Annotated in this window: 53 protein-coding genes (1 of these 53 cut by a window edge); 22 read left to right on the top strand and 31 right to left on the bottom strand. The window is 55.0% G+C overall.

All coding sequences use genetic code 11. From position 1 onward, the window contains the following. The 4 genes in view from tauD to tauA are tightly spaced (at most 10 nt apart) and all read right to left on the bottom strand, a layout consistent with a single transcriptional unit that may run on beyond the window. A protein-coding gene (gene tauD / locus ACPUC8_RS22175) for a taurine dioxygenase (RefSeq protein ID WP_058969712.1) crosses the window boundary here: on the bottom strand, positions 1 to 753 show its 5' portion. The gene continues 87 nt to the left of window position 1, outside the view; only the first 753 of its 840 coding nucleotides appear in the window; the start codon lies at positions 751 to 753; the stop codon falls past the left edge of the window. Next, positions 750 to 1,577, bottom strand: a complete 828-nt coding sequence (gene tauC / locus ACPUC8_RS22170) for a taurine ABC transporter permease TauC (protein WP_058969714.1) — start codon at positions 1,575 to 1,577, stop codon at positions 750 to 752. The genes tauD and tauC overlap by 4 nt, the downstream gene beginning before the upstream one ends. Then, on the bottom strand, positions 1,574 to 2,341 hold the full coding sequence (gene tauB, locus ACPUC8_RS22165; RefSeq protein WP_058969716.1) for a taurine ABC transporter ATP-binding subunit: 768 nt from the start codon (positions 2,339 to 2,341) through the stop codon (positions 1,574 to 1,576). The genes tauC and tauB overlap by 4 nt, the downstream gene beginning before the upstream one ends. A 10-nt stretch (positions 2,342 to 2,351) precedes the next feature. Continuing rightward, on the bottom strand, positions 2,352 to 3,332 hold the full coding sequence (tauA, locus tag ACPUC8_RS22160) for a taurine ABC transporter substrate-binding protein (protein WP_039332741.1): 981 nt from the start codon (positions 3,330 to 3,332) through the stop codon (positions 2,352 to 2,354). A gap of 232 nt (positions 3,333 to 3,564) precedes the next feature. Between tauA and ACPUC8_RS22155 the strand changes: the two genes are divergently transcribed. Next, positions 3,565 to 4,545: a LacI family DNA-binding transcriptional regulator gene (locus ACPUC8_RS22155; RefSeq protein ID WP_494927361.1), complete on the top strand. Its 981-nt coding sequence runs from the start codon at positions 3,565 to 3,567 to the stop codon at positions 4,543 to 4,545. A gap of 1 nt (position 4,546) precedes the next feature. On the opposite strand, the gene ACPUC8_RS22150 is transcribed toward ACPUC8_RS22155, so the two are convergent. Beyond that, positions 4,547 to 5,149 (bottom strand): LysE family translocator, encoded by a 603-nt coding sequence (locus ACPUC8_RS22150; RefSeq protein ID WP_039332737.1) that lies wholly within the window; start codon positions 5,147 to 5,149, stop codon positions 4,547 to 4,549. 60 nt (positions 5,150 to 5,209) lie between these two features. On the opposite strand from ACPUC8_RS22150, the gene ACPUC8_RS22145 reads away from it, so the two are divergent. The 3 genes from ACPUC8_RS22145 (at position 5,210) to ACPUC8_RS22135 (ending at position 7,378) form a co-directional block, all read left to right on the top strand. After that, complete coding sequence (locus tag ACPUC8_RS22145) at positions 5,210 to 6,226, top strand: hydrolase (protein ID WP_494927360.1); 1,017 nt, start codon at positions 5,210 to 5,212, stop codon at positions 6,224 to 6,226. 2 nt (positions 6,227 to 6,228) lie between these two features. Further along, positions 6,229 to 6,447 carry a YheU family protein gene (locus ACPUC8_RS22140; RefSeq protein WP_039332733.1) on the top strand — a complete coding sequence of 73 codons (219 nt, stop codon included), beginning with the start codon at positions 6,229 to 6,231 and terminating at the stop codon, positions 6,445 to 6,447. Positions 6,448 to 6,508: 61 nt separating this feature from the next. Beyond that, positions 6,509 to 7,378, top strand: coding sequence for a phosphoribulokinase (locus ACPUC8_RS22135; protein ID WP_494927359.1), 870 nt, complete (start codon positions 6,509 to 6,511; stop codon positions 7,376 to 7,378). Positions 7,379 to 7,451: 73 nt separating this feature from the next. Here ACPUC8_RS22135 and ACPUC8_RS22130 read toward each other — a convergent pair whose 3' ends face one another. Further along, a complete protein-coding gene (locus ACPUC8_RS22130; protein WP_021507440.1) occupies positions 7,452 to 7,856 on the bottom strand; it encodes an OsmC family protein in 405 nt (134 codons plus the stop codon). A gap of 288 nt (positions 7,857 to 8,144) precedes the next feature. Here ACPUC8_RS22130 and crp point away from each other — a divergent pair, with 288 nt between their 5' ends. Both crp and ACPUC8_RS22120 read left to right on the top strand, forming a co-directional pair. Continuing rightward, entirely contained in the window at positions 8,145 to 8,777 is a 633-nt protein-coding gene (gene crp / locus ACPUC8_RS22125) for a cAMP-activated global transcriptional regulator CRP (RefSeq protein WP_039332728.1), read from the top strand. Positions 8,778 to 8,835: 58 nt separating this feature from the next. Then, on the top strand, positions 8,836 to 10,911 hold the full coding sequence (locus tag ACPUC8_RS22120; protein WP_494927358.1) for a YccS/YhfK family putative transporter: 2,076 nt from the start codon (positions 8,836 to 8,838) through the stop codon (positions 10,909 to 10,911). Here ACPUC8_RS22120 and argD read toward each other — a convergent pair whose 3' ends face one another. The 5 genes from argD to ppiA form a co-directional block, all read right to left on the bottom strand. Further along, complete coding sequence (gene argD, locus ACPUC8_RS22115) at positions 10,912 to 12,132, bottom strand: bifunctional acetylornithine/succinyldiaminopimelate transaminase (RefSeq protein WP_058969723.1); 1,221 nt, start codon at positions 12,130 to 12,132, stop codon at positions 10,912 to 10,914. A gap of 87 nt (positions 12,133 to 12,219) precedes the next feature. Next, positions 12,220 to 12,795 carry an aminodeoxychorismate synthase component II gene (locus ACPUC8_RS22110; RefSeq protein ID WP_494927357.1) on the bottom strand — a complete coding sequence of 192 codons (576 nt, stop codon included), beginning with the start codon at positions 12,793 to 12,795 and terminating at the stop codon, positions 12,220 to 12,222. 41 nt (positions 12,796 to 12,836) lie between these two features. Further along, positions 12,837 to 13,430, bottom strand: coding sequence for a putative adenosine monophosphate-protein transferase Fic (locus ACPUC8_RS22105; protein WP_283227963.1), 594 nt, complete (start codon positions 13,428 to 13,430; stop codon positions 12,837 to 12,839). After that, positions 13,420 to 13,584, bottom strand: coding sequence for a YhfG family protein (locus ACPUC8_RS22100; protein WP_071885711.1), 165 nt, complete (start codon positions 13,582 to 13,584; stop codon positions 13,420 to 13,422). Before ACPUC8_RS22100 ends, ACPUC8_RS22105 begins: the two co-directional genes overlap by 11 nt. Before the next feature lie 98 nt (positions 13,585 to 13,682). Beyond that, positions 13,683 to 14,255, bottom strand: coding sequence for a peptidylprolyl isomerase A (ppiA, locus tag ACPUC8_RS22095; RefSeq protein WP_034819591.1), 573 nt, complete (start codon positions 14,253 to 14,255; stop codon positions 13,683 to 13,685). A gap of 261 nt (positions 14,256 to 14,516) precedes the next feature. On the opposite strand from ppiA, the gene tsgA reads away from it, so the two are divergent. Further along, a complete protein-coding gene (gene tsgA / locus ACPUC8_RS22090) occupies positions 14,517 to 15,695 on the top strand; it encodes an MFS transporter TsgA (protein WP_039332716.1) in 1,179 nt (392 codons plus the stop codon). Between the two features lie 43 nt (positions 15,696 to 15,738). On the opposite strand, the gene ACPUC8_RS22085 is transcribed toward tsgA, so the two are convergent. Then, positions 15,739 to 17,022: a cytosine deaminase gene (locus ACPUC8_RS22085; RefSeq protein WP_494927356.1), complete on the bottom strand. Its 1,284-nt coding sequence runs from the start codon at positions 17,020 to 17,022 to the stop codon at positions 15,739 to 15,741. Between the two features lie 239 nt (positions 17,023 to 17,261). On the opposite strand from ACPUC8_RS22085, the gene nirB reads away from it, so the two are divergent. The 4 genes from nirB (at position 17,262) to cysG (ending at position 22,478) form a co-directional block, all read left to right on the top strand. After that, positions 17,262 to 19,802 (top strand): nitrite reductase large subunit NirB, encoded by a 2,541-nt coding sequence (gene nirB / locus ACPUC8_RS22080; RefSeq protein ID WP_494927355.1) that lies wholly within the window; start codon positions 17,262 to 17,264, stop codon positions 19,800 to 19,802. Continuing rightward, entirely contained in the window at positions 19,799 to 20,125 is a 327-nt protein-coding gene (nirD, locus tag ACPUC8_RS22075) for a nitrite reductase small subunit NirD (RefSeq protein WP_283227966.1), read from the top strand. The genes nirB and nirD overlap by 4 nt, the downstream gene beginning before the upstream one ends. 30 nt (positions 20,126 to 20,155) lie before the next feature. Continuing rightward, complete coding sequence (gene nirC, locus ACPUC8_RS22070; protein WP_494927354.1) at positions 20,156 to 20,959, top strand: nitrite transporter NirC; 804 nt, start codon at positions 20,156 to 20,158, stop codon at positions 20,957 to 20,959. Between the two features lie 154 nt (positions 20,960 to 21,113). Continuing rightward, positions 21,114 to 22,478 carry a siroheme synthase CysG gene (gene cysG, locus ACPUC8_RS22065; RefSeq protein ID WP_494927353.1) on the top strand — a complete coding sequence of 455 codons (1,365 nt, stop codon included), beginning with the start codon at positions 21,114 to 21,116 and terminating at the stop codon, positions 22,476 to 22,478. Positions 22,479 to 22,531: 53 nt separating this feature from the next. Here cysG and trpS read toward each other — a convergent pair whose 3' ends face one another. The 12 genes from trpS to pilM all read right to left on the bottom strand — a co-directional run bounded on the left by trpS (position 22,532) and on the right by pilM (position 32,593). Continuing rightward, positions 22,532 to 23,536 (bottom strand): tryptophan--tRNA ligase, encoded by a 1,005-nt coding sequence (trpS, locus tag ACPUC8_RS22060; RefSeq protein WP_039332703.1) that lies wholly within the window; start codon positions 23,534 to 23,536, stop codon positions 22,532 to 22,534. A gap of 15 nt (positions 23,537 to 23,551) precedes the next feature. After that, a complete protein-coding gene (locus ACPUC8_RS22055; protein WP_494927352.1) occupies positions 23,552 to 24,229 on the bottom strand; it encodes a phosphoglycolate phosphatase in 678 nt (225 codons plus the stop codon). After that, complete coding sequence (gene rpe / locus ACPUC8_RS22050) at positions 24,213 to 24,896, bottom strand: ribulose-phosphate 3-epimerase (RefSeq protein ID WP_034819612.1); 684 nt, start codon at positions 24,894 to 24,896, stop codon at positions 24,213 to 24,215. The genes ACPUC8_RS22055 and rpe overlap by 17 nt, the downstream gene beginning before the upstream one ends. Positions 24,897 to 24,961: 65 nt before the next feature. Then, a complete protein-coding gene (gene dam, locus ACPUC8_RS22045; protein WP_058969743.1) occupies positions 24,962 to 25,774 on the bottom strand; it encodes an adenine-specific DNA-methyltransferase in 813 nt (270 codons plus the stop codon). 96 nt (positions 25,775 to 25,870) lie between these two features. After that, entirely contained in the window at positions 25,871 to 26,902 is a 1,032-nt protein-coding gene (locus ACPUC8_RS22040; RefSeq protein ID WP_494927351.1) for an SPOR domain-containing protein, read from the bottom strand. Positions 26,903 to 27,052: 150 nt separating this feature from the next. Next, positions 27,053 to 28,141 carry a 3-dehydroquinate synthase gene (aroB, locus tag ACPUC8_RS22035; protein WP_039332693.1) on the bottom strand — a complete coding sequence of 363 codons (1,089 nt, stop codon included), beginning with the start codon at positions 28,139 to 28,141 and terminating at the stop codon, positions 27,053 to 27,055. Between the two features lie 40 nt (positions 28,142 to 28,181). Then, entirely contained in the window at positions 28,182 to 28,703 is a 522-nt protein-coding gene (gene aroK / locus ACPUC8_RS22030) for a shikimate kinase AroK (protein WP_010617392.1), read from the bottom strand. Positions 28,704 to 29,183: 480 nt separating this feature from the next. After that, entirely contained in the window at positions 29,184 to 30,443 is a 1,260-nt protein-coding gene (gene hofQ, locus ACPUC8_RS22025) for a DNA uptake porin HofQ (RefSeq protein WP_072214946.1), read from the bottom strand. After that, positions 30,385 to 30,765 (bottom strand): HofP DNA utilization family protein, encoded by a 381-nt coding sequence (locus tag ACPUC8_RS22020; protein ID WP_494927350.1) that lies wholly within the window; start codon positions 30,763 to 30,765, stop codon positions 30,385 to 30,387. The genes hofQ and ACPUC8_RS22020 overlap by 59 nt, the downstream gene beginning before the upstream one ends. Continuing rightward, entirely contained in the window at positions 30,755 to 31,249 is a 495-nt protein-coding gene (locus ACPUC8_RS22015) for a HofO family protein (RefSeq protein WP_494927349.1), read from the bottom strand. Before ACPUC8_RS22015 ends, ACPUC8_RS22020 begins: the two co-directional genes overlap by 11 nt. Further along, positions 31,242 to 31,787 (bottom strand): PilN domain-containing protein, encoded by a 546-nt coding sequence (locus ACPUC8_RS22010; RefSeq protein ID WP_231568872.1) that lies wholly within the window; start codon positions 31,785 to 31,787, stop codon positions 31,242 to 31,244. The genes ACPUC8_RS22015 and ACPUC8_RS22010 overlap by 8 nt, the downstream gene beginning before the upstream one ends. Then, positions 31,784 to 32,593, bottom strand: a complete 810-nt coding sequence (pilM, locus tag ACPUC8_RS22005) for a pilus assembly protein PilM (RefSeq protein WP_494927348.1) — start codon at positions 32,591 to 32,593, stop codon at positions 31,784 to 31,786. Before pilM ends, ACPUC8_RS22010 begins: the two co-directional genes overlap by 4 nt. A 156-nt stretch (positions 32,594 to 32,749) precedes the next feature. On the opposite strand from pilM, the gene mrcA reads away from it, so the two are divergent. Continuing rightward, on the top strand, positions 32,750 to 35,299 hold the full coding sequence (gene mrcA, locus ACPUC8_RS22000; protein ID WP_494927347.1) for a peptidoglycan glycosyltransferase/peptidoglycan DD-transpeptidase MrcA: 2,550 nt from the start codon (positions 32,750 to 32,752) through the stop codon (positions 35,297 to 35,299). A gap of 51 nt (positions 35,300 to 35,350) precedes the next feature. On the opposite strand, the gene nudE is transcribed toward mrcA, so the two are convergent. Beyond that, a complete protein-coding gene (gene nudE, locus ACPUC8_RS21995) occupies positions 35,351 to 35,917 on the bottom strand; it encodes an ADP compounds hydrolase NudE (RefSeq protein ID WP_058969754.1) in 567 nt (188 codons plus the stop codon). A 397-nt stretch (positions 35,918 to 36,314) separates the two neighbouring features. Between nudE and ACPUC8_RS21990 the strand changes: the two genes are divergently transcribed. The 5 genes from ACPUC8_RS21990 to pckA all read left to right on the top strand — a co-directional run bounded on the left by ACPUC8_RS21990 (position 36,315) and on the right by pckA (position 42,371). After that, positions 36,315 to 38,456 carry an intracellular growth attenuator family protein gene (locus ACPUC8_RS21990; RefSeq protein ID WP_058969756.1) on the top strand — a complete coding sequence of 714 codons (2,142 nt, stop codon included), beginning with the start codon at positions 36,315 to 36,317 and terminating at the stop codon, positions 38,454 to 38,456. Positions 38,457 to 38,510: 54 nt separating this feature from the next. Continuing rightward, entirely contained in the window at positions 38,511 to 39,170 is a 660-nt protein-coding gene (yrfG, locus tag ACPUC8_RS21985; RefSeq protein WP_058969777.1) for a GMP/IMP nucleotidase, read from the top strand. Positions 39,171 to 39,183: 13 nt separating this feature from the next. After that, entirely contained in the window at positions 39,184 to 39,585 is a 402-nt protein-coding gene (gene hslR / locus ACPUC8_RS21980; RefSeq protein WP_058969758.1) for a ribosome-associated heat shock protein Hsp15, read from the top strand. Between the two features lie 25 nt (positions 39,586 to 39,610). Continuing rightward, the gene (gene hslO / locus ACPUC8_RS21975; RefSeq protein WP_039332675.1) at positions 39,611 to 40,483 is read left to right on the top strand and encodes an Hsp33 family molecular chaperone HslO; all 873 of its coding nucleotides are present in this window, start codon (positions 39,611 to 39,613) and stop codon (positions 40,481 to 40,483) included. A 268-nt stretch (positions 40,484 to 40,751) separates the two neighbouring features. Continuing rightward, positions 40,752 to 42,371 (top strand): phosphoenolpyruvate carboxykinase (ATP), encoded by a 1,620-nt coding sequence (gene pckA / locus ACPUC8_RS21970; protein WP_494927346.1) that lies wholly within the window; start codon positions 40,752 to 40,754, stop codon positions 42,369 to 42,371. 120 nt (positions 42,372 to 42,491) lie between these two features. Here pckA and envZ read toward each other — a convergent pair whose 3' ends face one another. Further along, positions 42,492 to 43,850 carry a two-component system sensor histidine kinase EnvZ gene (gene envZ / locus ACPUC8_RS21965; RefSeq protein ID WP_039332673.1) on the bottom strand — a complete coding sequence of 453 codons (1,359 nt, stop codon included), beginning with the start codon at positions 43,848 to 43,850 and terminating at the stop codon, positions 42,492 to 42,494. After that, positions 43,847 to 44,566, bottom strand: a complete 720-nt coding sequence (gene ompR / locus ACPUC8_RS21960) for an osmolarity response regulator transcription factor OmpR (RefSeq protein ID WP_001157751.1) — start codon at positions 44,564 to 44,566, stop codon at positions 43,847 to 43,849. Before ompR ends, envZ begins: the two co-directional genes overlap by 4 nt. A gap of 513 nt (positions 44,567 to 45,079) precedes the next feature. On the opposite strand from ompR, the gene yjbE reads away from it, so the two are divergent. After that, on the top strand, positions 45,080 to 45,322 hold the full coding sequence (gene yjbE / locus ACPUC8_RS21955) for an exopolysaccharide production protein YjbE (protein ID WP_039332668.1): 243 nt from the start codon (positions 45,080 to 45,082) through the stop codon (positions 45,320 to 45,322). Positions 45,323 to 45,447: 125 nt separating this feature from the next. Here yjbE and greB read toward each other — a convergent pair whose 3' ends face one another. Next, positions 45,448 to 45,936: a transcription elongation factor GreB gene (gene greB / locus ACPUC8_RS21950; RefSeq protein ID WP_283227981.1), complete on the bottom strand. Its 489-nt coding sequence runs from the start codon at positions 45,934 to 45,936 to the stop codon at positions 45,448 to 45,450. A gap of 202 nt (positions 45,937 to 46,138) precedes the next feature. Between greB and ACPUC8_RS21945 the strand changes: the two genes are divergently transcribed. Continuing rightward, entirely contained in the window at positions 46,139 to 48,469 is a 2,331-nt protein-coding gene (locus ACPUC8_RS21945) for a Tex family protein (protein ID WP_494927365.1), read from the top strand. Positions 48,470 to 48,609: 140 nt separating this feature from the next. After that, a complete protein-coding gene (locus ACPUC8_RS21940) occupies positions 48,610 to 50,298 on the top strand; it encodes an alpha-amylase family glycosyl hydrolase (protein WP_494927345.1) in 1,689 nt (562 codons plus the stop codon). Here the strand turns inward: ACPUC8_RS21940 and bioH are convergent. Then, positions 50,279 to 51,052, bottom strand: a complete 774-nt coding sequence (gene bioH, locus ACPUC8_RS21935) for a pimeloyl-ACP methyl ester esterase BioH (protein ID WP_494927344.1) — start codon at positions 51,050 to 51,052, stop codon at positions 50,279 to 50,281. The genes ACPUC8_RS21940 and bioH overlap by 20 nt on opposite strands. Positions 51,053 to 51,086: 34 nt before the next feature. On the opposite strand from bioH, the gene ACPUC8_RS21930 reads away from it, so the two are divergent. Both ACPUC8_RS21930 and nfuA read left to right on the top strand, forming a co-directional pair. Further along, positions 51,087 to 51,764 carry a phosphoribosyltransferase family protein gene (locus ACPUC8_RS21930; RefSeq protein ID WP_494927343.1) on the top strand — a complete coding sequence of 226 codons (678 nt, stop codon included), beginning with the start codon at positions 51,087 to 51,089 and terminating at the stop codon, positions 51,762 to 51,764. Between the two features lie 58 nt (positions 51,765 to 51,822). After that, positions 51,823 to 52,398 (top strand): Fe-S biogenesis protein NfuA, encoded by a 576-nt coding sequence (gene nfuA / locus ACPUC8_RS21925; protein WP_039332658.1) that lies wholly within the window; start codon positions 51,823 to 51,825, stop codon positions 52,396 to 52,398. 35 nt (positions 52,399 to 52,433) lie between these two features. Here nfuA and malQ read toward each other — a convergent pair whose 3' ends face one another. Then, positions 52,434 to 54,479 (bottom strand): 4-alpha-glucanotransferase, encoded by a 2,046-nt coding sequence (gene malQ, locus ACPUC8_RS21920; protein WP_494927342.1) that lies wholly within the window; start codon positions 54,477 to 54,479, stop codon positions 52,434 to 52,436. Between the two features lie 90 nt (positions 54,480 to 54,569). Further along, complete coding sequence (gene malP / locus ACPUC8_RS21915) at positions 54,570 to 56,975, bottom strand: maltodextrin phosphorylase (protein ID WP_494927341.1); 2,406 nt, start codon at positions 56,973 to 56,975, stop codon at positions 54,570 to 54,572. Between the last annotated feature and the right edge of the window lie 314 nt (positions 56,976 to 57,289).

The following is a 57,289-nucleotide window of genomic DNA, read 5'->3' as shown; positions in this document are numbered from 1 at the left end:
GCGGTTATCCCAGATTGCCACATCATTCTCCTGCCAGCGCCAGCGCACCTGGAACTCGGGTTTGGCGGTATGTGCGAACAGAAAGCCCAACAGTGCATCACTCTCTTTCTCACTCAATCCCAGCAAGCGCGTGGTAAAACCTTCATTCACAAACAGCGCTTTGCGTCCGCTCACCGGATGGGTTCGGATTACCGGATGCTGCACCGGTGGATTTTTCGCGACGGCTTGCTGCCAGCGCTGATGCTCCTCCTCGGTCTTGCGGTACTTATACTCCTGGAATGATTTTTTAAAATCATGCTCGGCCTGCAAGCCACTCAGCAGCTGCTTAAAGGGTTCAGACAGCGCTTCATAAGCTGCAATCCCGGTGGACCACAAGGTATCGCCGCCACTCTCCGGCAACAGCTTCGAGGCGAGAATCGCAATCGCTGGGGGCGTGTCGATAAAGGTCACATCGGTGTGCCAGTTATCATTATCCGGTGGATTGTCCTGATGGGTGTCCAGCACGATAATCTCTTCCACCCCTTCCGCATGCGGATAAACCGGGTGGATATGCAGATCGCCGAAGCGCACCGCCAGCGCACGCTGCTGTGCGGGTGTGATCACCTGATTACGCAGAAACAACACTTGATGGCGTAGCAGGCCGTGATAAAGCTGCTCAAACTGCGCGTCGCTTAACGGGCGGCTGAGATCGAGATCGTCGACCTGTGCGCCGATATGCGGGCCCAGCGCGGTAAAAGTCACACGTTCATTCATTGTTGTTCTCCATTCCAGGGTGTCAGACGGCGCTGCAACGCGCGCAGACCCAGCTCTAAACTAAAGGCAATCAGCGCAATCACCGCGATACCGGCCAGCACCACATCGGTGGCGAGAAACTCGCCCGCCGACTGCACCATAAATCCGAGTCCGCGCGTGGCGGCAATCAGTTCGGCGGCCACCAGCGTTGACCATCCCACGCCCAAGCCAATCCGCAAACCGGTCAGAATTTCCGGCAGCGCCCCCGGCAAAATCACGTAACGCAACAGCTGCCAGCGCGACGCGCCTAATGCCTGAGCCGCACGAATCCGCACCTGCTGGGCATTTTTCACGCCTGCCAGCGTCGAGAGCGTCACCGGTGCGAAGATTGCCAGATAGATCAGTAAAATTTTCGAGGTTTCACCGATGCCAAACCAAATCACCATCAGCGGTAAATAAGCCAGCGGCGGCACCGGGCGATAGAGTTCTATCAACGGGTCCAGCAGCCCACGAATCGCCGGACTCAATCCCATCGCAATGCCCACCGGAATACCGATCAGTGCGGCAAAGAACAACGCCACCAGCATGCGCGTGAGGCTGGCACCTAAGTGCTGCCACAGCGTCGCATCCATAAAGCCTTGCGGACTGGCGATCAGCAGTAACTTTTGCAACACCTGCTGGGGTGGCGGCAGGAATAAAGGCGCGACTAAACCGAGGGCGGTCACCGCCCACCACACCAGCAGCATCAAAGCTACGCTCAGCAAGCTGAGAGAAAACTGGGGTGAAAACGGCCAGCGCAGCGAGCGGCGCCGCGTCTGGGTTTTCTCATCAATCACCGCACTCATACAAACGCCTCCCGCTGGGAAAAGACCTGATTCAATACATACTCACGACGTTCGATGAAAGCCGGATCGGACTTAATGCTGCGGCACGGCTCACCCGCGGCAAACCGTTGGCCAAAGTCGAGTTTGATACGCTCAACCACGCGCCCCGGCCCCGGTGACAGCAGCACCAGTTCGCTGGCGAGAAACACCGCTTCCTCTATATCGTGGGTTATCAGCAAAATCTGTTTACCGGTATCCCGCCACAGCGTCAGAAGCAGTGTTTGCATCTGTTCGCGGGTAAAAGCATCCAGCGCACCAAACGGCTCATCTAACAGCAGCAGCTGAGGGTCAGCCGCCAGCGCACGGGCAATACCCACGCGCTGACGTTGACCCCCAGAGAGCTGCCAGATAAAACGCTTTTCTGCCCCTTCCAGTCCCACTTTGCGGATCAAACGTCGGGCGATAGCGTGGCGCTCGGCTTTCGCCATTCCCGCCAGTTGTAAACCAAAGGCCACGTTATCGATGACGTTACGCCACGGCAGCAATCCCTCGTTCTGGAATACCACACCGCGCTCGGCACCAGGCCCGTTCACCGCTTTGCCATCCAGCGTAATGCTGCCCGACTCCAGCGGCAGAAAACCGGCAATCAGATTGAGCAGTGTGGTTTTGCCGCAACCAGAAGGCCCCAGCACCACCAGCAGGTCGCGTTGGTCGAGCTGCAGATTGATATCTTGCAGCGCGGGTTGTCCGGCGTAACGCGCATTCAGGTTGGTGATGCTGAGCATAAGACCTCCGTTATTTCGCTAAGGGGGCAACAAAGCGCGTGGTGACGTAGCTGCTGTAGTCGCTGGCGGCATCCGGCACTTTGCCCTGCTCTTTCAGGAAGTGCGCGGTGTCGACAATCGCCTTGTTCACGGGTTTACCCAGCTGTTCAAGCTGTTGTTGCGCAGTCAGATAAGTGTTGCCTTTCACCAGCACCGGCACATCGCTCTCCGGCACGCCGCTTAAACGCGACAGCTTGCTCAGGTTGTCCGGCTGTTTGAGCCACTGATCGGGATTAGCGATATACGCCTGTTGTGCATCAATCGCGCTGCGGGCGAAGGCGGTGACGATCTCAGGATGCTGTTGCGCGAAATCTTTGCGCACTACCCAGACATCCAGCGTCGGTGAGCCCCATTTGCCCACCTGAGAAGAGTCAGTCAACACCGTGCCGTCTTTTTCCAGCTCATTCACCGCCGGAGACCAGACATACGCGCCATCGATGTCACCACGTTTCCACGCGGCAATAATGGCGGGCGGTTGCAGGTTCACTAACTGCACTTGTGAAGGCTTGATGCCCCAATGTTTGAGCGCAGACAGCAGGCTGTAATGCGTTGTGGAGATGAAAGGCACCGCAATGCGTTTGCCAATCAGATCTTTAGGTTGGGTGATGGATTTCTTGACCACCAGCGCTTCGGAATTGCCGAGCTGAGAGGCCAACAGAAAGGCTTCAATCGGCAGCTGTTGCGTGGCTGCCACGGCCAGCGGACTCGAACCGATATTGCCGATCTGCACATCGCCCGAGGCCAATGCGCGCAGCACGCTGGCACCGCTATCAAATTTACGCCAGTCAACGGTTGCGCCACTCTCTTTGGCAAAGGTGTTATCGGCTTGCGCCACTTTGGCCGGCTCTGCCGAAGTTTGATACGCCACCGTCACGTTAACCGCTTGCGCCTGAAAGGCCATCAGGGCGAATGCTGCTGCCACTGCTGTTATTGTTTTTTTCACTGCCATCATCGTTCACCCCAATGTTATGTCGTGACGGCAGTTTCTCCAGCGCGGGTAATTTCATAAAGGAATTAAAAATTATCCCTAATGAAAATCTGTTCTTAGATCAACATCGGGCAAGGCTATGCGGAATACGCAATTGCAAAGAAGTCGTAAAGACAGAAATATGTCACGCGCTCACATCCTGACTGTGTTATTGATAGGCTCCTGATTTTACAACCCTGTTGCCGGTACTGAATCCATGTCGATTGAGAAAGTTGCGCATCTCGCTGGCGTATCAAAAGCCACGGTATCACGGGTGTTAAATCATCATCCCGGTGTGCGACCGGACACGCGTGAAAAGGTGCTGGCGGCCATTGAGCACTGCGATTACCAACCCAATCTGCTGGCGCGTCAGCTGCGTACCGCGCAAAGCCATATGTTACTGGTGTTAATTTCAGACATCACCAATCCCTTCTGTTCACGCGTGGTGCAAGGCATTGAAGCTGAAGCCGAGGCACAGGGTTATCACATCCTGTTGTGCAATTCGGCCTCGCAGTTACCCCGGGAAGCCGCTTACCTGGCGTTGCTGAGTGGTAAAGTGGTGGATGGCGTGATCACCATGGACGCTGCCGCCTGCCTACAGGAGCTGAAAGGTATGATTGGTGATGCGCCCTGGGTGCAGTGCGCAGAATACGATCCGTCGATCCCGGCCTCCAGCGTCACCATCGATAATAATGAAGCCGCCTTTGAAACCGTGCGTTACCTGGCCAGTAAAGGCCGTCGCCGCATTGCGTTGGTGAATTGCGATATGCGCTACCTCTATTCCCATCAGCGAGAGAGTGGCTACCGTGAGGCGCTGGAGCAGTTAGAACTGAGCTGGGGCGGCGTGGCCTATGCTGAAAACATTTCGTGCGAGTCGGGAAGCGCTGCGCTGCGGGAGTTGTTGTTGCACCCGGAACGGCCAGACGCGGTGTTTGCGGTGTCGGATGTGCTGGCCGTCGGTGTGATCCATGCCGCGCTGGAGGCCGGATTGCGCGTGCCGGAAGATCTGGCGGTGGTGGGATTTGATGGTATTCCGTTTACCAGCAGCCTCAACCCACCGCTGACGACCATTGAACAACCGATGAACCGGCTGGGGGCGCGCAGTGTTCAGCTGTTACTGAACCGCATCCGCCAGCCGCAAAGTGAGGTAGTGCGCGAGGTGCTACCCTGGAAGCGCGTGGAACGCGCCTCCAGCTGACTCAACGCCAAATCAACAGCACGCAGGCGGCCGTCAATACTCCCATGGCGAGGTTGAAGATTTTCCACGCGCGCGGGCTGCGCAGCAGGCGGCCAATCATCGAACCAAACCCCATCCAGATTACACCGGATACCACATTGACCAGTGCCATGCCGATGCTGATGGCTATCACCGAATGCAGGTAAGCATCGCCTGCGAGGCTGAAGCTGGCGACCGCACCCAATGCCATCAACCAGGCTTTAGGGTTGATCAGTTGCAGCAATCCGCCCTGCCAGAATGGCATCTGCTTCACGCTGGCGTCTTCCGTCTCCAGCTTTTCGTACTCAGCAGTCGCGATTTTCCACGCCAGCCACAGTAAGTAGAGGCTACCGGCAATCTTCAGCACCAGATGCAGAGAAGGATAAAGCAGGATGAGACCACCGATACCAAATGCCACCATCAGCAACATGACTTGCATACCAATCATGATACCAATGAGCAACGGAATGGTGCGCAGGAAGCCAAAATTAGCACCTGAGGCGGTAAGTAACATATTATTGGGGCCTGGCGTGATGGCAGCGACCCAAAGAAAGCCCAACATTGATAAAAAAAGACTCAGTTCCATGTATATTCGGGTGCTCCTCACCCAGTAAAGCGGACAACCCATCGAAGCTATCAGCGACTTATGCATCAGACAAGCCTTTACCCAAGCTATTTTGATCGCCCCGACGGCGAGCGCTTTACACCGCTGCGCGGATTCAGTAACGCGCATCTACAAACACTGCTGCCGCGCATTCTGCGGCGGCGCGTCTCGTTACGTCCGCACTGGCAGCGCCTTGACCTGCCGGACGGCGATTTTGTCGATCTCGCGTGGAGCGAGGATCCCGCACAGGCGCGCCACAAACCGCGCATGGTGATGTTCCATGGCCTGGAAGGCAGCTTCCATAGCCCCTACGCCCACGGCCTGATGCAGGCCTGCCAGGCTCGCGGTTGGCTGGCAGTGGTGATGCACTTCCGGGGTTGCAGTGGGGAACCCAATCGCCTGCAGCGCATTTACCACTCAGGTGAGACTGAAGACGCCACCTTTTTCCTGCACTGGCTCCAGCGCGAATGGGGTACGGTTCCGACTGCTGCGGTGGGCGTTTCACTCGGTGGTAATATGCTGGCCTATTTGCTGGGCATGCAGGGCAACGATGCTCTGGTTGATGCCGCCGTTGCGATTTCGGCCCCCTTTGCCCTTGAACCCTGTAGCGAAAAGCTGGATGCCGGCTTCTCGCGCTTCTATCAGCACTATTTGCTCACTAAGCTGAAACAGAATGCCACGCGTAAACTGCTGGCCTGGCCCGGCACGCTGCCGGTGGAACTGAGCCAGCTGCGCGCCTTTCGCCGCATTCGTGAGTTCGATGATGCGATTACCGCACGCGCGCACGGTTTTCTGGATGCCAATGACTATTATCGACGTGCCAGCGCCATGCCGCTGCTCAGCGGCGTACGCAAGCCGTTGCTGGTCATTCACGCCAAAGACGACCCGTTTATGACCGATGCAGTGATACCGCAACCAGAACAGCTGTCACCCTCCATTGAATATCAGCTGACGCAACAAGGCGGTCATGTTGGTTTTGTCGGCGGCACCTTGCTGAAGCCGAAAATGTGGCTGGAACAGCGTGTGCCTGACTGGCTTTCAACCTATCTGGATGTGTGATCGTGATTATTCCCTGGCAAGAACTTGAAGTGACAACGCTGGAAAACCTGATTGAAACCTTCGTGTTACGTGAAGGCACCGATTACGGCGAGCAGGAGCGCAGCCTGGCGCAGAAGGTGGCCGATGTGCGCCGCCAACTGGAACGCGGAGAAGTCGTGCTGGTGTGGTCTGAACTGCATGAATCAGTGAATATCATGCCAGCGCGAGATTTTCGCGGTTAATGCACCGCGCGGCAATTCGTGGTAACAATGCTCATCGCCGGACCTCACAGGGAGTTCTGTTATGTCAGCCAGGCATCCAATCATTGCCGTTACCGGTTCCAGCGGAGCCGGTACCACCACCACCAGCCTCGCCTTCCGTAAAATATTCCAGCAGTTTGATCTGCACGCTGCGGAAGTGGAAGGTGACAGCTTCCATCGCTACACCCGTCCAGAGATGGACATGGCGATCCGTAAGGCGCGCGATCTGGGTCGTCACATTAGCTACTTTGGCCCCGAAGCCAATGACTTTGGTTTATTAGAGCAGACGTTCAAGCACTACGGAAAAACCGGTCAGGGCGAATCGCGCAAGTATTTGCACACCTATGATGAAGCGGTGCCGTGGAATCAGGTGCCGGGCACCTTTACGCCATGGCAGCCGCTGCCGGACAACACCGATGTGCTGTTCTATGAAGGGTTACACGGCGGTGTGGTGACGCAACCGCATAACGTGGCAGAGCATGTGGATCTGCTGGTGGGTGTGGTGCCGATTGTGAACCTGGAGTGGATTCAAAAGCTGGTGCGCGATACCAGCGAACGTGGGCATTCTCGTGAAGCGGTGATGGATTCGGTGGTGCGTTCGATGGAGGACTATATCAACTACATCACGCCGCAGTTCTCTCGCACCCACATCAACTTCCAGCGCGTGCCGACCGTGGATACCTCCAACCCGTTTGCCGCACGTGAGATCCCTTCACTCGACGAAAGTTTTGTGGTGATCCATTTCCGTGGTCTGGAGGGGATTGCCTACCCTTACCTGCTGGCAATGATTCAGGGCTCGTTCATTTCACACATGAATACGCTGGTGGTGCCGGGGGGCAAAATGGGGCTGGCGATGGAATTGATCATGACACCGCTGGTGCAACGGCTGATCGAAGGTAAACGGATTGAATAATCCAGAATTTCTGTAGCGGCACGATGTAAGGCGTGCATCACACCGCGCGATAAATCGCGCCGCGACAGTAGGATTACAACTCTACCACTTCATAGCTGTGGGTGATTTCCACACCTTTACCCAGCATGATCGCCACCGAACAATACTTCTCAGCGGAGAGATCAACCGCGCGGGCCACGGCTTTATCACTCAACGCTTTGCCGCTGACAATAAAATGCAGGTTGATGTGGGTAAAAATACGTGGCGCTTCTTCACGGCGTTCAGACGTGAGCTTCACCTCGCAATCGGCCACATCATTACGGCCCTTTTGCAGGATAGACACCACGTCAATCGCGCTACAGCCGCCCGCCGCCATCAGAACCATCTCCATTGGACTCGGCGCTTTATCCCCTGAATTACCGTCCATTAATACCTGATGGCCAGATGAGGATTCTCCGAGAAAGGTTAACCCCTCCACCCATTTCACTCGTGCCTGCATTATTCTTTCTCCTGAAGTGGCTATTTTGCCGCCAGAGTACGCTTTCAGTTGATAAACAGCAATCCAGACTCTTCCGCCTGTTGCTGAAGCGAGACAACAGAAGACAGCTTGCAAAAGCTGTGCTACAAACAGTGCTGAAAATATTTTCGTCGTAACAGACGAAGGCGGGAAGAATCAAAAGCGTAGCTTAAGAATCACCCGGAAATAAAACGCTCGACGATTACACCGCCTGACAGGGAAAACTGCCCCCTGTGCTTTGGGCACGATTACAATAGAGGATAATAGCGAATGGTTCTCGGCAAACCGCAAACAGACCCTACACTCGAATGGTTCCTGTCCCATTGCCATATTCACAAATATCCGTCAAAGAGCACGCTCATCCATCAGGGTGAGAAAGCGGAAACGCTGTACTACATCGTGAAAGGTTCCGTTGCGGTTCTGATCAAAGATGAAGAAGGCAAAGAGATGATCCTCTCCTACCTCAATCAGGGAGATTTCATCGGCGAACTCGGCCTGTTTGAAGAAGGTCAGGAACGTAGTGCCTGGGTACGTGCCAAAACTGCCTGCGAAGTGGCTGAAATTTCCTACAAAAAATTCCGTCAGCTGATTCAGGTAAACCCGGATATTTTGATGCGACTCTCGTCGCAAATGGCGCGTCGTCTGCAAATCACCTCCGAGAAAGTGGGCAACCTTGCCTTCCTCGATGTGACGGGCCGTATCGCGCAAACACTGCTTAATCTGGCCAAACAGCCAGATGCGATGACTCACCCAGACGGGATGCAGATTAAAATCACCCGTCAGGAGATTGGTCAGATCGTGGGTTGCTCACGCGAAACCGTGGGGCGCATCCTGAAAATGCTGGAAGATCAGAACCTGATCTCCGCACACGGTAAAACCATCGTCGTTTACGGCACCCGCTAATTTCTTATCACCCACGGCGTGATGGCAACATCGCGCCGTTTTTGTTTGCGATGAGCTGATGTGGCGCCGAATCATCTATCATCCTGAGGTCAACTACGCCCTGCGGCAAACGCTGGTGCTGTGCCTGCCTGTGGCACTTGGCTGGCTGTTTGGCGATCTGCAAAAAGGCCTGTTGTTCTCATTAGTGCCTGCCTGCTGCAACATGGCCGGTCTGGATACCCCGCATAAACGCTTTTTCAAACGTCTGATTGTCGGCGGTTCGCTGTTTGCCATCGGCAGTTTTTCGATCCAGTTGCTCACGGATTATCAGATTCCGCTGCCGCTCATACTGTTTGTGCTGCCGCTGCTGATTGGTGTCACCGGTGAAATTAGCCCGTTACATGGCCGCTTGCTGCCAGCCACCCTGATTGCCGCCATCTTTAGCCTTAGCCTGGTTGGAAGGATGCCGGTTTGGGTGCCGCCGCTGCTGTATATCGGCGGTACGTTCTGGTACGGCCTGTTTAACTGGTTTTGGTTCTGGCTGTGGAAAGAGCAGCCGATGCGTGAAACCCTGAGCCTGCTGTATCGCGAACTGGCAGATTACTGTGATGCGAAATACACGCTGCTGACGCAACTCACCGATCCTGAAAAAGCGTTACCGCCGCTACTGGCACGCCAGCAAAAAGCCGTCGATCTGATCACCACCTGTTATCAGCAGATGCATATGCTCTCGGCCAACCGCGATAACAGCCATAAGCGTCTGACGCGAGCGTTTCAGGTGGCGTTGGATTTACAGGAACACATTTCGGTGAGCCTGCATCAGCCGGAAGAGGTGCAAAAGCTGGTCGAGCAGAGCCACGCTGAGGCGGTGATCCGTTGGAATGCGAAAACCATCTCCGCGCGCCTGCGCATCCTCGCCGATGCGATTCTCTATCATCAGTTGCCGGAGCGCTTCCATATGGAGAAGCCACTCGGGGCGCTGGAAAAAATCGCGCGCCAGCACCCAGATAATCCGGTCGGCAACTTCTGTTACTACCACTTCAGCCGTATCGCACGCGTCTTACGCACGCAGAAGCCGTTGTACACGCGTGACCTGATGGCGGATCGTCAGCGCCGTCTGCCGTTCTTCCCCGCGTTGCGCAGCTATCTGTCATTGAAATCTGCCGCTTTACGCACCGCCGCACGCATCTCGGTGATGCTAATGTTCGGCAGCGCAGTCGCGCTGTTCTTCAACATTCCTAAGCCCTACTGGATTCTGATGACCATCATGTTTGTCAGTCAGAATGGCTACAGCGCCACGCGGGTGCGCATTCAGCACCGTGCGCTCGGCACCTTTGCCGGCTTGCTGATTGCGGCGGCCTCACTGCGACTGGCCGTACCCGAATCGGTCACCTTACTGTTTATGCTGGCCATCACCCTCGCCAGCTATCTGGTGACGCGCAAATATTATGGCTGGTCGATGATTGGCTTCACCGTTACCGCCGTGTATTCCTTACAGTTGCTGTCGCTCAATGGCGCACAGTTCTTATTGCCGCGCATGATGGATACGCTGATGGGCTGTCTGATTGCGTTTGCAGGCATGATCTGGCTGTGGCCGCAGTGGCAGAGCGGATTGCTACGCAGTAACGCCCATGATGCGCTGGAAGCCTATCAGGAAGCGTTGCGAATGCTGCTGGGGCCGGAACAATCGCCGGAAAAGCTGGCGTACCAACGCATGAAGGTCAACCAAGCGCACAATGCGCTGTTCAACTCGCTTAACCAGGCATCAAGCGAACCGGGCTTCAACGCGCAGTACCTGAAAGATATGCGCATGTGGGTAACACACAGTCAGTTTATCGTCGAGCATCTCAACGCCATGACGATTCTGGCACGTGAGCACACCATGCTGACGCCGAAACTGGCGGAGCGTTATCTGCAATCCTGTGAAATTGCGCTGCAACGCTGTCAGCAGCGGCTGGCATACGATGGACCAGGCAATGACAGCAACATTCTGGAAGCGCCGGAGAATCTGAATGAGGGGCCGGTGACGATTGTGGAACAGCATGTGAAGCGCATCCTGCAACACCTGAACGTGATGCACACTATCTCTTCACTGGCATGGAGCCAGCGACCGCATCATGGTCGCTGGCTCAAAGTATTACGGCCAAAAAGTTAATTACGCCGCCAGCACCTTCTCAATGGCTTTGGCGAAACGCGCCATGCCTTCTGCGATATCGGTTGGCTCGATCACCAGCGAAGGCACAAAACGAATCACGTCGGTGCCCGCCGTCAGCACCATCAATCCTTCTGCGGCTGATGCATTGAGGATGTCGCGTGCTTTGCTGGCGTACTGCGGTTTCAACGCCGCACCAATCAGTAAACCTTTGCCGCGAATCTCACTGAACAGTTCAAATTGACTGTTGATGGCCTGCAGACCTTCCACGAACTGCTGGCGACGCGCTTCCACGCCATTCAGCACTTCTGGTGTATTGATAATATCCAGCGCGGTTTCGGCAATCGCACAGGCCAGCGGGTTACCGCCGTAAGTGGTGCCGTGCACACCTGGCGCCATCACAGAGGCAATTTCGTTGGTGGTCAACATCGCACTCACCGGGAAACCGCCGCCCAGCGCTTTTGCACTGGTGATGATGTCGGGTTTGATGCCGTAATGCTCGTAAGCAAACAGCTTGCCGCTACGCCCCATGCCGCTTTGCACTTCATCCAACACCAACAGCGCTTTATGCTCATCACACAGCGCGCGCAGGCCCTGCATGAATTCTGCGGTCGCCGCCACCACACCGCCCTCGCCCTGAATCGGCTCGACGACAATGGCGCAGGTGTGGTCATCAATCACTGCTTTGACAGCATCCAGATCGTTAAACGGCACATGCACGATATCGGCAGGCTTCGGACCAAAACCGTCAGAGTATTTCGGCTGACCGCCTACAGTGACGGTAAACAGGGTACGGCCATGGAACGCGTTGTGGAAGGCGATGATTTTGCTTTTGAACGGGCTGTGTTTCTTGCAGGCGTAATAACGCGCCAGTTTGAAAGCCGCTTCGTTGGCTTCCGCGCCTGAGTTACCAAAGAACACACGATCGGCGAATGTCGCGGCAATCAGTTTGCTGGCCAGACGCAGTGCCGGTTCGTTGGTGAATACGTTGCTGGTGTGCCACAAGGTTTCGCCCTGCGATTTCAGCGTTTCCACCAGCGCCGGATGGCAATGGCCTAAAGCAGTTACCGCGATGCCGCCGGAGAAGTCGATATACTCTTTGCCCTGCTGATCCCAGACTCGGCTGCCCTTACCTTTAACCGGCACAAACTGCGCAGGTGCATAAACAGGCAAAATCACGTTATCGAACGTTTCCCGGGTTACCGCTAGTTTTTCCGCTGCCATTGCCGACCTCATTGGGTTATTTGTTGAGCTGAAGTGAAATTATAATCACAAAATATGCATAAAAAATCACACGAAGGCAAACATAAGTTACGCGTTCAGAAAATTAGCCAAGAGCTGATGACCCTGCTCGCTGAGGATGCTCTCAGGATGGAACTGCACCCCTTCCAGCGGCAAGGTGCGATGGCGGAAGCCCATGATCTCATCCGGCTCGCCGTTGCGCAGGCTCCAGGCGGTGACGTCGAATTCTGCGGGCAGCGTATCGCGCGCCACAATCAGTGAATGGTAGCGCGTCACGGTGAGAGGATTATTAAGGTTGCGAAACACGCCTTGCTGGGTGTGCTGGATCACGGAAGTTTTCCCATGCATCACCTGGCGCGCGCGAACCACCTGCGCACCATATGCCTGCGCAATCGCCTGATGGCCAAGGCACACGCCAAGTATCGGCAGGCGTCCAGCAAAGTGACGAATAGCCTCCAGCGAGACACCGGATTGATCCGGGGTACAGGGACCAGGAGAAATCACCAGATGCGTCAGCGGCAGCGCCTCGATTTCCGCCACGGTAATGGCGTCATTACGCACTACGCGCACATCCGCGCCCAGCTCACAGAAGTACTGGTAGAGATTCCAGGTGAAGGAGTCGTAGTTATCAATTAGCAGCAGCATAGTGCCCTCAGGCCAGAAAAACCGCCGCTATTCTACGCATTTTAACGAGCGGGGCTCACCACTTTCGCAAACTGCGCCGTCAACGGTGCCAGATCGCCCGCCACACCGGCAAAGATCGCGCTGCGCCAGGCGTCTCGCTCCAGTTTATCCCACGTCAGCAGATAACCGGCATGCAGCGCCAGCTGTTCAAAGAAAATACGCTGTGTCCGCCCATTTCCCGCGCGGAACGGATGCAGCACAAATATCTCGCAGTAATAGTGCGCCAGACGTGCCACAAACTCCGTCTGCGGCAGGTTGACCAGCTGTTGCTCATCCTCCAGCGCCGCCATCAGCCCATTGCCCTCTTTCTCAATATATTCACAGTGGCAATATGGCGTTTCGTCGCGCCAGATATCTATGCTGCGCACTTCACCGGCCCAACTGTAGAGGTCCTGAAACAGGGTGCGGTGAATATGGCACAGCCACGGCATCCCTCTGCTGCGCGGTCCTAACTCCAGCGTAGCCAGACGTGCCGCGCTAAAAGCCAATTCCGCTTTACGCAGTTGCGCTTCATCATGAATATCGAGACGATTTTTTAGCACCCTGTCGTTATGCCAAAGATAGGGATCGCGCACCGCCAGACTGTTATCCGCCATATTGCCTCCTCAATGATTCCAGTCGATCTTCCTGCTGCTCAGTGGGGATTTCGATAGGCGCATAACCGGCCAGGCGGCAACTGGCCTGATAACTGGCCGCACGGCGCTGCTGCCACAGTGTGGTTTTCTGTTTTTCAGTGAGTTTGCTGGTCATAGGGCCTCCGGCAAGCGATTTGCCCTAAGTATAAGAGCAAATTTTAGCTTTGCCGGAGCACGGCAGAGCGCGCCACTGCAGAATGGCGCGTCAGACGATTAAGGCAGGACTTTGGCAGAGAGGATAACAATCGGTTTTGACGGCACATTTTGGTATGGGCCGACATCTTTAGTTGGCACCTGCGCAATCTTATCGATCACATCCTGGCCTTTCACAACTTTACCAAATACCGCATAACCGAAATCACGTTGACCGTGATCGAGGAAGGCGTTATCCGCAACGTTCAGGAAGAACTGGCTGGTCGCGCTATCTTTATCTGCAGTACGCGCCATCGAAATGGTGCCACGCAGGTTACGCAAACCGTTATCGGCTTCGTTCTTGATCGGTGCAACGGTCTGCTTCTGCTGCATGTCCGTTGTGAAGCCGCCGCCCTGGATCATAAAGCCAGGGATCACGCGATGGAAAATGGTGTTGTTGTAGAAACCGTTGTTGACGTAGTCGACAAAGTTCTTCACCGAAACCGGGGCTTTCTGGTTGTTCAGTTCGAGTTCGATATTGCCCGCAGAAGTGGTGAGCAGCACATGCGTATCCCCTTTTGCTGCAAGAGCAGTAGCGGATACAGAAGAGAGCGCTAACAGGGCAACCGCCGCTGTCAAAGTACGTTTAAACATGAATGATTCCTTACCATGGAGTGCAAGCTCAAAACGAGATTGATTGTAAAGAGCAAGTTATACAAGAGCCAGCGTTTTACCGATATTTACGCTGATGTTGCGATTGTCATACTTTTGCGCTCACGCAATCATTTGCGTGACGAAAATCACACTATTAATGAAATATTTCGCGCTTGTTTCACTCGTTGTTTATTAAGATCACAGTTCCATTTACAATTCATGACACTTTTTGCCCATCCCGGCGCTTCACAGGTTCAGAACATGACAAACCGTAATCGCATTGGCCTTACCTGGATCAGCTTTTTCTCTTACGCGCTCACCGGCGCGCTGGTTATTGTTACCGGCATGGTGCTGGATAATATTGCCCAGTACTTCCAGTTGCCGATTTCAGAAATGAGCAACACCTTTACCTTCCTGAATGCCGGTATTTTGGTCGCGGTATTCCTGAACGCCTGGTTGATGGTGATTGTGCCGCTGAAACGCCAGCTGATCTTTGGCTTTGTGCTGATGATCCTTGCCGTCGCGGGCTTGATGACCAGCCACGATCTGACCATCTTCTCGCTGTGCATGTTTGTGCTTGGCGTGGTGAGCGGCATTACGATGTCGATCGGCACCTTCCTGATTACGCATCTGTATGATGGCCGCCAGCGCGGTTCACGTCTGCTGTTTACCGACTCTTTCTTTAGCATGGCCGGCACTATTTTCCCGATCATCGCGGGTGTACTGCTGGCGCGTGCGCTGCCGTGGTACTGGGTGTATGCCTGCATTGGCGTGATTTACCTGGCGATCTTCGTCCTCACGCTGATGGTGGAATTCCCTGAGCTGAAAAGCGAAGCTGCGGTGCAAGGCGGCGAGAAAGAGAAATGGGGCATTGGCGTGCTGTTCCTGTCGATTGCCGCACTCTGCTACATCCTTGGTCAGCTGGGCTTTATCTCTTGGGTACCGGAGTACGCTACCAAGTCGATGGGCATGGATATCGCCGCGGCTGGTCAGCTGGTAGGTAACTTCTGGACCGCCTACATGGTGGGTATGTGGGTGTTCAGCTTCCTGCTGCGCTTCTTCGATCTGCAACGTATTCTGATGGTTCTGGCCGCCCTGGCAACGGGCTTGATGTACTGGTTCGTCACCACAAATGATGCCAGCATGCTGCACTGGATCATCATGATTCTGGGCTTCAGCTCCAGCGCTATCTACACCACCATCATTACGCTGGGATCGCTGCAAACCAAAGTCTCTTCACCGAAGCTAGTGAACTTTATCCTGACATGCGGCACCGTCGGCACCATGCTGACCTTCGTCGTGACCGGCCCGATTGTGGCGAGCGGTGGCGCACATGCGGCACTCTCTACCGCTAACGGTCTGTATGCCGTGGTATTTGTGATGTGTGTACTGCTCGGCTTTGTGACCAAACATCGCCAGCACGGCCATGTGACGCACTAACGCGCTTGAGTGGGCGGCCTTCAGGCCGCCCACGTCGGTCTCACTACCGTTTAAACGTAACCGCTTCCGCTGCGCCCAGGTAAATCTCACTCCTGGCAGGCTGCGTTGCGGCCACCACTCTTCCCTGACGTATCGAATAACGCACCGGCACTTGCCTGCGTACCGCATCAAATCCACCCTCCGCAGGCAGGATAATCAGGCTGGCATCATCTCCTACAGCAAGACCGTAGTGCTCCAGTTGCATCGCCTTGGCGCTGTTCTCAGTAATCAGTTTCAGGCCATTATCGATCTGCTCATATCCCATCAGCTGACAGACATGCAACCCCATGTGCAGCACCTGTAACATGCTGGCGGTGCCCAGCGGATACCAGGGATCAAACACATCATCATGGCCAAAGCAGACGTTGATATCGGCGTCGAGCAGCTCTTTCACGCGCGTGATGCCCCGTCGTTTCGGATAACTGTCAAAACGCCCCTGCAGATGGATATTCACCAGCGGATTCGCCACGAAGTGGATTTTTGACAGCTTCAGCAGCCGGAACAGACGTGAAGTGTAGGCATTGTTATAGGAATGCATCGCCGTGGTGTGGCTGGCGGTCACCCGCTCGCCATTGCCGTCACGGTGCGCCAGTGCCGCCACCGTTTCGACAAAGCGCGATTGCTCATCATCGATCTCATCGCAGTGCACATCCACCATTCGGTCATAGCGATTGGCGAGGGCAAAGGCTTTGTGCAGTGACTCCACGCCATACTCACGGGTGAATTCGAAATGCGGAATAGCACCGACCACATCCGCACCGAGGCGCAGCGCCTCTTCCAGCAGCGCTTCGCCGTTGGGATAGGAGAGGATCCCCTCTTGAGGGAAAGCCACAATTTGGATGTCGATCCACGGTGCCATCTCGGCTTTCACTTCCAGCATGGCTTTCAACGCGGTAAGTGTGGGATCGGAGACATCAACGTGAGTGCGCACATGCTGAATACCGTTGGCAATTTGCCACTTCAGCGTCTGCTGCGCGCGCTGTTTGACATCTTCATGGCTGAGCAGCGCTTTGCGCTCTGCCCAACGCTCAATGCCCTCAAACAGCGTGCCGGATTGGTTCCACGCAGGCTGACCGGCGGTTTGTGTGGTGTCGAGGTGAATATGCGGCTCAATAAAAGGTGCACTTGCCAGCCCGGCTTCGGCATCCAGCGCATCGCCCTGCCCCTGCACCTGCGGTGGTTGGGGGCGAATCGCCGCAATTTTCCCGCCGTTGATTTCCATCTGCCACAGGCCTTGCTGGCCCGCTAAGCGCAGGTTGTTGATCCACTTCAGTGACCGGTTCGCCATGCCTCTCTCCTGTTTTAAAGCAACAGGTTAAGCTAGCACGAATAGCCATTCACCAGCGTCATCGATTTTTGGGTTGCCCGCATTGCACAATGATCAACCAAACAAGCCACTTACGAAAAATGTTCAAAATCAGTTACACACCTCAAAATGAGTATATGGCGTGACGCTTGATATACATCAATGAGCGGCAAAAGTAGCGCGTTAAGGTAGGCGCAGATACCGCAAATTTTGAGGCAAGCATGAGCAAGCACAATGTCGTGATTATTGGTAACGGCATGGTTGGCCACCGCTTTATCGAAGAACTGATCGACAAAGCCGACCCCGGCCAATTCGCCCTGACCGTCTTTTGTGAAGAACCCCGCGCCGCCTATGACCGCGTCCACCTTTCCGCCTGGTTCTCCCATCACACTGCTGAAGAGCTCTCTCTGGTGCGACCGGGTTACTACGAGAAGCATCAGGTTAATCTGCTGATGGGTGAACGTGCTATCACCATCAACCGCGACGAAAAACTGATTCACTCCAACACTGGTCGCGCGGTGCATTACGACACGCTGATCTTCGCCACTGGCTCTTATCCATGGATCCCGCCGATTAAGGGATCAGAGGGCAGTGACTGCTTTGTCTATCGCACTATCGAAGACCTTAATGCTATTGAAGCCTGCGCGCGCCGCAGCCAACGTGGTGCTGTGATGGGTGGCGGCCTGCTGGGGCTGGAAGCCGCTGGCGCCTTGAAAAACCTCGGCATCGAAACCCACGTCATCGAGTTCGCGCCTGGCTTAATGGCGGAACAGCTGGATGGACAAGGCGGCGAACAGCTACGCCGTAAGATCGAACAGATGGGTGTGCGAGTGCATACCGGCAAAAACACCCAGCAGATTGTGCATCATGCCACAGGGGGAAAAACGCTGGAGTTTGCCGATGGCAGCGCGCTGGATGTCGATTTCATCGTCTTCTCTACCGGTATTCGCCCACAAGACAAACTGGCAAAACAGTGCGGGCTGGTGCTTGGCCAACGCGGCGGTATCGCCATTAACGAACGCTGCCAGACCAGCGATCCGGCCATATACGCCGTCGGGGAGTGTGCCGCATGGAACAATCGTCTTTTCGGCCTGGTGGCGCCAGGCTACAAAATGGCGCAGGTTGCCAGTGACGTGTTGCTGGGCCGTGACAATGCCTTCGCCGGGGCGGATATGAGCGCCAAGCTCAAGCTGCTGGGCGTCGACGTGGGCGGCATTGGCGATGCGCAGGGACGTACGCCGGGCGCACGCAGCTATATGTGGCTCGACGAGCAGAAACACATCTATAAACGCCTGATCGTCAGCGAAGACAACCGCACCCTGCTCGGCGCAGTGCTGGTGGGTGATACCAGCGACTACGGCAATTTGCTGCAGCTGGCACTGAATAACATCCCACTGCCAGACCAACCGGAGGGACTGATTCTGCCCGCTGGCAGCGGCGACAAACCGGTGATGGGCGTGGATGCGCTGCCGGACAGCGCGCAAATTTGCTCCTGCTTCGATGTCAGCAAAGGCGATATCATCAACGCAGTGCAAAGCGGCTGCCATACCGTGGCGATGCTGAAAACTGAAACCCGCGCCGGCACCGGCTGCGGCGGCTGTATCCCGCTGATCACCCAAGTTCTCAATGCGGAACTGAGCCGTCAGGGAATTGAAGTCAATCATCACCTGTGTGAGCACTTCCCCTATTCGCGCCAGGAGCTGTATCACCTGATGCGCGTTGAAGAGATCACATCCTTCGAGGCGCTGCTGGCGAAATATGGCCAGGGTTACGGTTGTGAGGTGTGCAAACCCACCGTGGCCTCGCTGCTGGCGTCTTGCTGGAATGAGTATGTGCTGAAACCGCAGCATGCACCGCTTCAGGACAGTAACGATCTGTTCCTCGGCAATATCCAGAAAGATGGCACCTATTCCGTGATCCCACGTTCACCCGGCGGTGAAATCACCCCTGAAGGCTTAATGGCCGTGGGTGCCGTGGCGCGTCAGTACAACCTCTACACCAAAATCACCGGCTCACAGCGTATTGGCTTGTTTGGCGCACAGCGTGACGATCTGCCCGCTATCTGGGCTCAGCTCATCGATGCGGGATTTGAAACCGGCCAGGCCTATGCCAAAGCGCTGCGTATGGCGAAAACCTGCGTCGGCAGCAGCTGGTGCCGCTATGGTGTCGGCGACAGCCTCGGTTTTGGCATCGAGCTGGAGCATCGCTACAAAGGCATCCGTACCCCGCACAAAATGAAGTTTGGCGTCTCAGGTTGTACCCGCGAATGTGCGGAGGCGCAGGGTAAAGACGTGGGCATCATCGCCACCGAGAAAGGCTGGAACCTGTACGTCTGTGGCAACGGTGGCATGAAGCCGCGCCACGCCGATCTGCTGGCCGCCGATCTGGATCGCGACACGCTGTTGACCTACCTCGATCGCTTCATGATGTTTTACATCCGCACCGGAGACCGCGTACAGCGCACTTCGCTGTGGCTGGAAAGCATGGAAGGCGGCATCGACTATCTGCGTAGCGTGATCATCGACGACAAACTCAGCATCAATGCGCAGCTGGAAAGCGAACTGACCCGCCTGCGCGGTGAAGTCGCATGCGAATGGACCGCGACGGTGAACGATCCGCAGCAGCAAAGCCACTTCAGCACCTTTATCAACAGCGATCAGCGAGATCCGCTGATTCAGCACATTCACCAGCGCGATCAACATCGCCCGGCACGTCCCGCCGAGCGCATTGCCGTTGCCCTGATTGAGGAGATCGACGCATGAGCCAGTGGCATCCGGTGTGTGAAATAGAGCAAATCCTGCCTGCCAGCGGCGTCTGTGCGCTGGTCAAAGGCCAGCAGATCGCCATCTTCCGTCCGCGTGACGATGAGCAACTGTTTGCATTAAGCAATATCGATCCTTTTTCTGAAGCCAGCGTGTTATCGCGCGGCCTGATTGCCGAGCACCAGAAGACGTTGTGGGTCGCCAGCCCCTTGAAAAAACAGCGCTTCCGCTTGAGCGATGGTGTTTGCATGGAAGATGAATCCCGTTCAGTGGCGAGCTATCCGGTGCGCGTCAGTGAGGGGCTGGTCGAAGTGTGCGCCTGACAGAATTCCTTCACTTTATGAGACGTCACTATGTTTACTGACACCCTGAACAAATGCGCCGCCAATGCGGCGCGCATCGTGCGTACTGCACAGCAGAGCCCGCTGGCCTTCTGGATCAGCTCAGCCATGGCTGGTGCCTATGTTGGCTTGGCTATCATCCTGATTTTTACCCTCGGTAATCTTGCGGACCCGGCCTATCGACCGCTGATCATGGGCGCGACTTTTGGTATCGCTTTAACACTGGTGATCATCGCCGGTTCCGAGCTGTTCACTGGGCACACGATGTTCCTGATGATTGGCGCCAAGTCCGGCACCATCAGCCACGGGCAAATGTGGTGTGTGCTGCCACAAACCTGGCTGGGTAACTTGATTGGCTCGGTGTTTGTTGCCCTGCTCTACTATTACGCAGCGGGTGCCATGCTGCCGAATGCTAATGCGCTGATTCACAGCGCGGCGCTGGCGAAAACTACGCAACCTGCGATGGCACTGTTCTTTAAGGGCGCACTCTGCAACTGGCTGGTTTGTCTGGCGATCTGGATGGCGGTACGTACCGAGGGCACGGCAAAATTTATCGCCATCTGGTGGTGCCTGCTGGCGTTTATCGCTTCCGGTTACGAGCACTCGGTAGCGAATATGACGGTCTTTGCACTGTCGTGGTTTGGCCAGCATAATGCCGACCTGACGTTGGGCGGGATCGGCCATAACCTGCTGTGGGTCACGCTGGGTAACATGTTCTCCGGCATGGTATTGATGGGCCTTGGTTACTGGTACGCCACACCGCACGCTCAGAGACCGCAAGCGGCAACACAAGCCGCTGCGCTTAAATCGGTTTAACGTTTTAAAGCCCGCATGATGCCAATCCGTTCGCGCATCGCTCCAGGTGCGCATAAATGCGCACCCTACGATTATGTAGGGGCGCCATTTATGGCGACCAAAAGACGCGATGGGCGAGCATCACGCAGCTCGCGGGCTTTTTTGAGGATGAGCGATGGACTATTTCCCCCTGTTTTGCCGTCTGCAGGGTAAACGGTGTTTGCTGGTCGGTGGTGGTGATGTGGCAGAACGCAAAGCGCGTTTGCTGCTGGACGCCGGTGCCGATCTGCATGTCGGTGCATTGGAATTCTCCCCTGTTTTTCAACAGTGGGCTGAACAGGGAAAGTTACAGTTACTGCCCGGCCACTTTCAGGAGAGCTGGCTGGAAGGTTGCTGGCTGGTGATTGCCGCCACCGATGATGACGCCGTCAATCAACAAGTAGGGGATGCAGCCGAGCTGCGCCGTATCTTCTGCAATCTGGTAGATGCGCCACAGGAAGCCAGCGCGATCATGCCATCAATTGTTGATCGCTCGCCGCTGATGATTGCCGTCTCGTCGGGTGGCCGTGCGCCGGTGCTGGCTCGCCTGCTACGGGAAAAGCTGGAGGCGATGCTGCCACAGCATCTTGGTCAACTGGCTTCCCTTGCCGGTTCGTTACGTGGCCGAGTCAAGCAGACCTTCAACAGCATGGCGCAGCGACGTGCATTTTGGGAACGCTTCTTTGCCTGCGATCGCCTGACACAAACACTGGCCAATCACGATAAACCGCGTGCGGACCACATCGTCGATACCTTGTTTGACGCACCGCTGGCCCAGCAGGGCGAGGTGGTGCTGGTGGGCGCGGGTCCGGGTGATGCGGGTTTATTGACGCTGAAAGGCTTGCAGAGTATCCAGCAGGCCGATGTGGTGGTTTATGACCGCTTGGTCTCGGATCCGATCCTCAATCTGGTGCATCGCGACGCGGAACGCATCTTTGTCGGTAAACAGGCGGGTAATCACTGTGTGCCCCAATCGCAAATCAATCAGCTCCTGCTCGAGCAGGCACAGCGCGGCAAACGCGTAGTGCGACTAAAGGGTGGCGATCCCTTTATTTTCGGTCGCGGAGGTGAGGAACTGGAGGTGCTGGCACAGCACAACATTCCCTTCAGCGTGGTGCCGGGTATCACGGCCGCTTCCGGCTGCGCGGCCTACAGCGGTATTCCACTGACCCATCGCGATCACGCGCAGAGCGTGCGTTTTGTCACCGGGCATCTGCAACAGCAGGGTGAAATGGAGTGGGGAAAACTGGCCGCAGAACAACAGACGCTGGTGTTTTATATGGGGCTGACGCAGGCACCAGAGATTCAGCGTCAACTGCTGGCACATGGCATGGACGCCAACACGCCGGTGGCGATTGTGCAGAATGGCACCACCCCGCAACAGCAGGTGGAAACCGCCACCCTGGCAGAACTCAGTCAGCTGGCACAGCAGTTTGCCAGCCCGGCGCTGATCATTGTCGGGCACGTGGTGGGCCTGCGCAGCCAGTTACGCTGGTTCTAAACAAAAAAGGCGAGTCATGATGACTCGCCTTTTTAGATCATTTCACGCATGGTTTATGGCTGTGCCACAAAACCCACGGCTTCGTAGACTTTCTTCAGCGTTTCCTGCGCTTGTGCACGCGCTTTGGTCGCGCCATCACGCATCACCTGATTGAGGAATGCCTCATCGTTACGGAAACGATGATAGCGCTCCTGCAGCTCGGTGAGCATGCCAGAAACCGCTTCAGCCACTTCGCCCTTCAGGTGGCCATACATTTTGCCTTCGAACTCTTGCTCCAGCTGCGGGATAGATTTGCCGGTGACGCCAGACAGAATATCCAGCAGGTTTGACACTCCGGCTTTCTCTTTCACATCGTAACGTACCACGGGTGGCTCAGCGGAATCAGTTACTGCGCGTTTGATCTTCTTCACCACCGCTTTGGTGTCTTCCAGCAGACCAATCACGTTATTGCGGTTGTCGTCCGACTTGGACATTTTTTTAGTCGGCTCCAGCAATGACATCACGCGGGCGCCAGATTTTGGAATAAACGGCTCAGGGATTTTGAAGACATCGCCATACAGGGCGTTGAAACGACCAGCGATATCGCGGCTCAGTTCCAGATGCTGCTTCTGATCTTCGCCCACCGGCACCTGGTTGGTCTGATACAGCAGAATATCCGCTGCCATCAGCACCGGATAATCGAACAAACCTGCAGTGATGTTTTCTGAGTAGCGCGCAGACTTATCTTTGAACTGCGTCATACGGCTCAACTCGCCGAAGTAGGCGTAGCAGTTCAGCACCCAGCTCAGCTGCGCATGTTCTGGCACGTGCGACTGAACAAAGATGGTGCTTTTCGCAGGGTCGATACCACAAGCCAGGTACAATGCCAGGGTGTCCAGCGTGGCTTTACGCAGCGCAGTCGGATCCTGACGTACAGTGATGGCGTGCAGATCAACGATGCAGTAAATGCAGTGGAAATCATCCTGCATCTGCACCCACTGACGTAGCGCACCCATGTAGTTGCCAATGGTCAGTTCACCGGAAGGCTGGGCGCCGCTGAAAACGATGGGTTTGCTCATAATATGTCCTGATAATTACAGCCCGAGAGCGGGCAAAAGTTCGCTAAAAGTATCGAGAGTTAAATCGGGTTGGCTGGCAGCAATCGGCTCGCCGTAGTTGTAGCCGAACGTCATGCCGATATTCGGTACACCCGCTGCCTGGGCCGCGTGAATATCATTACGGGAATCACCCACAAACAGTAATTCTTTCTGCAGTACGCCAAAGTGACCCAAAACAAGGAAGATCGCTGCGGGATGCGGCTTTTTCACCACGACATCATCACCGCCAATAATTAGCGTGAAGAATTCGGCAATGCCCAAGGACTGCAATAATGGCGCGACAAAGGGTGTCGGCTTATTCGTCACAATCGCCATCGGCAAGCCTTTCGCGTGTAATGCGGCCAGCGTCTCTTTTACCTGTGGAAACAGCGTGCTGCCGGCTTCCACCGTTTCGGCGTAATACTTGTCAAACAGGGTACGCGCATCGCGCTGCTCTTCAGCATGCGGCTCACGGCCTAAGGCCCATGTCAGTGCCCGGCTCATCATCACGTCGGCACCGTTGCCGATCCAGGTTGAAGCCAGTGCCACACCCGGCGGAGGTAGCTGCAAATCGCCCAAAGCATGGTCGATGGCTTGCGCCAGACCTGGCGCGCTATCCACCAGCGTGCCATCCAGATCAAAGGCTAAGGCACGAATATCAGTGAAATGAGCCATTAACTTTCTCCAGTTCGCCACGCATTTCGTCGATCACTTTTTTGTAATCAGGATGACCAAAGATAGCTGAACCGGCAACAAACATGTCCGCGCCCGCTGCCGCGATCTGACCGATATTATCGATCTTCACACCACCATCCACTTCCAGACGGATATCGTAGCCACTCTGGTCGATCAGTCGACGCGCCTGGCGCAGCTTATCCAGCGTACCCGGAATAAAGGATTGGCCACCAAAACCTGGGTTCACTGACATCAACAGAATGATGTCGAGTTTATCCATCACATAATCGAGGTAATCGAGTGGCGTGGCGGGATTGAATACCAGACCGGCTTTACAACCGTGCTCTTTAATTAGTTGCAGTGTGCGATCCACATGCTCGCTGGCTTCAGGATGGAAAGTAATGTAAGTCGCACCGGCTTTAGCAAACTCAGGGATCAGCGCATCAACCGGCTTGACCATCAGATGCACATCAATGGGCGCGGTGATGCCGTAATCGCGCAGCGCTTTCAGCACCATTGGCCCCATGGTCAGATTGGGAACATAGTGGTTGTCCATCACGTCGAAATGAACCACATCCCCTCCTGCTGCCAGTGCTTTCGCGGTGTCTTCACCTAAGCGGGCAAAGTCAGCAGCAAGAATTGAAGGGGCCAGCAAAAATTGTTTCATCCGATTCTCCCAATGTTGTGCGCCAGCCACAGCTGGCGAAATGCGTTGGTCGCGGACGAAACAGACTAGCGGAAAAGCGCCAGCAGTTCGTCAACCTGAGTGCGACCACTTATGCTTCGGCTGATGGAACGCCGGGCTTTGACTACATTTAACACCGCATTCTGATACCACTCGCGAGTGAGCAGCGTGTCGTGGTTAGAAATCAGTACCGGTATACCGTTTTCCTGCGCCAGCTTATTGGCCAGTTCAGCCAAATGCTGCTGCTCGCGCAGGCTAAAGCTGTTGGTGTGATAAGCGGTAAAGTTGGCCGTCGCTGACAAGGGCGCGTACGGCGGATCGCAATAAACCACTGAACCAGCAGGGGCGTTGTTCAGAGTAACATCGTACGATTCACAGACAAAGGTCGCTTTTTGTGCCCGCTCGGCAAACCACAGCAGTTCCGCTTCTGGGAAGTAAGGTTTCCGATAACGGCCAAAAGGCACGTTAAACTCACCGCGCAAATTATAACGGCACAGACCGTTGTAGCCGTGGCGGTTGAGATACAGGAACAGTAGCGCGCGCTGATACGCATCTTTGCTGGCGTTGAACGCCAGACGATGCGCATAGTAGGTCTCCGCCATATTACCTTCAGGCGTAAACAGCAGACGCGCATCGTCAATAAAGTCAGCAGTGCGGGTTTTGACGATGTTATACAGATTGATCAGATCACCGTTAATGTCCGCCAGGTGATAGCGGTCATAATCAGTGTTGAGGAATACGGAACCGGCACCGACAAAGGGTTCGATTAGACAATCACCTTGTGGCAAATGACGACGGATATCGTCAAGCAGCGGGTATTTCCCTCCGGCCCATTTAAGGAAAGCGCGATTTTTCTTCATGCTGTCGTGGTTATTACATCTTAATTATTGGCTGTGGTGGAACCGACAGCAGCTCTGCGCTTTAAACGGGGCCACGTGTCCGCAGCCCCACATCAATTACTGGCTTTCTTTTTTCACCTGGCTCAGCGGTTTCACCCACGGATTTGCCGCACGCACTTCGGCAGGCAGTGACGCCACCGCGCGCTTGGCATCTGCTGGAGTGGCATAAGCACCGCTCACCAACACATACCACGGCTCACCGTTACGCGTGGTTTTATACACGTGGTAACCGCTCAGATTCTGTTTCTTCGCCCACGCATTCAGGCTCTCTTCTTTTGAAGCCCCACTCAACTGCAGCGTGTAGTTGCCGCCCGTTGGGATAGACTTGCTGGCACCAGCCGGTGCATTGTGCGCGGCGGTGGCATGCGTTTTATTCTCTTTAACCACTGGCACGGGCTTGGTGTTCCCCGCTGGTGCTTTGTGCGTAGTGCTGTTGTGCGTCTCACGCGTGCCGTTGCTGCTGGTACGTGATGGTGTTTCAGAGCGCATGGCTGGCGGAGTTATCGCTTTACCGTTGCCACTGACCGTTGCCGGTGCAGTCGGTAATGAACTATTGCCCTGCGCACCCTGAGCGGCGCTATCCACCTGGCCTTGCTGATTGTTCAACGCGCTGTTGAGATCGCCCGGCAATGTCACACGTTGCTGATTAGCGGGAGTCTCCACTGGCGCAGCCTGAGTCGGCGTCGAGGAGACCGCAGGCATCGAGATGGCGTTGGAATCGCTGTTCGCAGGAGCTTGCGTACCCGCAGGAGCCTGAGGCGCGCTACCGTCTGCAGACGGCGCGGCGTTCTGCTGGCCACTCATGGACGTCGAACCGGAAAGGTCGATGCTTTTTTCACCGCCACCAGAAGCTGGCGCCGCGCTGCCATTGCTGGCTGTAGCCGCGGGTTTCTTCTCATCCGGGCCGGTTAATGCAGAACCGATGCCCAGCACCACTAAAAGCAGCACCAGGATCCCGATGCCCATCATCATATGCTGACGTGATACCGGCACCTTGGTTTTCGGGGCGGAAGACTGTTTGCGAGGCCGCGTTGGACGGCGGTCACTGGCATCAGGTTTTAACTCATCTTCCGGTTTGAACTCATCCATCTAGCCTCCTCCGTAAAACGGCACGCTTCCCACGCACCGCATCACAACTCACCGCTGTACCCGTCATACTTCAAGCTGCTGCCAGGCTGGCTGTGCTTAATCACACATTCAATTATCGACTGGCTGCGACTCGAATGATGAGGGTCTTCATTAGGAATTATTACAATCGTTAATCGCTGCCAGCACCATATCATGCGCAACACCGGCGCGCACTTCAGAGCGACCAATTGCGAGAGGCAGCACCAAACGCATTTCACCTGCCAGCACTTTTTTATCACGCATCATGTGCGGCAAGTACTCTTCTGCCTTCATGCTGGCCGGGCCATGCACCGGTAATCCAGCGCGCAACAGCAGCGCAATAATGCGATCGGTATCTGAAGATGAGAACTGCCCCAGGCGTTCAGCAGTGCGCGCTGCCATCACCATGCCCGCCGCGATCGCTTCACCATGTAACCAGTTGCCATACCCCATGTGCGCTTCAATCGCATGACCAAAAGTATGGCCCAAATTGAGCAGTGCACGCAGACCGGTTTCACGTTCATCGGCGGCAACCACTTCGGCTTTGAGTTCACAGCAGCGGCGGATGCAGTACGCCATAGCTTTTTCATCCAGTGCCAGCAGCGCATCAAGATTCTGCTCCAGCCACTGGAAGAAATCGCCATCAAGGATAATGCCGTATTTGATCACTTCTGCCAGACCCGACGCCAGTTCGCGTGCGGGTAGCGTCGCCAGGCATTGGGTATCCACCACCACAGAAGCGGGCTGGTAGAAAGCACCAATCATGTTTTTGCCAAGCGGATGATTGACGGCCGTTTTGCCGCCGACAGAGGAGTCGACCTGAGAGAGCAGCGTGGTAGGCACCTGGATAAAGCGCACGCCACGTTGGTAGCTGGCTGCTGCAAATCCAGTGAGATCACCGATCACACCACCACCAAGCGCAATCAGCGTGGTATCACGGCCGTGTGGTTTCTGCAGCAATGCGGTAAAGACTTCGTCCATGACGGCCAGCGTCTTGTACTTCTCGCCATCAGGTAAAATCACCTGATCCACCTTTACTCCCGCCTGGCTAAGCAGTGACGAGAGCTTATCAAGGTAGATCGGGGCCAGCGTCTCATTGGTCACCAGCATGGCGTTATCGCCTGCCTTTAGGGGCCAAAAAGAAGCCGGATCGTTAAACAGTCCGGCAGCGATGGTGATGGGGTAACTGCGATCCCCGAGTGAGACAGTGATCTTCTCCATGATGACCGATACCTATTTGCTGAGCCCTCAGGGCGCTGGATTAATTTTTTTCCAGCATGTTGATGATCTGATTGGCGACAACTTTTGCACTTTGATCATCAGTGCGAATGGTGACGTCAGCGATCTCTTCATAAAGCGGATTACGTTCGCCAGCTAGCGCTTCCAGTACTTCACGCGGTGGCTCATCAACCTGCAACAGCGGACGTTTTTTATCACGCTGAGTACGAGCAAGTTGCTTCTCGATAGTGGTTTCGAGATACACGACCACGCCGCGGGCGGAGAGACGATTGCGGGTTTCACGGGATTTGACAGAACCACCACCGGTTGCCAAGACAATGCCTTGCTTCTCGGTCAGTTCGTTGATGATCTTCTCTTCGCGATCGCGGAAGCCAGCTTCGCCTTCCACATCAAATACCCAGCCTACATCCGCTCCGGTACGTCGCTCAATTTCCTGATCGGAATCGAAAAATTCCATATTGAGTTGCTGAGCTAACTGACGACCAATAGTGCTTTTGCCGGCACCCATCGGCCCAACCAGAAAGATATTGCGTTTCTCTGCCATTTTATCGGTATTACTAAGAATTCGTTGATGATACCCCGCGTTCAGCGTTGCTGGCGGGACAGGAACTGAGACCTCATGAGCATTAACAAGAGTCAGACGGAAAATTATCTCAACACTCATGGCCGTTTGGCAACCGAATAAATTGCCCCCGGCGACCTACGAACAGGACCGGTCTGTGGTTCGCGAGACGGTAACGCCCCTCCTTTTTTCCCTCACACTTCAAGCTACAAGCGTGTTGGCCGCATGTGAGCATTCCAATAACTGATGCTTATCAGTGCTGGAATTCACGTTTTTGCCATCGAACTTTAACTCGATTTTTTTAGGGAAAATCTATTCTGACGCCAGTATCGCTTGTGACTGACGCCCATCGGAAGGTTATCCTGCCGCGTTCCGTTACACCGTTTTAAAAATCGCTAAACCTTGTAAGCTAATTCCTGCCCTGCGTCAACGCAGTTGGTCATTCAGAGTGAATTTTCCGCTTTATCCTGCAGTAAGCGCTGCTTCCCTGACCAGTCGAGGGGTAATGAAGATCACCAGTTCTTTCTTTTTATGCTCTTCCGTTTGCTGACGGAACAACCCTCCTACAAGGGGGATGTCGCCTAAGCCTGGCACACGCTTTTCACCCTGCGAACGCTGTTGCTGGAAAATACCGCCCAGCGCCAGGGTTTCACCATCGCGCAGCGTCACCTGGGTTTCAATTTCCTGCTTATCAATGCTCAACACGTTGTTTTCCCCCACGTTCAGACTGCGTCCCGGCATATTTTGGCTTAATCGCAGTTTTAACTGGATACGCCCATTGCCCAACACCACTGGCGTCACTTCCATGCCCAATACCGCTTCTTTAAATTCAATCGCCGTCGCGCCGCTATTACCGGACTTCACCTGATAAGGAATCTCAGTCCCCTGTTTGATAGAAGCGGTCTGCTGGTTAGAGGTAAACAGGCGCGGGCTAGCGATGATTTCGATGTGGTTTTCCTGCTCCAGCGCGCTGAGCTCAAGGTTAAGTAACTCACCGCTGACCTGGCCAAGCGTCACGCCTGCGCGCAAAGCGGGATTATCCAACGCTAGGGGAATGGCTAACTGAGGTTGGCGCAACGCCGCTGTCACACTCTGAGCCGGAGATGTGTTCCAGCTCACACCTAACTCACGCAGGTGTTCTTCATTAATGGTAATGATGTGAGCCGCTAACTCGATTTGTTCCAGTGGCCTATCCAAAGCCTTCAACCAGCGCGTGGTGTCTTGCAGTGCTTTAGCGGTGTCTCGCAGCAGCAAGCTGTTGGTACGGCTATCCACCGTCACGCTACCGCGAGGCGTCAGTAGTGAGCGCTCTGCGAGTAAACTGCGATAAATATCGTTGGCACTCGCGTAATGCAACATGATGGTCTGCTGCTCAAGGGGTAACTGCTGCTGTCGCTCATCCTGCTCCGCTTTAGCCTGCTGCGTCTGCATTTGCTGCCAGCTCTCCGGATACACCAATAGCACGCCCTCTTCCTGTACCACGGTCAATTTTGCCAATTGCGTCACCAACGCCAACGCGCGGTCCCAGCCGATATCCTCAAGACGCAGTGATAGTCGCCCTTCAACGCCCGGTGCAATCAACAGGTTGGTTTGCTGGTAATCGGCCAGCGCCTGCAAAATGCGTTCAACCGGCGCATCATCAAACACCAGGCTTAACCGATCCTCACGGGCCAGCAGTGGCGCGCTCAGGATCAGCCATAATGTCAGGGCCATCCATTTCATAAAATCCTCCTTTTATTACCCAAGTGATTTGCTGTGGCGGGCAACGCTGTGCTGCACGCAATGTGAGGCTACGCGAGGTGAGTTCCGTAACCTGCCACGCGGTGTGTGGTAATGTGGCCTGCGTCGTGAGGCGATGACTTTTGCCCTGTGGTGAAACCAGCCAGGCGACATAACGCTGCGACGTCCCGACAATGCCCTGCAAACGCCAGCCATCGGGTTCTGCCGCCTGCGGCAGACAGAGCCTTTCTGTCAACGGCTGAAAAGGATTGCGAGCCAGCGCCAGGCTGCTGCACAGCAGCAACAGCCCGACACTAATCCGCATTTTCATCCTCCAGCCACATCTGCGTTATCAGCGTCCCCTTCTCTGTGCGCAGCTCAAAGCGCTGCGGAACAGAAACGTGCGCTTGTGCCAGCTCATCGAAGAGAGGTAGAAATTGCGGCCAGTCAAGCCGCAGATGCAGCTGCTGAGGTTGGCTCGTGGGCTGCCAGCTCTCCAGCTGTGTTCCACGTGCCGCCACCAGATTTTCGAGGGTTTGCCGCGCGACGTTTTCCCTCGCAGGCTGCAATAACAGCGCGATCTCACTTTCTAACGTATTGATGGGTGGGCGCGCGGCGAGTTGCTGCTGACCCAGGTGAACCTGCTGTGTCATGTCATCCTGCTGTCGCACCAGCACATCATGCCGCTGCTGTAGTGGCCGCAACAGAACCCACCACGCCAGCGCCAGCAGCAGCGCTGACATCATGACCAGGCACGCCATGCGTATGGCCAGAGAGAGTGCCAACCAACGAAGCAGCGCTTCATTCATTCGCTATCTCCTGTACACGTGCTTGTAATGTGAAGCGATAATCACCGCCAGACAGACGCTGCACGTGGCCCGGCCTGACTTTGGCCAACAGCGGTTGCGTCATCAGTTGCTGGCGGAAATCTCTTACTGACAACATGCTCTGTGCCTGCCCTTCCAGCACCAGCACGCCTTGCCGCCGCTCCACTCGATTCAACCACAGCGTGTCTGGCATCAACGCGGGCAACTGTTGCCAGAATAGCTGCCAACGCTGATGTTCTGCCTGCTGTTGTTGCCAGACAAAGCGCGTACGCAGGAGTGCGTCACGCTGCTGAAGCAGTGAATACTGTAGCGTGAGCTGTTGTTGTAGACCGTCTCGAAGATGGCTGACTTCGTTTAACCTCGCCTGTTGCTGGTACAAGGCCTCGCTGCTGCGCCACCACCCTGCCAGTAAAGCAATCCCCGTTATTGTCAGGCTACATCCCAACAGCACAACGCTCTGCCGACGGCGACGCTGCCACTGCTGTCTGCGCCAGGGAAGCAGATTGACGGCCAGCATCATGCATCCTCTGGACGCAGCGCTAAACCAAGCGCAATTGAAAAGTCACCTTCGTGAGCAGGCAACGGCGGCTGTCGATATTGCAGTAATGAGAGGGGTTTACAGCAGGTCACGCCGGGTTCAGACAGTATGTGCGAAGAGGTACAGAATACTGCAGCGGCCTGCGGGAAAGTGTCGCGTAATTGCGCCAGTGTCAAAGGTTCAGACCCGGCACCTGATGTGGTCTGTTCGCCCGCTAGCGTCCACAGCCAGTGGTCGTGCAGAGGATGGATCAACAGCTGGTCACGCTGCAGTGGCATGCGCATGGCAATCTGGGTTAGCGCCAGGCTACTGAGTTCAAACACATCAGGCCGTAAGCCGGATTGCCTCAACGGTGAGAGCCACTGTGCAATCACCTCGCGCCGCGCGGCGGTGATGCATATCTGCGAAGCTTTCCCTGCGGCTCGGTAGTCAATTGACAGCGAAGCGGGCTCGACAGGAAATAAACGTTGCGCCGAAGAGGCAACATAGCGGCTCATGGCCGGCTCACTCAGAGAAGTCTCCGGCAACGGCAACGTGCGTTGCAGCACCAACTGTGGAGGCAGCCCAACGCGGAGAGAATAACGCTTAGGCAGATGACGCTGCCAGCGCGTTAACATCTCCTGTAACAACGGGGTCGTTTGCAACACGCCGTTGCGTAACGTATCGTGCGGCACCGGTTGCTGCCACCAGTGTCGCAGTTGCCAACCATGACGTCGGCGTTCAATGCCCAAGGCGCAGAGTTGTCCATTTTGGATGTCCAGTCCGATTTGCCAGCGCTGAAAAGCCATGTGCGCGATCTCCTTATCTTTAAAGGTAAAAAAAGGTCTACCCTGGCGCACCTACCCCTTGAAGTATGACGGGTATATCAAAGCGTCAGGCTTGCCTTTATACTACCGCGCGATTGTTTATAAACTGCCCAAACGACAACAGATGGGAATTCTCAGGTGAAGTTCGTAAAGTATTTATTGATTCTTGCAGTGTGTTGCATCTTGCTGGGAGCCGGCACGGTCTATGGCTTGTACAAGTACATTGAGCCACAGCTGCCAGACGTGAACACATTGAAAGACGTGCGTCTGCAAACCCCCATGCAGGTTTACAGCGCTGACGGCGAGTTGATCGCCCAGTATGGTGAGAAGCGCCGCGTGCCGCTCACCCTGCAACAGATGCCGCCTGAGCTGATTAAAGCGTTCATTGCGACCGAAGACAGCCGTTTCTACGAGCACCATGGTGTCGATCCGGTGGGGATTTTCCGTGCCGCCAGCATTGCGCTGGTATCCGGACACGCCTCACAGGGTGCGAGTACCATTACGCAACAGCTGGCGCGTAACTTCTTCCTTAGTCCTGAACGCACGCTGATGCGTAAGATCAAAGAGGCCTTCCTCGCGATTCGCATTGAGCAGCTGCTGAGTAAAGATGAAATCCTCGAGCTGTATCTCAACAAAATCTATCTCGGCTATCGCGCCTATGGCGTAGGGGCGGCGGCACAGGTCTATTTTGGTAAACCCGTTGATCAGCTGTCGTTAAGCGAAATGGCGATGATCGCTGGTTTGCCGAAAGCACCTTCAACGTTCAACCCGCTTTACTCACATGCCCGCGCGCTGTCGCGTCGTAATGTGGTGCTGGCGCGTATGCTCGACCAGAATTACATCACCCAGCAGCAGTATGATGAGGCGCGCAATACGCCACTGGTCGCGGTCTACCACGGCCCCGAAATTGCGTTCTCTGCCCCTTATTTGAGCGAAATGGTGCGCCAGGAGATGGTGAAGCGTTACGGTGATAGCGCCTACGAAGATGGCTACAAGGTGTATACCACTGTCACTCGTCATCTACAGGAAGCCGCGCAGCAAGCCGTGCGTAATAACGTGATGGCTTACGACATGCGTCATGGTTACCGCGGCCCCACCAACGTGCTATGGAAAGTGGGTGAAGCCAGCTGGGATAAGAGCCGTATTCAAAACGCCCTGAAAGACTTGCCGACTTACGGCCCATTGAATGCCGCCGTGGTCACCAGCGCCAGCGCTGATGAAGCGACTGCAATGATGAAAGATGGCAGCAGCGTATCGCTGAGTCTGGCAGGCGTCCGCTGGGCGCGTCCGTACAAATCTGACACGTTGCAGGGTCCAACGCCGCGCAGCGTGACGCAGGTGCTGCAAACCGGCCAGCAGATTTGGGTGCGCAAAGTGAATAATGACTGGTGGTTAGGTCAGGTGCCGCTGGTGAACTCAGCACTGGTGTCGCTCAATCCGGAAGACGGTGCGGTACGCGCGCTGGTGGGTGGTTTTGACTTCAACCAGAGTATGTTTAACCGCGCAACGCAGGCGCTGCGTCAGGTGGGTTCAAACATCAAACCGTTCCTGTATACCGCTGCCATGGATCGTGGTTTGACGCTGGCTTCTATCCTCAACGACGTACCGATTTCGCGTTGGGATGCCGGTGCCGGTGCCGACTGGCGTCCGAAAAACTCACCACCGACTTACGCGGGTCCCATTCGCTTACGTCAGGGCCTGGGCGAGTCTAAAAACGTGGTGATGGTCCGTGCGATGCGTGCAATGGGCGTGGATTATGCCGCTGAATATTTGCAGCGCTTCGGCTTCCCGGCGCAAAACATTATCCATACCGAGTCACTGGCTTTAGGTGCGGCTTCATTTACGCCGATGCAAATGGCGCGCGGTTATTCGGTGATGGCGAACGGTGGCTTCCTGGTCGACCCTTACTTCATTACCAAAATTGAAAATGAACAGGGTGGCGTGATATTCGAAGAGAAGCCGAAAATTGCCTGTCCGCAGTGCAACCTGCCGGTGATTTACGGTGAAACTAAGAAGTCCGTGGCGTTGAACGAAGAGAGTGTGGAAAACATTTCGACTTCCGATCAATCGCAAAATCAGACCGTGCCACAACCGGAGTTGGAGCAAGTGCCTGCTCAGCCACAACCGGCTGGCGATCAGCAATATGCGCCGCACGTGATTAACACGCCGCTGTCATTCCTGATCAAAAGCGCGCTGAACTCCAATATCTTTGGCGAACCGGGCTGGATGGGAACGGGCTGGCGTGCAGGCCGCGATCTGAAGCGTAATGATATCGGCGGAAAAACCGGTACCACCAACAGCTCGAAAGATGCCTGGTTCTCTGGATATGGTCCGGGCGTGGTGACCTCGGTGTGGATCGGTTTCGATGATTCGCGTGCGCTGGGCCGCTCGACCATGTCAGGTGCCATTCCAGATCAGATCTCTGGCTATGAAGGTGGCGCGAAGAGTGCGCAGCCAGCGTGGGATGAGTACATGAAATCCGCTCTGGATGGTGTGCCTGTACAGCCTCTGACACCGCCGGATGGCGTGGTCACCGTGACCATCGATCGTGGTACCGGCAAGTTGGCTAACGGCGGAGGCAATACCCGTCAGGAGTACTTTATCAACGGTACTCAGCCCACCGAGTACTCGTCCCATGATGTCGGCACCACTATCATGGACAACGGCGAAAGCCACGAACTGTTCTAATGAAAAAAGCCGGCACTGTTTGCCGGCTTTTTTATCTGTGCTGGGCGTAAATCAGTAGGTTAAACGCCCCTGTTTCACCAGCCATTCACGTACCAAAAACAGCGCACTGACGTTACGCGCTTCACGGAAATCCGGTTCGTCCAGCAGTGCCAGCAGGTTGTTAAGCGGCCAACGCCGTACAATTAGCGGTTCTGGCTCATCCCCTTCCAGCTTCTCTTCATACAACTCTTCCGCCACCACAATGTTCATCTTGCTGGAGAAATAGGAGGGTGCCATGGTGAGTTTGCCCAGCGTTTCCAGCTTTCTGGCACCAAAACCCGCTTCCTCTTTAAGTTCACGGTCGGCCGCTTCAAAGGCGCTTTCGCCAGGATCAATCAACCCTTTTGGGAAGCCCAACTCGTAGCTTTCCAACCCGACGGCATATTCCTGAATCAGGATGACATCCTCACCGATAATCGGCACGATCATCACCGCTTCACGATCGGAAGGTTTCATACGTTCATAGACGCGGCGTGCACCATTACTGAAAGCGAGATCAACCGCTTCGATGGTGAATAAGCGGGAGCGAGCGACAGCTTCCACGTTGAGGATGTCAGGTTTTTTCAATGTCATTTTCATATCAGCCTCAAACTTTGCACAACCTTGTGAAACGCGATAATGCCAGCATACCGAAGCCCGAAGCATTGTGCGACACGCAACGAATGGAAAGCATGGTGACACATATCCACTTACAGCTGCCAACAACTTCTTGTTATCGCTAAACTTAAATTTTCACAATAAGTCAACCGGGTTTGACTAAATTCAGAAAATACCGATATTTAATTGAGTGCCGCCTGGTTAACATCCTACTAAGGAATAATCTAATAATTTATAATTCAATGATTTTGTGCGTTATTTTATCTGAGTTTTTTCTTGTCAGAATGACTTCTGCTCGCCAAAATTGACTTGTATTGATGGTTCCACCGGGAGTACATCTTAAACGTGAAGGCAGTTTTTTGGCTAGATTGAGCAAAGCATGAGCACTTTTATCATCATTCTGGCTGTCATGCTGGTCTGCTCATTAGTAGCAGGCATTGGCTACTGGTACGCTATGCGGCATCGTCCGCCGTTGGCGAAACCACTGCCGTTTATTAGTCCGCCCTGCCGTAAACTCACCGATGAAGAACGCAGTGCAGTGGAAACCTACATTGCGTCACTGGCGAAACAGCGACAACGCAGCGATGCCCGCTCCTCTAAGAAGTCCCGAGAGCCAGAAGCCCTGACGCTTACCGCGCAAAGCAACAATGTCTATCCCGTCACGCGTTCTATTACCCGCTACGGCCTTTCTACCGATGACGCCCATCAATGGCGCTATTACCTGGATGAAGTGGAAGTCCATCTTCCTCCGTTGTGGGAACAGTACATCGCTGAAGAGAACTATGTAGAACTGATTCGCACGCAGACAATGCCGCTGGTGATCTCTCTCAACGGTCACTCACTGGTGAACTATGCCATCGAGCAGCCTGCGCTGCCGCCATTGGTGCGGTCAATGTCGACGAACGCCTCCATCCGCAAGGAAGAGAGTGAAAATGTCGAATTGCTGCAGGTGCGTAAAGAAACGCCCGAAGAGTATCGTTTGTCACGTCCGGACGGCACACGCGAAGCCGTCGCGATCTGTTTCGCTTTCTTGCTGTTGTTCCTCAGTCTGGTGCTGCCAGGTAGCCTGATGGTGTGGATTGCCCTGCCCGCCGGCTTGATCATCGCCACCAGTTTATGGTTCCTCTACCGTTTCCCTGGCGAGAAAGGATTGCGAGAAGTGCACTGCCTGCGCGGCGCGCCAAAACGCTGGGGCCTGTTTGGTGAATCCAATCAGGAGCAGAGCAACATCTCACTCGGTATTATCGATTTAGTTTACCCGACCCACTGGCAGCCCTACGTTGCACATGACTTGGGTCAGATGACGGATGTCGATATTTACCTTAACCGCCAGGTCGTGCGCCAGGGCCGCTTCCTCTCACTCCATGATGAAGTGCGCAACTTCCCCGTGCAGCGCTGGCGCCGAAATCTGGTGCTGGCCTGTGGTTCACTGCTGGTACTGGTGATGCTGTTTACCTGGATTCCACTGAGCATGCCGATCAAGCTCAGTCTCGCGTGGGTAAAAGGCACAGAAAGCATTGAGGTCAATAGCGTCGATAAGCTAAGTGCACTGCCGCTGCACATTGGCGACAGCCTGAAAGTGAGTGGTACCGGCATGTGTTCAGTGCCAGGAAATTACCAGAGCAATCGTAGCTATGCTTATATGCCGTTCGACTGCTCAGCGATTTACTGGAACAATGCAGCACCTTTGCCGCAACCTCAGTCTGACATCATTGATAAGGCTGCCGCGCTGCTGGATACCACCACGCGCCAGCTGCATCCGGAAACCAATACCGATCCTAAACTCAACCCGCAGCTCGCCTCTGCCATTCAAAAGTCAGGCATGATTCTGCTGGATGACTTCTCCGATCTGGTGCTGAAAACGCAGGATCTGTGCAGCCAGCAGCAAGACTGTGTGCGGTTGAAGAACGCGCTGGTGAATTTGGGTAATGCGAAAGACTGGGATTCACTCATCCATCGCGCAGATACGGGCAAGCTCAACGGTATGAACGTTCTGCTGCGTCCGGTGAGCGCCGAAGCACTGGAGAATCTGGTCAATACCGCCACCTCCACTTTCTTCTCACGTGAAACCCGTCGCGCAGCGGAAACGCTGAATAGTCCACCACCCGGTGGTTTCCTGATTATCAGCGATGAGGGCCGTCAGATGGTGACACAGCCGCAGCCGTCAGTTTCGCTGTTTGACCTTGATGCGCCGTCTCAGTGGCGTGAATTGCAACGCATGTCCGGCATGCTGTTACATACGCCGTTCGCCGCCAATGGCATCATTACCAGCATTACCACTGACGCCAACGGCACGCGTCACATTGCGCTGCATAATGAACCCGATACCATGGCGCAGTGGCGCTATCTGGGTACCGCCTTGTTGATGCTGGTGCTGATTCTCTGTGGGGTCACCAACGGCTTGCTGGCTCTGCGCCGCATTCACCGAAATCGCCTACGGATGGTGGAAATCCAGCAATATTACGACAAGTGCTTCAACCACAATCTCAGCACTATGCAGAGCGTGCGCTCCCTGTTCTGAGCCCTTTCCTTCTGTGCTACCCTGTCGCCCTGTTTTTAGGGGGTGAAGATGCCAATGCTTAACTGGTCTGAGATCGATACCGTGCTGCTGGATATGGATGGCACGTTGCTTGATCTCGCCTTTGATCGCCATTTCTGGCTGGAACATGTTCCGGAAACCCTGAGCCGCGAACGTGACATCACGCTGGCGGAAGCGCATCTGCTGATTCAGCAAAAGTATCAAGCCGTGGCGCATACGCTAAACTGGTATTGTCTTGATTACTGGTCACAGGAGTTGGCGCTGGATATCCGCGCCATGACGTGGGAAAAACGCCACCGCGCGGCGATGCGTGATGACACAGTGCCTTTTTTGCAGGCGCTGCGTGCTGCGGGCAAGCGCACCATTTTGCTGACCAATGCACACCCGTACAATCTTGATGTGAAGCTGGAACAGACCGGATTAGCTGCCCACCTTGATTTATTACTTTCCACCCATACCTTTGGGTATCCGAAAGAGGATCCACGTCTCTGGCAGGCCGTTCAGCAGCAAACTGCATTCGACAGTGCGCGCACGCTTTTCATTGATGACAGTGAGCCGATTCTGGATGCGGCTGCCCGTTGGGGGATTCGCTGGTGCTTAGGTGTCAGCAACCCGGATTCCGGTCGGCCCGATCAAACTTTCCAGCGTCATACGGCAGTGCGAGACTATCGCCAGTTGTGTGAAACGCTGCGCTAAAGCAGGAGCCGCAATGAAAGAGAAAACCAGCGAAGGCGTCCGCCTCGACAAATGGCTGTGGGCTGCGCGCTTTTATAAAACCCGCGCCATCGCCCGCGAAATGATCGAAGGCGGCAAAGTGCATTACAACGGTCAACGCAGCAAACCGAGCAAAATCGTTGAATTGCAGGCCGAGCTAACGCTGCGTCAGGGCAACGATGAGCGCACGGTCATCATCACAGCGATTGGTGAGCAACGCCGCCCCGCCAGCGAAGCGCAAGAGATGTACGCGGAAACTGCCGCCAGTATTGATAAGCGTGAGAAAACCGCGCTGGCACGCAAGATGAACGCCCTTACGATGCCGCATCCCGATCGCCGCCCGGATAAAAAAGAGCGTCGCGATCTGATGAAATTTAAATTGTCGGGCGATGAGTAATATCCGCCCCAACGAGAGAAACACTATGTCTGTTCAAGATCAACTGCACCGTTACCTGTTTGAAAACGTCGCCGTGCGCGGCGAGCTGGTCAACGTTTCTGAAACCTGGCGCGAAATCGTCAAGGACCACAACTATGCTGAGCCGGTAAAAATCCTGCTGGGTGAACTGCTGGTTGCGACCAGCCTGTTGACCGCTACGCTGAAATTTGACGGCGACATCACTGTGCAGTTACAGGGCGATGGCCCGCTGACGCTGGCAGTGATTAATGGCAATAATAATCAGGAACTGCGCGGTGTGGCGCGCGTAAAAGAAGACGCGGAGATTGCCCCAGGCAGCAGCCTGAAAGAGATGGTCGGCAACGGCTATCTGGTGATCACCATTTCACCTGAAAAAGGCGAGCGTTATCAGGGCGTGGTCGGTCTGGAAGCGGATACGCTGGCAGGCTGCCTCGAAGATTACTTCATGCGCTCTGAGCAGTTGCCAACACGTCTGTTTATTCGCACCAGCGAGAAAGGCGCAGCCGGTATTCTGCTGCAGGTGTTGCCTGCGCAGGAATCAAGCCAGGATGACTTCAACCATCTCGCCACGCTGACCGAAACCGTGAAGAGCGAAGAGCTGATCGAACTGCCTGCGACCGATGTACTGTGGCGCCTCTACCATCAGGAAGAAGCGACGGTATTTGACCCTACACCAGTCAGCTTCAAATGCACCTGCTCACGCGAACGCTGCGGCGAAGTGCTGAATACGTTACCTGTTGAGGAAGTGGACGAGATCCTTGAGGAAGACGGTAAAATCGATATGCATTGCGACTATTGCGGTTCGCACTATGTGTACGATGCGGTAGACATTGCAGCTATTCGCAATGCACCAACCAACAACAGCGATCAAGTGCATTAATTCTCTGTCGGGCGGTGATGCCGCCCGCATTTCTTCAGACATTCCCCCATCACTCCCGGCGAAAATTAACTAATTTACGCTGACTTTAATTTCTTAAGTGGCAGATTTCGCTGCTTGTCACGTTCCAGCTCGCATTTTTAACTATCCTCACTTTTACAGCCCGCCGAGACGTGTAGACTGCGCGCGATCTGCCCTGCCCGGCTATGCGAGGCAGGACGCAGAATCCCCCACATAAAATGCTATGAAGTACGATTTAAGGAGCAGCCACATGCGCGCTAACGGCCTGACATCGCAAGACCTCGCCACTTTGGGCATCAGCGGCACCACGGAAGTGGTGTACAACCCTGACTTTGATACGCTGTTTCAGGAAGAAACCCGCCCGGAACTGGAAGGTTATGCGCGAGGCATCCTGACGCAGAGCGGCGCTGTTGCCGTGGATACCGGCATCTTCACTGGGCGCTCGCCAAAAGATAAGTACATTGTGCGGGATGACACCACGCGTGACACCCTGTGGTGGAACGACGTCGGCAACGGCAAGAACGACAACCAGCCGCTGTCACAGGAAACCTGGCAGGCACTGAAAGACCGCTGCACCGCACAGCTCTCAGGCAAGCGTTTGTTTGTTGTGGACGCTTACTGCGGCGCAAATCCAGACACCCGCCTCAGCGTGCGCTTTGTGATGGAAGTGGCATGGCAGGCGCACTTCGTCAAAAACATGTTTATTCGCCCAAGTGAAGCGGAACTGGCGGCATTCAAGCCCGATTTCGTGGTGATGAACGCGGCACAGTGCACGAATCCAGACTGGCAGGCGCAGGGTTTGCACTCTGAGAACTTTGTCGCCTTCAATCTCACCGAACGCATGCAGCTGATTGGCGGCACCTGGTACGGTGGTGAGATGAAGAAAGGCCTGTTCGCCATCATGAACTACCTGCTGCCGTTAAAAGGCATCGCTGCCATGCACTGTTCCGCAAACGTCGGTAAAACTGGCGATGTCGCGGTGTTTTTCGGCCTGTCTGGTACCGGCAAGACCACCCTCTCCACCGATCCCGATCGCCAGTTAATTGGCGACGACGAACACGGTTGGGATGACGATGGCGTGTTTAACTTTGAAGGTGGCTGCTACGCCAAAACCATCAATCTGTCTGAGCAAGCCGAACCGGAAATCTATCGCGCCATCCGCCGTGATGCTCTGCTGGAGAATGTAGTGGTCCGCGCCGACGGCAGTGTGGATTACGCAGATGCCAGCAAAACCGAAAATACCCGAGTCTCCTATCCGATTGAGCACATCGACAACATCGTGCAGCCGGTTTCTAAAGCAGGACATGCCAGGCGTGTAATCTTCCTGACGGCAGATGCCTTTGGTGTGCTGCCGCCGGTTTCACGCTTAACGCCGGAACAGACGCAGTATCACTTCCTGTCAGGTTTTACGGCCAAGCTGGCGGGTACCGAGCGCGGTGTCACGCAGCCCACTCCAACGTTCTCTGCCTGCTTTGGTGCCGCTTTCCTGACGCTGCACCCAACGCAGTACTCTGATGTGCTGGTGAAGCGTATGGAAGCGGCTGGGGCACAAGCATATCTGGTGAACACCGGTTGGAACGGGAGTGGCCAACGTATTTCCCTGAAAGAGACGCGTGCCATTATCAACGCGATTCTGGCGGGTGAACTGGATGACGTCGAGACGGAGACACTGCCGGTATTTAACCTGCAGATGCCCACTTCGCTGGCGCAGGTGGACGATGCGATTCTGGATCCACGTCGCAGCTGGCAGGACGAAGTCGCATGGCAGCAAGCCGCGCAAGATCTGGCGCAGCGTTTTATCACTAACTTCGAGAAGTACACCGATAACGATGCAGGTAAGGCGCTGGTGCAGGCTGGCCCGCAGTTGTGATATGAACGAGCCGCCAGAAGGCGGCTCGTTGGGCGCAAATTCGGTAGCGGCGCGATTTATCGCGCATACCTGAAGCGGTAATATCGCTGAATGATGCGCAATAAATTGCGCCGCTACTTTTTAACTTTGATGATTGCTGATTAACGCCGGTGCACTATGCTCGGGAATCGGTAGCCACGCGCGGATACGCAATCCGCCATGTTCGCTGTCACCAATCTCCAGCGACCCATCGTGCGCATCAATAATACGCTGCACAATCGCCAGGCCTAAGCCGGTGCCACTGGTACTGCGCGCGCTATCACCGCGAACAAACGGCTGGAACAGATGTTGAAGCTGATCCGGCTTAATGCCCGGGCCATCATCTTCCACCTGGAACCAGGCGCGATTCAGCTCCTGACCGCTACTGACTTTAATCCAGCCATTGCCATAACGTGCCGCATTGACCACCAGATTCGCTACCGCGCGTTTGATCGATAGCGGGTTGATATCCAGCATTAACTCTTCTGGCATCACCGCGTTCTCAATCTCACGCTCGTAGCCACTCTCTGCAGCCACCACTTCACCCAACACGCTGTTCAGATCGGCACGTTCGGTCTGCATCTCCTGACCGGTACGCAGATAATCGATGAACTGCTCAATGATGGCATTGCACTCTTCGATATCCTTGTTAATCGACTCTGCCAAATAACCATCCTGCTCACCCATCATCTCAGTCGCGAGACGAATACGCGTCAATGGGGTACGCAAATCGTGGCTGACACCAGCCATCAATAGTGTGCGGTCATCGGCTAACTGCTTGACCCCCGCAGCCATCTGATTGAATGCCCGCGTCACTGAACGTACTTCAGAGGCGCCGTACTCACGTAACGGTGGAGGAATAATGCCTTTACCGACCTGTAGCGCTGCGTGCTCCAGGTCGACCAGGGGTCGGTTTTGAATACGAATAAACAGCCAGGCACCGCCAATCGCCAGCAACATAATCGCCAGGGTGTAGCGGAACAGCGGCGAGAAGTCGCCCTGATGGATTTCCGTCAGTGGAACGCGCACCCAGATGTCTGGCGACAACCAGGTTTTCAGCCAGACCACTGGGGAATTCTTATTCACCTCGACACGCACATCGGTCGGGCCACCAAGCTGTTGCGCCATCTGCTCGCTGAGGAATTCGTAATGCTGAGCCCAGCGCAAGCCGCTCTCTTCCGCCGCCGCGTTGGTATACAACGAAATACCCAGTTCACGATAAATCTCGCGGCGAAATGCCGGAGGCACTTCCAACTGCGTACCATCTTCCAGCTGCAACCGGTCAGTCATCAACATACGGACTTCGTATGCGAGAACTTTATTGAACTGCTGCAGACTGGGAAGAATGGCGAAATTCAGCACCACCAGGTAGGTCGTTACCAGGCTGACGAACAGCAAGGTAACGATCAATAGCAAAGTGCGGGCAAACGAACTGCGAGGAGAGAAGCGCAATCGCCTCATGCTTTGCTGCCGTCCGGAACAAAGACGTAGCCAAGACCCCATACGGTCTGAATGTAGCGTGGATGCGCCGGATCTTCTTCTACCATGCGACGCAGACGCGAGATCTGCACGTCGATAGAACGCTCCATCGCACTGTACTCACGACCACGCGCCAGGTTCATCAGCTTGTCACGTGACAACGGCTCACGCGGATGGCTCACCAAGGCTTTCAGCACGGCAAACTCACCGCTGGTTAACGGCATAGGCTCATCTTCACGGAACATTTCACGTGTACCGAGGTTCAGCTTGAACTTACCAAAGGCGATAACCGCTTCTTCTTGTGAAGGGGCACCCGGCAGCTCATTCGCCTGGCGACGCAACACCGCACGAATACGTGCCAGCAGCTCACGTGGGTTAAACGGCTTAGGAATGTAGTCATCGGCACCGATTTCCAGCCCAACGATACGATCGACCTCTTCACCCTTGGCGGTGACCATGATGATCGGCATCGGGTTGCTCTGGCTACGTAAGCGACGGCAGATGGATAAGCCATCTTCGCCTGGCAGCATTAAATCAAGCACCATTAAATGGAATGATTCACGAGTCAGCAGACGATCCATCTGCTCGGCGTTGGCGACACTGCGCACCTGAAAGCCCTGTTCGGTGAGATAACGTTCGAGCAGTGCGCGCAAACGCATATCATCATCGACGACCAGAATTTTGTAGTTCTCTTGCATGTTCAACTCCCAAAGGCGCCATTGCCTGAGCCAATATTGTGTAAAAAAGATGCCTACATGTGACAGTCATTAATGGTTTATATTCTAGCCGAAATTGTTACAAAGCATATTAAACAGCAGCTTATATTTAATTTTAGCCCTGAAATGCGCATTGTCTCGCGCTTTTTGTCTGTACTTTCAACCCGCTTAGCCCTTATCTGAAAATTCACGCGGTTTTCTGTTCGCGTCTGGATCATTTTGCCTTTAGCCGCAACGCACGTGGCTATGCCGCGCCATTTGGCTTAAGTCACCAGGGAAGTATCTTTCGATATAGGGATAATCACAGCAGATTATCTGGCACTTTCTGTTTTAGGTACTTGACTGCTCTCGGAACATTGCCAAACCCGCCCCAATCAAGTCCAGTATTAAATAAAGACAGATTAATCAGTGAGTAAACATCACTTTCCTCTCAGACATGGATCTCAGAAACTGCACGAGTTCCTGCAGATATTGCGTCTATTTGGAGAAAGAAAAATGAAAAAAACGATGGTCTTGCTGAGTGCACTGGTTCTGACCAGCCTTTCTCAGGCGCAGGCTGCCACCAGCGCGGGCGAAGCGGCAGGGGCACAAGCCTCAACCACCGCTAAAGGTAACTCAGACGCCATTGGCGTCGGTGCCGTTGGTGCACTGCTTGGCGTGGCATTAGCCACCATGGGTGGGGGTGACAAAGGCTCAAGCAGCACGTCTACCACCACAGCCACCACGCCCGGCAAATAATTCGTATCTTCAGAGCGCGGCAAGGCTCCGGCGCTTTTCCCTTTTTACTGCCAGCCCATTTCGCCACCGGAGAATAAGTAGCGCCCAAGGCTTTTTTACCCAAGCCATTATTCTCCGCCTCTTTTTTATTCCGTATCCTTAACGTATTCAATGCTGTTCACAAACCAGATCTTTTGTCCTTCTGGCGTGTTCACCGTCACCTCGTCATCCACTTCTTTCTTGATCAACGCGCGCGCCATCGGCGAATCAATTGAGATGTAATCTTTTATCCCTTCACCATAAATTTCATCGGGCCCAACAATACGAAACCGCTTTGCCTCGCCCTGCTCATTCTCCACTACCACCCAGGCACCAAAGAACACTTTGCCCTCCTGCTGTGGGGCATAGTCAACAATTTTGAGATCGGCGAGGCACTTGCGCAGATAGCGCACACGGCGGTCAATCTGGCGCAACAGACGCTTGTTGTAGGTGTAATCGGCATTTTCTGAGCGATCGCCCAGGCTCGCAGCCCAGGAGACAATTTTGGTGATTTCCGGACGCTTTTCATTCCACAAATGGTCGTGCTCGGCACGTAATTTGTTGTAGCCTTCGCGGGTAATCAGTTGAGTTTTCATCACATCTACTCGTGGTAACAGCATTTCAGGTCGTCAGGAAGCCAACAATAAGCGACTGCTCAGCCTTCAGCAAGGCATGCCCAACAATGTGCGCGCTGCATTCAGAAAAAGACGGATTCACTTGCCCCCGGCTGGCAATTTGCAGTCTCAATCCGTATAACTGTCCCCTATTTCCAACCCTGTGTAAGCATTGTTAATGATGATGAAAGATTCACTGAGCCAGATTATCGCAAGTGAGCTGAAGGCGCGCGCCGACCAGGTTGACGCAGCCGTTCGCTTGCTGGATGAAGGGAACACCGTGCCGTTTATCGCACGTTATCGTAAGGAAGTGACCGGTGGGCTGGACGACACCCAGTTGCGTCAGCTTGAGAGCCGTCTTGGCTATCTGCGTGAGCTGGAAGATCGCCGTCAGTCTATTCTAAAATCCATCGACGAACAGGGCAAACTTACCCCAGAACTCGCCAGCGCGATCAATAACACACTGAACAAAACCGAGCTGGAAGACCTTTACCTGCCTTATAAGCAGAAACGTCGTACCCGTGGTCAAATTGCCATCGAGGCCGGGCTGGAACCGTTGGCCGAAACGCTGTGGCATGATCCCTCACAGGACCCAGAACAGCTGGCAGCGGGTTATGTCGATGCGGATAAAGGCGTTGCCGACGTGCGCGCGGCCTTGGATGGTGCACGCTACATCCTGATGGAACGCTTTGCTGAAGACGCTACGCTGCTGGCGAAAGTGCGTGATTACCTGTGGAAGAATGCACATGTCGTGTCCCGCGTGGTGGAAGGCAAAGAGGAGGAAGGCGCGAAATTCCGCGATTACTTCGATCATCATGAAGCCCTGAGTTCTGTGCCTTCGCACCGTGCATTAGCGATGTTCCGTGGTCGCAATGAAGGTGTGCTGCAACTGGCACTGAATGCCGATCCGCAATTTGACGAAGCACCCCGTGAAAGCCACGGTGAGACACTGATTACCGAGCACCTGCAACTGCGACTGAATAACGCTCCGGCGGATAGCTGGCGTAAAGCCGTGGTGAGCTGGACCTGGCGCATCAAGGTGTTGCTGCACCTCGAAACCGAGCTGATGGGCACCATCCGTGAACGCGCGGAAGATGAAGCAATTAATGTCTTCGCCCGCAACCTACACGATCTGCTGATGGCTGCTCCGGCTGGCATGCGCGCGACCATGGGCCTCGATCCAGGCCTGCGTACCGGCGTAAAAGTCGCCGTGGTGGATGCCACCGGCAAATTAGTCGCGACCGACACGATTTATCCGCACACCGGACAAGTCGCAAAAGCAGCGAACTCCGTCGCGGCGCTCTGTGCCAAACATCAGGTTGAACTGGTGGCCATCGGCAATGGTACCGCTTCACGCGAGACCGAGCGCTTCTTCCTCGACGTGCAGAAGCAGTTCCCGCAAATCCACGCGCAGAAAGTGATCGTCAGCGAAGCGGGCGCCTCCGTTTACTCGGCTTCTGAACTGGCCGCACTGGAGTTCCCAGATTTAGACGTTTCTTTGCGCGGAGCCGTTTCCATCGCACGCCGTCTGCAAGATCCACTGGCCGAACTGGTGAAAATCGATCCGAAATCTATCGGTGTGGGCCAGTATCAGCACGACGTCAGCCAAAGCCAGCTGGCGAAGAAACTGGACGCCGTGGTAGAGGACTGCGTGAACGCCGTAGGGGTTGACCTCAATACCGCCTCGGTGGCGCTGTTGACCCGTGTAGCAGGCTTGACGCGCATGATGGCGCAGAACATTGTCAGCTGGCGTGATGAGAATGGTCGCTTCCAGAACCGTCAGCAGCTGTTAAAAGTCAGCCGTCTTGGGCCAAAAGCGTTTGAGCAGTGTGCGGGCTTCCTGCGCATCAACCAGGGTGATAACCCGCTGGATGCCTCAACGGTGCACCCAGAAGCCTATCCGTTGGTTGAGCGTATTCTGGCGGCAACCGAGCAGGCATTGAACGAGTTGATGGGCAATCCTGGTGGTTTGCGTGACCTCAACGCGCGTGACTTTACCGATGAGCGTTTTGGTCTGCCGACTGTCACTGACATCATTAAAGAGCTGGAGAAACCGGGCCGCGATCCACGTCCTGAATTCAAAACCGCGCAGTTTGCTGAAGGTGTAGAAACGCTGAATGATTTGCTGCCAGGCATGATTCTGGAAGGCGCAGTCACCAACGTCACCAACTTCGGTGCCTTTGTCGATATCGGCGTACACCAGGATGGTCTGGTTCACATCTCATCTCTTTCCGACAAGTTCGTTGAAGATCCGCATCAAGTGGTGAAAGCCGGCGACATTGTCAAAGTGAAGGTGATGGAAGTGGATATGCAGCGCAAACGTATTGCCCTCACCATGCGTCTGGATGAGCAACCTGGCGAAAGCAATGCGCGCGGCGGTAATAACCGCAGCAGTGGCAAAGAGCAGAACCGCCCAACTGCTCACAACAAAGCTCGCGGCAAACCCGCCAGTGCGCCAGCAGGCAATAGCGCCATGGGCGATGCATTGGCCGCGGCTTTCGGTAAAAAGCGCTAAACTCATCATGTTTAGGGCGGCCTTCATGCCGCCCTAAAACGCGCCTCTGCATGACCCTCTCAAGTTGATAAATCCCCCCTACCGTCTACGCTGAAAAAATCCGTGTGAAAAAATGACCTTCCGCGTGGCCCAACGATCTGATGGACAAAATCAACGCATTACTTGATGAGATTTACGAAGGCCGCTTTCCCGTCGCCGCACGTGAGCGCCTGCTTTCGCACATTCGCGCTGCGCGTGATACCGCCAAACTGCCACGCAAAGCGCACTGGGATGAAAAAGATGTGGTGTTGATCAGCTATGCCGATCAGTTCCGCGAACCCGATCAGCCCACACTCGCCAGCTTCTCACGCTTTTATCAGCAACACTTACAATCGACGTTCAGCCTGGTGCACCTGCTGCCGTTTTTCCCTTATTCGTCTGATGACGGTTTCTCGGTGATTGATTATCACCAGGTCAATCCGATCTGCGGCAACTGGCAGCATCTTGCTGCCTTACACAGTGAAACCCGACTAATGTTCGATTTCGTCTGTAATCACATGTCCGCACACAGCCAGTGGTTTCAACATTTTCTGGCGCAGGACCCCGGCTGGGATGACTTTTTTATCAGCATGCCGCCCGCCACGGACCTCAGTGCGGTCACGCGGCCACGCACCTCACCGCTGCTCACCCCTTTTACCCTGGCTGACGGCGAAACACGCTTTATCTGGACCACTTTCAGTGCCGACCAAATTGACCTCAACTTCGCCAATCCGGAAGTATTGATTCGCATGGTGGACGTGCTACTGGATTACCTCAATAAAGGCGCCGACTATGTGCGGCTTGATGCCGTTGGCTATATGTGGAAAACGCCTGGAACCAACTGTATCCATCTGGCAAAAACGCACCAGTTAGTGAAGCTGTTTCGTGCCATTGCCAACGAGGTCGCGCCCGGTACGGTGATTGTCACCGAAACCAACGTGCCGCATAAAGACAACATCAGCTACTTTGGCAACGGTCATGACGAAGCGCAAATGGTGTATCAGTTCTCCCTGCCGCCGTTGGTGCTGCACGCCATTCACTCAGGTTCATCACGTGCGCTACGCCAGTGGGCCAGCACGCTGGACACAGGAAATGGCAGCACCACCTTCTTCAACTTCCTCGCTTCGCACGATGGCATAGGCCTAAACCCGGCTCGCGGGATTTTGTCGGAAATCGAAATTGTGGCGCTGGTGCGTGAGTTAGCGCTGGAGGGCGCTCTGGTCTCTTACAAGAACAATCCGGATGGCACCACCAGCCCTTATGAAATCAACGTGACCTACCTCGATGCACTCAACCATCAAACTGATGATGATGACACGCGTTTACGTCGATTCTTGCTCGCACACGCCATTTTGCTGGTATTCCCCGGCGTGCCCGCGATTTACATCCAGAGCATCCTCGGTTCGCGCAATGATAACGAAGGCGTGCATGCCGCCGGACATAACCGCGCGATCAATCGAGAAAAATACAGCCTGCATGACATGGAAGCATGGATCAGCGGTGGCAACACGCTGCGTCAGCAGGTGTATGAACGCCTGAGCGCCTTGATTCAGCTCCGCACGCGCCAGCCTGCCTTTCATCCCGACAACCCGATGACGTTATTAGAGAGTGAAAATGCACTGCTGATGCTACGTCGCCATCAAACAGGTAGCGACGAGGGGTTACTCTGCATTTTTAACCTCAGCAGCCGCGACATCACGACGCAGTTGCCGCAATCAAAACTTTATCAGGACGTGATCAGTGGGGAAAAAGTAGATGGCAGCGAGCCATTCACGCTCGCTGCCTGGCAGTTTATGTGGCTGCGAGGATAAACTGCTGCACCTGCTGGCAAAAGGCCTCAGGATGTGAAACGAACGGCGCATGCGCAGCTTTCTCCATCACCACCGAAGGTGAATCCGACCAGCGTGCATCCAGCATTTCAGCAACGCGGCGAGGGACTAAACCGTCGAGATAGCCGTAAATGCGCATAAACGGCAGCGATAGTGTGTCCAACTCGGCACGCAGATCCACCTCCTGTAAGATCTTCAGCCCGCCCTCAAGCACTTCAACTGAAGGCATCGGCTGCGACAGCACCACTTCCTTCAACTGACGAGCATCCTGGCGCGCATTCTCCGTGCCCATGGTTTGTAACGCCAGAAAGCGTTCCACCGTGCGCTGGAAGTCATTGCTTAGCTGCTGCTGGAAGCTTTCCAGCGTTTCCGGCTTGATGCCGGGCCACTCACCGCGCGCGGTAAAACAGGGCGAAGAGGCAACGCTAATCAATGCGCTAACGCGTTCCGGCTGCGTCAAGGCGATTTGGCTGGCAACCAATCCTCCCAACGACCAACCGAGTAGCACCGCACGCACGGGCAGTTGCGGTAGCAGCTGTTGCGCCATATCGGCTAAGGTCAGGGGCCCAAAGCCCTGGCTGCGGCCAAAGCCTGGCAGGTCCACCAAATGCAGGCGAAAATGCGGGCTGAGTCGAGGAACGATGTTTTGCCACACTTCCGCGTTTAGTCCCCAGCCGTGAAGCAGCACAAGATCGCGATCGCCCTCGCCTGTGGTGTGCCAGTAAAGCGAACTCATCGGTTACACTCCCGAAAAGTAAAAAGAGGCCGCTATGCTATCAATCCCCGCACTGTGTTGGCTATGCCGCTTACCGCTGCAGATCGCGGGACATGGCATATGCAGCCGCTGTATCAGACAGATTCCCCCCTTACCCGCACTCTGTCCTTGTTGTGGATTACCCGCCTGCGGTACCCAGCTCTGCGGCCGCTGCATCCGCCATCCGCTGCCATGGCAGAGCTTAACCTGCGTCAGTGATTACCAGCCACCGGTCAGCGATTGGGTATTGCAACTAAAATTTTCCCGAGCGACCGCACTTAGAGTGATGCTGGCGCGGCTACTTTTGTTAAAATTATTAACAAATCGGCGCAATAACCTTTTACCACGCATAGATTTAGTGTTGAGTGTACCGCTGCATCGCCGCCGAGCCTGGCGGCGTGGCTACAATCAGGTCGAGTTGGTGGCAAAACCGCTGGCGCACTGGTTAGGCTGTGAATATCGCGAAGGCGTTCGCCGTCGAAGGCAGGGTGCTTTACAACATGCGTTGCGTGCCACTGCCCGTAAAAAGAACCTGCGCGGCGCGTTTCGCCTTGAAATGTCGGTGCGCGGACGTCATATCTTACTCATCGATGATGTGGTGACCACCGGAAGCACGGTGGCAGAAATCAGCCGCATCCTGCTGGCGCAAGGCGCGTCCAGCGTACATATTGGCTGCCTGTGCCGTACCTTGTAGAGCGTCGGTGTTGGGCGTATTATAACCAAGTAATTTAGTCAACTATTGAGCAATCGCCATGATCGTTATTACTGATGCTGCGCAAGAGCACTTCTCGAAATTGCTGTCGAAACAAGAAGACGGCACGCAAATTCGCGTATTCGTCATTAATCCGGGTACGCCGACCGCGGAATGCGGCGTTTCTTACTGCCCACCCGATGCAGTAGAAGCCACTGACACCGAAATGAAGTTCGAAAAGCTGTCAGCTTATATCGATGAGCTGAGCGCTCCTTATCTGGAAGATGCCGAGATCGATTTTGTCACTGACAACCTCGGTTCCCAGCTGACGCTGAAAGCGCCGAACGCCAAGATGCGCAAAGTGTCTGACGATGCGCCAATGGTTGAGCGTGTAGAGTATCTGCTGCAGGCGCAGATCAACCCGCAACTGGCTGGCCATGGCGGTCGCGTATCGCTGATGGAAATCACCGATGACGGCTATGCCATTCTGCAGTTTGGCGGCGGCTGTAACGGCTGTTCAATGATCGACGTGACGCTGAAAGATGGTATCGAGAAAGAGCTACTGGCAGCCTTCCCTGAGCTGAAAGGTGTGCGTGACCTCACCGAACACCAGCGCGGCGAGCACTCTTACTACTGATTTTGTGGCGGCAGCGCATCCGTGCTGCCGCTCTCTTATGCCTCTTTGCGCCCCACGGTGACCGCTTTCATCACCTGCTGTACCGCTTTATCATCAAACATTTCTTCCAGCGTGACGCTCAACTTCCGTCGCCAATTCGGATATTCATTCACTGTACCCGGTACATTGACTGGCGAAGTCATTCCCAGCCAATCCTCCGGTTGTAGTCCTAGTAAAGCGCTTCCCGTCTGAGCAAGAAAACGATGCATCGCCAAATTCAGCGCGGGTGTGAGGGATTGTTCATTCGCTAGCTCAGTGCCTTGTGCAGACAGTGCCCCCGCCTGCTGTAATGCATCCAGTAACGCTTGCTTCTGCGTGACCCGCTGTTGTTGCAGTGATTGCAGTACGCTTCCGCGGTACATCCCCAGTTTCTCGCCCAACGTCAAATCACCGGCCTGCCAGAATCCACTTAACGTCGGCAAATCATGCGTACTGGCGCTGGCAATCGACTGGCGAGGATAGGCAGAAGGTGGGCGATATCGGCCATCTCTTTCCTGTTCAAAAAAGAGAACCTTCCAGGAAAAGATGCCGTGGCTACGCAACATACGAACGATCATCGGCGGCACCGTGCCTAAATCCTCGCCAATCACCATGCAGCCATGCCGCTGGCTTTCCAGTGCGAGGATCGCCATCAACTCGTCGACCGGATACGAAACGTACGCGCCCTTGTCAGCACCTTCGCCATAAGGGATCCACCACAGCCGCAGCAGTGCCATCACATGGTCGATACGCAACGCGCCGCAGTCACGCATATTGGCACGCAGCAGGTCGATAAACGGTTGATATCCCCGTGCACGCATCACATGCGGATCGAGCGGCGGCAACGCCCAGTTTTGCCCCAGCGGCCCCAGACGATCGGGCGGCGCGCCCACTGACGCGCCAAGCTTATAGAGCTGCGGGTCCAGCCAGGTTTCTGCGCTGTGTTGCGCTACCCCAACCGCCAAATCACGATACAGCCCAACCGCCATACCCAGTTGCTGGCTTCGCTGCCAGCAGGCCGCAAACTGTTGCTGCGCCAGCCACTGCAGCCAACTCCAGAACTGAATCTCATCTTCATGATCGGCACACCACTGCTGCACCTCAGGCTGGTGCGCGTGACGCCAACCTTCCGGCCATTTCTCCCAGCCCCATTCGTCAGGATGACTGGCGGCACGTTCCGCAAGGATGCCATCAAAAGCCGCTTGATAGCGCAGCGCGTCACCGCCTTCAGCAACAAACTGCTGAAAATCGGCATCGGGTTTCCAGCTTTGCCAGGCAAAACGTAATGCCGCTATTTTCAGCGCAGCGACCGCACTGTAGTCCACCCAATCAGTGGCACGAGCTTGTTTTAATGCGGTACGGGTTTTGGCGAGCTTCCACCAACGTTGCGCCGCGATGCTGTGTGCAAAAGCCGCCACCTGGTTGACATCAATGTAGAGCACATTCAGCCAGCGGCGCGACGCTGGACTGTAAGGACTGGCATGGTCCGGTTGAGCCGGATAGAGCGCGTGCAGAGGGTTGAGGCCAACAAAATCACCGCCGTTGGCCGCAACCTGCTCCAGCATCTGCTGCAAATCGCCGAAATCACCGATGCCCCAATTGCTGTCAGATCGCAGTGTGTAAAGCTGCACCAACGCGCCCCAACGCTTTTCACCCTGTTGCAGTGGCTCGGGCAGATAGCAACGGCGTGGTGCGATAATGATGCGCGTTTGCCACTGTTTGCGTCCCTGACGCAACGTGAAGCTGTGATAGCCCTGCGGCAGGCGCGGCGGGAGCGTTAACGCTTCCCCACCCTGAAGGGTCCCACTGAAGGTTTTGCCCTGTTCGCTCTGGAGTTGCCAGCTAAACTCGCCTTTGCCCTGCGGCGTAAGCTGCCGCTTGGTGCGCGGCGTAAAGACCTGCACCGGCGGCAGCGGCGGCACCTTACCTGCTGGCGTATCCATTACCGCCAGCAGGGCTCGTTTAGTCTCATCACTGATGCTTTCAGGTTCACCTTTAGCATTGATAAATTCCACGGCGATACCGGCGGACAGCGCGTCCTGATCCAGTTTGCTGAGCGTCATGGTTTTCTCCTTTGGCGCGGTGCGCCTAGATGCGCACCCTACAAAATCGTGTAATCGCGTTGCCATGTCGCCATTTTGGGCGACCTGGCATCAGCGCGCAGCCTGCCAGATACGCTGTTGGTAATCGCGGATGGATCGATCCGAACTAAAACGCCCGGTACGCGCGGTATTAAGGATGGCCGCCTTGGTCCAGGCCTCTGGATTCTTCCACAGTGCTTCCACTTGCTGCTGCGCGGCGATGTATGCATCGAAATCCGCCAGCACCAGCCAGGGATCGCCATTTTTGGTCAGGCTATCGAGCAGCAAATTAAACGCCTGTTTATCGCCATCGCTAAACTTGCCCTTCTCCAGGTCCTTCAACAAGCCATCAAGATACGGGTTCTTTTTGCGCAGTTTTTTCGGGCTATAGCCGTTGGCTTTGAGCGCCTTCACCTCATCGACGGTATTGCCGAAGATAAAGATGTTCTTTTCGCCCACCGCATCGGCAATTTCGACGTTGGCACCGTCCAGGGTACCAATGGTGAGCGCCCCGTTGAGCGCCAGCTTCATATTACCGGTACCAGAAGCTTCATAACCGGCGGTGGAGATCTGTTCAGAAAGATCGGCGGCGGGAATCATCAATTCCGCTGCCGTGATGCGGTAATCCGGAATAAACACCACTTTGAGCCGATCGCCCACCTTCGGATCGTTGTTGATCACTTCTGCCACTTTATTGATGGCATAGATGATGTTTTTAGCGAGGTAGTAACCCGGTGCCGCTTTTGCGCCAAACAGGAACACACGCGGCACGAAGTCGGGATTTTTCGGATCTTCACGTAGCTGGCGATAACAGTGCAGCATATGCAGCAGGCTGAGGTGCTGGCGTTTGTACTCATGCAGACGCTTAATCTGCACATCAAACAGCGCATCCGGGTTCACATCAATGCCGGTGACGCGTTTGATATATACCGTCAGGCGCAGCTTGTTTTGCTGCTTGATGGTGCGGAACTGCTGACGAAATGCTTTCTTACGCGCGTAAGGTGCCAGCCACTCCAGCGCATCCAGATCGTTAGCCCACTCGACCTGTAGTGTTTCATCAATCAGGTTAGATAACAGGGGATTACACTGTTTGAGCCAACGACGCGGCGTGATGCCATTGGTGACATTATGGAATTTGTTTGGCCAGAGCTGGTGATATTCCGGGAACAGATCTTTCACCACCAGTTCAGAGTGCAGCGCGGCAACACCGTTAACCGCAAAGCAGCTCACCACGCACAGGTTTGCCATGCGCACTTGCCCTTCGGCCACCACGGCCAGCTTATGCCAAATCTCACGATCACCCGGCCACTGCTTCTTCACCACTTTTTTCAGGCGCTGATTAATTTCACGGATAATCAGCATATGGCGCGGCAGCATGTCGCGAACCAGTTGTTCATCCCATCGCTCCAGCGCTTCCGGCATTAACGTGTGGTTGGTATATGCAAATACCCGGCTGGTGATATGCCAGGCTTCATCCCAACTCAGTTGATGTTCATCCAGCAGCACACGCAGCATTTCCGGGATGGCAATGGTGGGATGGGTATCGTTGAGTTGAATCACTTCGAACTCAGGCAAGCTGTGAATCGAACGCCCGGCAAAATGATGACGCCGCAGGATATCTCCCACCGCACAGGCGCACTGGAAATACTGCTGCATCAGGCGCAGTCGCTTGCCTTCGGCATGATTATCATTGGGATAGAGCACCTTGGTCAGCTTATCGGCGTCGATCCCCGGCTGCTCGGCCTGCACGAATTTGCCATTGTTGAACAGGGTGAGATCGAACGGGTGTGCGCTGGTGGCTTTCCACAGCCGTAGCGGTAAGGTCACGCCATTACGATAACCCACCACCGGCAAATCCCAGGCTTCTCCCTTTAAATGAAATTTCGGCCTCCATTGCAGCGTGCCATCCTCATTTTTCTTCACTTTACCGCCAATGCCTACCTGCACATCCTGCGCGGCGTTATGGCGAAACCAGGGATAGCTATCACGCTGCCAGTCGTCCGGTGCCTCTTTTTGCTGCCCATCATCAAAGGTCTGGCGGAACAGGCCATATTGATAGTTGAGCCCATGTCCCATTCCCGCCTGCCCGACGGTCGCCATTGAATCCATATAGCAGGCGGCTAAGCGCCCTAATCCGCCGTTGCCCAGCGCAGGATCAATCTCTTCTTCCAGCAATTCGCTCAGCTCTACCTGATGCTCGGCCAGCGCGGCCTGTACCTCGTTGTACCAGCCGAGATTGAGCAGGTTATTGCCGGTCAAACGACCAATCAGAAATTCCATCGACAGATAATTAACATGGCGCTGGCCCATGCGCGGTGTGGCGGGCGGTTGGGTGGCGAGCATTTCTGCCAGCACGCTGCTCAGCGCTTGCCACCATTGGTGCGGTGTCATTTGTTGGGCGGAAGTGAGTCCAAGATGCTGCCATTGGCGGGTAAGTGCGGCGTCGAAACGTGTTTTATTAAATTTTTGCTGCGACATATCAATCCCTTCGAGTCCGTTAACGGTAAAGACGGGCGAGCGCATAACCAGAAAGGATAAGTTAAGCCGGAGGCGGAGAAAAAAGCGACAGGGAAATGCGGGTGCGGTGAAAAAAAACGATGTTGAGGCAGACTCATGTTATTGCGGTGCAATTTATCGCGCAGTGCATTGCGTACTACTTTTGGGTCGCCATAAATGGCAACCCTACAGCGATCGTAGGGTGCGCATTTAGGTACAACCGGGCACATGGGTAACAGATCAGACCGGGCACATAGGTAACACTTTTGTGCTCAGTCGATTCGAATAATACTTTT

Source organism: Pantoea sp. CFCC18177 (assembly GCF_059412425.1).
Note: the sequence above shows the minus strand (reverse complement) of the source record. Positions and strands in the feature narration are given on the sequence as shown.

Bases quoted from the DNA above. Each gene is read 5' to 3' on its own strand.
- tauC (WP_058969714.1), bottom strand. From the start codon at position 1,577: ATGAGTGCGGTGATTGATGAGAAAACCCAGACGCGGCGCCGCTCGCTG.
- tauB (WP_058969716.1), bottom strand. From the start codon at position 2,341: ATGCTCAGCATCACCAACCTGAATGCGCGTTACGCCGGACAACCCGCG.
- tauA (WP_039332741.1), bottom strand. From the start codon at position 3,332: ATGATGGCAGTGAAAAAAACAATAACAGCAGTGGCAGCAGCATTCGCC.
- ACPUC8_RS22155 (WP_494927361.1), top strand. From the start codon at position 3,565: ATGTCGATTGAGAAAGTTGCGCATCTCGCTGGCGTATCAAAAGCCACG.
- ACPUC8_RS22150 (WP_039332737.1), bottom strand. From the start codon at position 5,149: ATGGAACTGAGTCTTTTTTTATCAATGTTGGGCTTTCTTTGGGTCGCT.
- ACPUC8_RS22145 (WP_494927360.1), top strand. From the start codon at position 5,210: ATGCATCAGACAAGCCTTTACCCAAGCTATTTTGATCGCCCCGACGGC.
- ACPUC8_RS22135 (WP_494927359.1), top strand. From the start codon at position 6,509: ATGTCAGCCAGGCATCCAATCATTGCCGTTACCGGTTCCAGCGGAGCC.
- ACPUC8_RS22130 (WP_021507440.1), bottom strand. From the start codon at position 7,856: ATGCAGGCACGAGTGAAATGGGTGGAGGGGTTAACCTTTCTCGGAGAA.
- crp (WP_039332728.1), top strand. From the start codon at position 8,145: ATGGTTCTCGGCAAACCGCAAACAGACCCTACACTCGAATGGTTCCTG.
- ACPUC8_RS22120 (WP_494927358.1), top strand. From the start codon at position 8,836: ATGTGGCGCCGAATCATCTATCATCCTGAGGTCAACTACGCCCTGCGG.
- argD (WP_058969723.1), bottom strand. From the start codon at position 12,132: ATGGCAGCGGAAAAACTAGCGGTAACCCGGGAAACGTTCGATAACGTG.
- ACPUC8_RS22110 (WP_494927357.1), bottom strand. From the start codon at position 12,795: ATGCTGCTGCTAATTGATAACTACGACTCCTTCACCTGGAATCTCTAC.
- ACPUC8_RS22105 (WP_283227963.1), bottom strand. From the start codon at position 13,430: ATGGCGGATAACAGTCTGGCGGTGCGCGATCCCTATCTTTGGCATAAC.
- ACPUC8_RS22100 (WP_071885711.1), bottom strand. From the start codon at position 13,584: ATGACCAGCAAACTCACTGAAAAACAGAAAACCACACTGTGGCAGCAG.
- ppiA (WP_034819591.1), bottom strand. From the start codon at position 14,255: ATGTTTAAACGTACTTTGACAGCGGCGGTTGCCCTGTTAGCGCTCTCT.
- tsgA (WP_039332716.1), top strand. From the start codon at position 14,517: ATGACAAACCGTAATCGCATTGGCCTTACCTGGATCAGCTTTTTCTCT.
- ACPUC8_RS22085 (WP_494927356.1), bottom strand. From the start codon at position 17,022: ATGGCGAACCGGTCACTGAAGTGGATCAACAACCTGCGCTTAGCGGGC.
- nirB (WP_494927355.1), top strand. From the start codon at position 17,262: ATGAGCAAGCACAATGTCGTGATTATTGGTAACGGCATGGTTGGCCAC.
- nirD (WP_283227966.1), top strand. From the start codon at position 19,799: ATGAGCCAGTGGCATCCGGTGTGTGAAATAGAGCAAATCCTGCCTGCC.
- nirC (WP_494927354.1), top strand. From the start codon at position 20,156: ATGTTTACTGACACCCTGAACAAATGCGCCGCCAATGCGGCGCGCATC.
- cysG (WP_494927353.1), top strand. From the start codon at position 21,114: ATGGACTATTTCCCCCTGTTTTGCCGTCTGCAGGGTAAACGGTGTTTG.
- trpS (WP_039332703.1), bottom strand. From the start codon at position 23,536: ATGAGCAAACCCATCGTTTTCAGCGGCGCCCAGCCTTCCGGTGAACTG.
- ACPUC8_RS22055 (WP_494927352.1), bottom strand. From the start codon at position 24,229: ATGGCTCATTTCACTGATATTCGTGCCTTAGCCTTTGATCTGGATGGC.
- rpe (WP_034819612.1), bottom strand. From the start codon at position 24,896: ATGAAACAATTTTTGCTGGCCCCTTCAATTCTTGCTGCTGACTTTGCC.
- dam (WP_058969743.1), bottom strand. From the start codon at position 25,774: ATGAAGAAAAATCGCGCTTTCCTTAAATGGGCCGGAGGGAAATACCCG.
- ACPUC8_RS22040 (WP_494927351.1), bottom strand. From the start codon at position 26,902: ATGGATGAGTTCAAACCGGAAGATGAGTTAAAACCTGATGCCAGTGAC.
- aroB (WP_039332693.1), bottom strand. From the start codon at position 28,141: ATGGAGAAGATCACTGTCTCACTCGGGGATCGCAGTTACCCCATCACC.
- aroK (WP_010617392.1), bottom strand. From the start codon at position 28,703: ATGGCAGAGAAACGCAATATCTTTCTGGTTGGGCCGATGGGTGCCGGC.
- hofQ (WP_072214946.1), bottom strand. From the start codon at position 30,443: ATGAAATGGATGGCCCTGACATTATGGCTGATCCTGAGCGCGCCACTG.
- ACPUC8_RS22020 (WP_494927350.1), bottom strand. From the start codon at position 30,765: ATGCGGATTAGTGTCGGGCTGTTGCTGCTGTGCAGCAGCCTGGCGCTG.
- ACPUC8_RS22015 (WP_494927349.1), bottom strand. From the start codon at position 31,249: ATGAATGAAGCGCTGCTTCGTTGGTTGGCACTCTCTCTGGCCATACGC.
- ACPUC8_RS22010 (WP_231568872.1), bottom strand. From the start codon at position 31,787: ATGATGCTGGCCGTCAATCTGCTTCCCTGGCGCAGACAGCAGTGGCAG.
- pilM (WP_494927348.1), bottom strand. From the start codon at position 32,593: ATGGCTTTTCAGCGCTGGCAAATCGGACTGGACATCCAAAATGGACAA.
- nudE (WP_058969754.1), bottom strand. From the start codon at position 35,917: ATGAAAATGACATTGAAAAAACCTGACATCCTCAACGTGGAAGCTGTC.
- ACPUC8_RS21990 (WP_058969756.1), top strand. From the start codon at position 36,315: ATGAGCACTTTTATCATCATTCTGGCTGTCATGCTGGTCTGCTCATTA.
- yrfG (WP_058969777.1), top strand. From the start codon at position 38,511: ATGCTTAACTGGTCTGAGATCGATACCGTGCTGCTGGATATGGATGGC.
- hslR (WP_058969758.1), top strand. From the start codon at position 39,184: ATGAAAGAGAAAACCAGCGAAGGCGTCCGCCTCGACAAATGGCTGTGG.
- hslO (WP_039332675.1), top strand. From the start codon at position 39,611: ATGTCTGTTCAAGATCAACTGCACCGTTACCTGTTTGAAAACGTCGCC.
- pckA (WP_494927346.1), top strand. From the start codon at position 40,752: ATGCGCGCTAACGGCCTGACATCGCAAGACCTCGCCACTTTGGGCATC.
- envZ (WP_039332673.1), bottom strand. From the start codon at position 43,850: ATGAGGCGATTGCGCTTCTCTCCTCGCAGTTCGTTTGCCCGCACTTTG.
- ompR (WP_001157751.1), bottom strand. From the start codon at position 44,566: ATGCAAGAGAACTACAAAATTCTGGTCGTCGATGATGATATGCGTTTG.
- yjbE (WP_039332668.1), top strand. From the start codon at position 45,080: ATGAAAAAAACGATGGTCTTGCTGAGTGCACTGGTTCTGACCAGCCTT.
- greB (WP_283227981.1), bottom strand. From the start codon at position 45,936: ATGAAAACTCAACTGATTACCCGCGAAGGCTACAACAAATTACGTGCC.
- ACPUC8_RS21945 (WP_494927365.1), top strand. From the start codon at position 46,139: ATGAAAGATTCACTGAGCCAGATTATCGCAAGTGAGCTGAAGGCGCGC.
- ACPUC8_RS21940 (WP_494927345.1), top strand. From the start codon at position 48,610: ATGGACAAAATCAACGCATTACTTGATGAGATTTACGAAGGCCGCTTT.
- bioH (WP_494927344.1), bottom strand. From the start codon at position 51,052: ATGAGTTCGCTTTACTGGCACACCACAGGCGAGGGCGATCGCGATCTT.
- ACPUC8_RS21930 (WP_494927343.1), top strand. From the start codon at position 51,087: ATGCTATCAATCCCCGCACTGTGTTGGCTATGCCGCTTACCGCTGCAG.
- nfuA (WP_039332658.1), top strand. From the start codon at position 51,823: ATGATCGTTATTACTGATGCTGCGCAAGAGCACTTCTCGAAATTGCTG.
- malQ (WP_494927342.1), bottom strand. From the start codon at position 54,479: ATGACGCTCAGCAAACTGGATCAGGACGCGCTGTCCGCCGGTATCGCC.
- malP (WP_494927341.1), bottom strand. From the start codon at position 56,975: ATGTCGCAGCAAAAATTTAATAAAACACGTTTCGACGCCGCACTTACC.